Origin of the sequence: Citrobacter freundii complex sp. CFNIH4 (assembly GCF_002934505.1) — a bacterium.
Lineage (GTDB): Bacteria > Pseudomonadota > Gammaproteobacteria > Enterobacterales > Enterobacteriaceae > Citrobacter > Citrobacter freundii.
This window is the reverse complement of the sequence record NZ_CP026231.1, coordinates 4924908-4981170: the sequence shown is the minus strand read 5'-3', so window position 1 is coordinate 4981170 and position 56263 is coordinate 4924908. Positions and strand designations below refer to the sequence as shown.

Here is a 56263-nt window from a genome sequence, read left to right as displayed (position 1 = left end):
CTGAGCGAGTTGTGGATAAGTTCGAGCCAGTTAGGCACGGTCAGATGGAAGGATTCGATCATCTTCATATCGAAACCGCGGAAGAAGCCGCTCAGGACAAACAGCGCGACGATAGCTACCATCATCACTTTCGTGACGTGGTTCCAGCCGCTTTCTTCAACACCTTTGCCTATCAGAATGCCGAGCACCAGCCCCGGAACGGCGTTGCCCATGATCAGCTGCGCCGCGCCGCCAAAAACGGTGGCCCAGAAGCCGGATTTTTTACCGGCGTCGATCGCCGCCAGCCAGAAGATCACCGGCATCACGGTGTTAACCAGCAGGTTAGCCGCTGGCACCAGCACCTTGACGGCGGTAACCTGCAGCGCTTCCGGTACGGATGACGCAGTGAGGTTCAGGAAGGTCACCACGATCATCCCGATAACGCCGCAGGCAATTGCCATGCGCTTAGGATCGTGCAGCGTTTCACCGACGTTGCGATTTTTAATCATCAGCGCGGCGGCACCCCAGTTGGGGATGGTGCGATGGTCGACGTCCTGAGTGAACGCCCCCGCCGCAACGGAGGAAGCCCAGGCGTTAAAGAAGAAGCCCAGACCGAACGAGAAGTGAGAAGCCGGATCCCCTTCGCAGGAATTCAGTTCTCCAAGAGTACGAAACGCGCCCATCCCTTGAGTGGTAGGCGCATGAAACATGCGTGCAGCCCCAGCGCCGACACCAACGCCAACCAACGCGCCGATGATGAGCGATTTTATTAATATTATCAGGAACATAATTATGCCTTTTAATAGAAAATCAGCGTTGCGTAACGAAATCCACCTTGTCGAGATTGATGGCAGTCACGTTGACGGTCACGTCCAGCTCCACGCTGAAAGTGCGTCTTTCCCGGCGCAAAAAGAGGAATAAAAACGCCTCTTTACGCACCGATTCGCGCGCTTGAACAACCTGCACATCCTGTGGCTCAATACGCAGTAAGATATGCGGCGACGCTTTCATCACCGCAGCCTGAACGTGGTTCAGGGCATCGGCAAAGGCGCGAGCTTTGGTCTCGCCCTTACCCGTGACTCTCACCGTGGTGGTGAATTGCTCTTTCATGCTTAAGCGCCGTGTTTCTTTTGCCAGGCCTGCACCAGGCGCTCGCCGAGCTCTTCTTTGTCCATAAAGCCGAATCCCAGTACGTTGCACCCTTCGTTGATGGCGGTTACCCCTTCATCGACCGAACGCATGCCGTATTTCGCCTTGTAGCCGTATTTGGTCTGCGCAGTAATCGCACCCGCACCACCGCTGCCGCAAAACGAGATACCAAAGGTGGCGTTTTCCGCCTTCATCACGTCACCCAGCTTCATATCTGCTGCAACGCCCGGCACCACAACGGCACGGCCACCCGCTTTCTCTACGCCTGCCGCCACTTTCTGGCCTTTACCCAGACGATCGCCAATCACTACGGTAATCTGTTCCATCTTTTTCTCCTTAAAGGTTGTCTTTCGCGACTTCAAAGTGCACCGACAGCAGCCAGGCCTCTTCCTCAGGAAGATTGCCAAACTCGGCGACCACGTCGCGGGCAAGCGCCATTGACTCGGCAGATATTTCATCAAACAAGCTGGCATCGACTTCTGGTAAGGGTTCACCCGTTACCGAGCGGTGCGCCATGGCGCGAACATGCGACGTCAGCATTTGTTCCTGTACGGCGTTGGGAATAATGTTGCGTTCACGCAGCAAGGCATACACCTGCGCCAGCATGCGGTCGGCCAGTTCCACCGATTCCCCCATGTCATTCATTACAGCTCCGTTATTCACTCGTCTTACCCCGTTAATGTCTCTGAGGGTAAATTAGCGACGGAGGTTATAAGTTTGTAGCGAGTTGTTTTCCACTTCGAAGTGGAAAGGTGTGCAGCGATAGTGATCTGTGCCGCAAAAAGGGCTGGAACCACGATTTATCACCGGAAGAATGTGATTGAGATCGCAAGAGTGGGCAGCAAAATGGAAGGAAGTGCGAACAATGAATGGACGATAAAAATGAAAAAATGTGATGGGGATAGCGTTTACTTATGGGCGTGTAGTAGCGGGGGATTTTATCCGGCCTACGGGTATGCAGGCCGGGTAGCGCAGATTAGCGGAACTTCTTGTGGTTTTCGTTGCGCGTGGTTTTCAGCTCTTCCGCAACGGCTTTCGCCTCTTTAACTTTACCTTCGTTCGCCAGCTTCAGCGCGCCGTCAATCTGGCCGATCAGCGTGTCAAAGCCGTGGCGGAAATCTTTCATCTCCGGGCTGTCCGGGGATTTGTTTTCCAGCTTCGGCGGCGTACCTTTTTGCGCGTCCAGCGCGGCTGCACGCATTTTGGTTAACGCGTCTTTCAGTTCAGTCGCATTATCCGTTTTTTCGACAATTTTCAGGTTGTCGTTGAGGATCCCCATGTCATCTTCGAGATCGGCTGCAAACGCAGAAGAACCAAGAACCAGCGTTGAAGCCGCGACGATCGCTAACAGGTGTTTACGCATTGCTCACTTCCTTTTTTATTATTAAAAATTAACGCCTTAACGAGTATTACTGCCCGGCGATTTTCATCTCCGGTAACAATACCGAACCACATTGGATATTACTGCGCGTTTCAATATCGTTCCCCACGGTCACAATATTGCGCCACATCTCTTTTAAGTTACCGGCGATGGTAATTTCGCTCACCGGATACTGAATTTCACCATTTTCGACCCAGAAGCCCGCCGCGCCGCGCGAGTAATCGCCGGTAATGCCGCTTACGCCCTGTCCCATCAGCTCGGTAACCACAAGACCTGTGCCCATCTCTTTGAGCAACTGCTCGAAGCTTAGACCTTGTCCCGGAATTCGCCAGTTGTGGATCCCGCCCGCATGCCCAGTGCTCTTCAGCCCCAGCTTACGTGCGGAATAGTTAGTCAACAGCCATTGAGTCAGCACGCCTTCTTTAATAATGTCACGGCGTTCAGTCCGTACCCCTTCGCTGTCGAACGGTGAAGACGCCAGCCCTTTCAGCAGGTGCGGATGTTCTTCAATAGTCAGCCATTCCGGCAGAATTTGTTTGCCCAGCGAATCCAGCAGGAAGGTGGATTTGCGGTACACCGAACCGCCGGCGATCGCGCCGACCAGGTGTCCGAACAGTCCGGTCGCCACTTCGTTGGCGAAAATCACCGGCGCTTTCATGGTGGACAGCTTACGCGGCGACAAACGAGATAAGGTGCGGCGAGCACAGTCAGCCCCTACCCACTCCGGCGTTTGCAGATCGCCCATCGCCCGGCCAATGGTGTAGGCGTAATCGCGTTCCATATCGCCATTTTCTTCCGCGATTACACAGCTGGAAAGGGAATGACGCGTGGAGCAGTAGCCCTGCAGCATGCCGTGGCTGTTACCAAACACTTTGATGCCATAGTGGCTGTTAAAGCTGCCGCCTTCGGTATTGGTGATACGCTTATCAGCCTGCAGCGCCGCCTGTTCAGCACGAGCAGCCAGTTCGATGGCTTCATCAGGCGAGACTTCCGCCGGGTGGAACAGGTCCAGATCGGGCGCATCAAAGGCCAGCAGTTCTTTATCTGCCACGCCTGCGCACGGATCCGGCGAAGTGTAACGTGCAATGTCCAGCGCAGCCTGCACGGTGCGTGCAATCGCCTGCGGGCTTAAATCGGTGGACGATGCGCTGCCCTTACGGTTCTGGTGATAAACCGTAATCCCCAGTGCACCATCGCTATTGAATTCGACGTTCTCCACTTCACCATAACGGGTGCTGACGCTAATACCCGTGGTCTTGCTCACAGCGACTTCCGCGCCATCCGACTTACCTGACGCTAATTCCAGTGCCGTCGAGACTGCTTCTTCCAGAATCTTACGCTGCGCTTCAACTTGTGAGATTACTTTCATCGCAAATGCCATAATGTAGAGAGAGTTTCTCTGAAGTCTAACAGAGAACCGTTTTTCAGTGCGCATCTTAACTGGTAACATTAGCCTCTTTTTTTAAGGAGCCTGAAATGACAAAGCAGCCCGAAGACTGGCTCGACGACGTTCCCGGTGATGACATCGAAGACGAAGACGATGAAATTATCTGGGTCAGTAAAAGTGAAATTAAACGCGATGCCGAGGAGTTAAAACGCCTGGGTGCGGAACTGGTTGATCTGGGGAAAAACGCGCTGGATAAGATCCCGCTTGATGCGGATTTACGTGCCGCCATTGAGCTGGCCCAGCGTATTAAGATGGAAGGACGTCGCCGCCAGTTGCAGTTGATTGGCAAAATGTTGCGCCAGCGCGATGTTGATCCTATCCGTCAGGCGCTGGACAAGCTGAAAAATCGTCACAACCAGCAGGTCGTTGTCTTCCATAAGCTGGAGCAACTGCGTGACCGTATGGTTGACGGTAGCGATGAAGCCATCGAAGAAGTGATGAATCTGTGGCCTGACGCCGACCGCCAGCAACTGCGTTCGCTGGTGCGTAACGCCAGGAAAGAAAAAGCGGGCAACAAGCCGCCAAAATCTTCCCGCCAGATCTTCCAGTATCTGCGTGAACTGGCGGAAAACGAGGCCTAACCTCTTCGTCTGCCGAAAGTGCCGGATGGCGGTGCAATCACCTTATCCGGCCTACAATCCGTTAACACGTTGTAGGCCCGGTAAGCGTAGCGCCGCCGGGCATTTTTTTACTCTTCCGCTTCTGCCTGAGCTTTCTTCGCCAGGCCATCCAGCAGTTTTTGATGAATACCACCAAATCCGCCGTTGCTCATCACCAGAATGTGATCGCCTGGCTGCGCGGTTTTCACCACCATATCTGCCAGGGCATCCACATCGCCACTCCAGTGTGCCGGCTGAACGCAGGCTTCAGCGACTTCGGCTACCTGCCACGGAATATGCGGAGGTTGCAGCAGGAACACTTCGTCCGCACGGCCTAACGACGGCGCCAGATCGTCTTTGCACAGGCCCATTTTCATGGTGTTCGAGCGAGGCTCCAGCACTGCGATGATGCGCGCCGTACCGCCCACTTTACCGCGCAACGCCGCAAGCGTTGCCAGAATGGCCGTCGGGTGATGGGCAAAATCGTCATACACCGTCACGCCATTGGCTTCACCGCGCAGCTCAAGACGACGACGGGCGTTAATGAATGAACCGAGCGCATTAGCTGCATCTGCAGGCACGACGCCCACATGGCGCGCGGCCGCAATCGCCATCAGACCGTTATGCATATTGTGCTCGCCCACCAGGCCCCACTTCACTTCGCCGACTTTTTCACCGTCCAGCCATACTTCCCACTCAGAAGCATCGGTGGTCAGTTTTTTCGCCTGCCAGTGACCTTGTTCGCCCACCAGCTCTTGTTCGCTCCAGCAGCCCATCGCCATCGTTTGTTTCAGATTGATGTCGTTTTCCGGGTAGATGATGCGTCCCTGGCCCGGCACGATACGCACCAGATGGTGGAACTGTTTCTGGATCGCTTTCAAATCGTCAAAGATGTCCGCGTGATCGAACTCAAGGTTGTTGAGGATCAGCGTACGCGGGCAGTAATGCACGAATTTAGAACGCTTGTCGAAGAACGCGCAGTCGTACTCATCCGCTTCAATCACGAAGAAGTCGCTTTCGCCAAGACGCGCAGAAACCTCGAAGTTACCCGGTACGCCGCCGATCACAAAGCCAGGCTTATAGCCGCAGGCTTCGAGGATCCAGGTCGCCATTCCGGCGGTGGTGGTTTTGCCGTGCGTACCCGCAACCGCCAGTACCCAGCGGTCGCGCAATACAAAGTCATGCAGCCACTGCGGACCAGACATGTACGGAATGTTCTTCTCGAGAACCGCTTCCACACACGGATTACCACGGGTCATGGCATTGCCGATGATCACTAAGTCCGGCTGCGGGTCGAGCTGGCTGGCATCGTAACCCTGAATCAGATCAATGCCTTGCTTCTCAAGTAAGGTACTCATCGGCGGATACACATTGGCGTCCGAACCGGTTACTTCATGACCGAGCGAGCGCGCCAGCATCGCCAGACCGCCCATGAAAGTGCCACAAATTCCCAAAATATGAATGCGCATACGTCACTATCCTTTTTTAATCTGGGGGCCATTTTACGCACATGTCCGGCAAGTGAGAAACGCATTTCAGGATATTCCGCAGTTTGCTGGCGCGATTCACCTAAGCGCAGCAATAGAAATATTTGTTAATATTGTTGCGGTCGCTTTACTCCACATAAATTGCAGGGAAAGTGTTATGAAAACGTTAGGTGAATTTATTGTCGAAAAGCAGCACGAGTTTTCTCATGCTACCGGTGAACTCACTGCTTTGTTGTCGGCAATAAAGCTGGGCGCCAAGATCATCCACCGCGATATCAACAAGGCCGGTCTGGTCGATATCCTGGGTGCCAGCGGTGCTGAGAACGTGCAGGGAGAGGTTCAGCAAAAACTCGATCTGTTCGCGAACGAAAAACTGAAAGCTGCACTGAAGGCGCGCGACATTGTGGCGGGCATTGCCTCGGAAGAAGAAGATGAAATCGTCGTCTTTGAAGGCTGTGAACACGCTAAATACGTTGTGCTAATGGATCCGCTGGATGGCTCATCCAACATCGATGTTAACGTCTCTGTCGGTACAATTTTCTCTATTTACCGCCGCGTAACCCCAGTCGGCACACCGGTCACGGAAGAGGATTTCCTGCAACCGGGCAACAAGCAGGTTGCTGCAGGTTACGTGGTTTATGGTTCTTCCACCATGCTGGTGTACACCACCGGCTGTGGCGTGCACGCCTTCACCTACGATCCTTCTCTGGGCGTATTCTGCCTCAGCCAGGAACGTATGCGCTTCCCGGCGAAAGGCAGCACGTACTCCATTAACGAAGGTAACTACATCAAATTCCCGAACGGCGTGAAGAAGTACATTAAATTCTGCCAGGAAGAAGATAAGTCAACCCAGCGCCCGTACACCTCGCGCTACATTGGCTCTCTGGTTGCTGACTTCCATCGCAATCTGCTGAAAGGCGGGATCTACCTGTACCCAAGCACTGCCAGCCACCCGGAAGGGAAACTGCGTCTGCTGTATGAATGCAACCCAATGGCCCTGCTGGCCGAGCAAGCGGGCGGCAAGGCGAGCGACGGTAAAAATCGTATTCTGGATATCATCCCGGAAAGCCTGCACCAGCGCCGCTCCTTCTTCGTGGGTAACGACCATATGGTTGAAGATGTAGAACGCTTTATCCGCGAGTTCCCGGACGCGTAAGCGCAACATCCGGCCTACAGCACGCTGCAGGCCGGATAAGCGAAGTGCCATCCGGCACAATACGGTGATATTGCCGGATGGCGGCGTAAACGCCTTTATCCGGCCTACGCACGGTTAGGCTGTCTGTAGCTTAAATACGGCCATTGCTTCGATTAGCGCTGAAGACTGTTCTTCCAGCGAGCGGGTAGCCGCTGACGACTGCTGTACCAGCGCCGCATTTTGCTGCGCCGTTTCATCCATCTGAATCACCGCAATATTCACCTGCTCTATGCCGCGACTCTGTTCCTGGGACGCACTGGCAATTTCACGCATCAGTTTGGTCATGCGCATGACTTCATTGGCAATCTCATCCATGGTTTCGCCCGCCTGCTGCGCCAGCTCACTACCTTCCCCTACGTGGGTGTGTGAATCACTGATTAACGTGCGGATCTCTTTGGCCGCCTCGGCGCTGCGGCTGGCCAGATTACGTACTTCACCTGCAACAACCGCAAAGCCCCGCCCCTGCTCACCGGCGCGCGCCGCTTCAACGGAAGCGTTGAGCGCCAGGATATTGGTCTGGAAAGCAATACCGTCGATTACGCTGAGGATGTCGGCGATTCGGCTGGAGCTGCCGGAAATATCGCGCATTTTCTCGATCACATAGCACACCATTTCACTACCGCGATCGGCGGTATCCGACACCGATTTTGCCAGTTGGTGAGCCTGTTCCGCGTTCTGCGCATTCTGTTTCACCGTCGCCGTGAGTTCTTCCATGCTGGCGGCAGTCTGCTCCAATGAAGTGGCTGTCGATTCAGTGCGTTGCGCCAGATGCTGGTTCCCGGCCGTCAGTTCACGACTGCCAATATCAATTTGCGAACTGGCATCGCGTACGCGTTGTACCGAGTCGCCCAGCGCATGGCGCATGTCATCCATTGCCGCGTTCAGGCGGTTGAATTCAGCGCTGGCCGACAGCGTGGTAACCGGTGATAAATCCCCCGTCGCCAGACGTTCCAGTTGCTCAACCATATTATCCAGCGGTTTGAGAAACTTATTTCGCAGCATAAACCAAATAACTGCCAGCAATGCGATAGCAGTCAACATCGCAGCGCTCATAATACCGTGATAAATCAATGAGGTAATGACACGCGTAGAGGCATATAGCCCCATACCACCGGTCAGTAACAGAAGGAAAGTCAGCAAAGACAATAACACCAACAAACTTGATCGAATTGAAAGGGATTTTGGCATCGTTATATTTCCGGTTGTAGGGTTAAAACAGACCTGTACAGAACCTATCGACTACAACCGGAAAAAGTTTAGGTATTTAAATGTTTTGTGCAAAATCAGGATGTTACTTTGGTGTTGCCGCCGTACCCACTCGGGTAACCGGCGAGCTTTGACGATTTTCCCAAAGCACCGTCAGACCGCGTTGTAACGCTATAAAAATAAACAATAAAATGCCAATCGCGATCTTCGTCCACCAGGAACTTAATGTGCCATCAAAATTAATGTAGGTCTGGATCAGCCCTTGGATCGCCACGCCAAATAACGTACCCAACACCGTTCCCACGCCGCCGCTTAGCAGCGTTCCGCCAATCACCACTGAGGCAATCGCATCCAGCTCAACGCCAACGCCCGCCAGCGCATAACCCGCCTGGGTGTAAATGGAAAACACAATGCCGGCAAGCGTCGCCAGCCCGGTAGACAACATATAAATGCGGATCGTTGTGCTGCGAGTAGAAATGCCCATCAGGTTAGCAGAGGTGGCGTTGCCGCCAATGGCGTAAACCTGATTACCAAAGCGCGTACGGTGCGCAAGGAAGATGCCAATCACCACCACGCCCAGCATTAACAACCCCATCGCGCTCAGGCGACCGCCGCCAGGAATTTTCCATGCCAGACTGGAGAGCGTGTCATAAATCGGATGGTTAATTGGGATCGACTCTTCAGAGACCAGATAGCTGACGCCGCGCAGGAAAAACATTCCCGCCAGCGTAATAATGAATGCTGGGATCTTCAGCGCATCAATCAGTAACCCCATAAACGCGCCAAACGCGCAGCCCATCAGCAAAATCAGGGGGAACGCCAGCAGCGGGGAAATACCCCAATAGCCAATGGCCTTCGCCAAAAATACGCCGGTAAACGCGATCACCGAGCCAACGGAAAGGTCGATCCCGCCAGAGAGGATCACGAAGGTCATGCCCACGGCAATAATCCCTAAAAAAGCGTTATCGGTCAGGATATTGCAAATCACCCGGGTGGAAGCAAAAGCTGGAAACTGCGTCAGGCAGTAAAGGTAGCCCAGCACAAACACGCCGAGGGTGATCATCAGCGGTAAATTACGTTTTATCATGACCACGCACTCCTTTTATCAGGCTGATAAAGCGTTGTGATTGCACGACCAGCACACACAACACCACCACGGCTTTGACCACCTGATTCAGTTCCGGCTGGAAGCCCGACAGCAAAATCCCGGTGTTCATGCCCTGAATAATCAACGCGCCTACCACCGACAGCAGCAGGTTAAAGCGCCCGCCCATTAGCGAGCCACCACCGATGACTACCGCCAGGATGGCATCCAGTTCCAGCCATAATCCGGCGTTATTGGCATCTGCCCCACGAATATCCGCCGTGACGATAATGCCAGCGATAGCCGCGCACAGGCCGCTCAGCACATAGGTGAGCATCACGATAATGCGGGTGTTCACCCCAGCGTTTTTTGCCGCACGAATGTTGATACCCACCGCTTCGATAAACATACCCAGCGCCGTTTTCCGCGTCAGCAGCCAGAACACCACCAGCGTGAGCAGTGCAATAATTACCGGCGTAGGGAACAGTAAGAGCGAGCCGCTACCAAACCACGACAGCTCGGGCGAGTTGAAAGTGACGATTTGCCCGGAAGTGATAAGCTGCGCCACTCCACGCCCGGCCACCATCAGGATTAGCGTGGCAACAAACGGTTGGATCTTGAGTATGGCCACCAGAATCCCATTCCACAGCCCAGCCAGAATGCCGGAGCCTAAGGCGGCAAGCAGCACCACCGGTAGACTGTGCCCGGCCACCGTCATCGCCGCAGTAGTGGCGCCAGCAATAGCCATGACGGCCCCCACGGAAAGGTCGATGCCGCCGGTGGCAATCACCAGCGTCATACCAATCGCCAACAGCGCCACGGGAGCGGCGCGGTTGAGAATATCAATCGGGCTACCAAACAGCCGACCATCCTGCAAAATCACCTGGTAGAAGTGCGGGGCGACCAGGCTATCCACCAGCAGCACCAGCAGTAACGCCACCAGTTGTGGCATCCCCTTTGGCCAACGGAACCGCCGTTTAGGCGGATTGGATTGAGGGAGAGATTGAGGCATCACCATAGTCTCCTTAGGCCGCAATGGCGTTCATGATCGCCGGTACGGACAGTTCAGCCAGTGGGATCTCGGCCACTTGTTTGCGATCGCGCATAATAATGACCCGATCGGCATAGCCCACTAACTCTTCCAGTTCGGATGAAATGACCAGCAGCGCCAGACCATCCGCGCACAGCGTTTCGATCAGGCGGATGATCTCGGCATGTGCGCCGACGTCGATCCCACGCGTGGGTTCATCGAGGATCAGGAACTGCGGTTTGGTCAGTAACCAGCGCGAGAGCAATACTTTTTGCTGATTGCCGCCGGAGAGAAACTCGATCGGCTGTTCAGCGTTAGGGGTGCGAATTCCGAGCTGGCGGATAAAACGCTCGGCAATCTCGTTTTGTTCTTTCCGTGGGATAGGCCGCAGCCAGCCGCGCTGCGCCTGCAATGCCAGAATGATGTTTTCCCGCACCGAAGCGGCGGCAATAATGCCATCCGTTTTGCGATCCTCCGGACAGAAACCGATTCCCAGACACGAAGCCTGATGCGGCGATCGCAAGGTCTGCGGTTTGCCTTTGATCAGCGCACTTCCGCTGTCGGCGGGTTTAATACCGAAGATCACCTCTGCCGTTTCCGTTCGCCCGGATCCCAGCAGCCCTGCGAGACCGACGATCTCACCGGGACGCACCTGTAGATCAAACGGCGCGATGGTGCCTTTTTTGCCAAAGTCGCTAAAGGCCGCCACCGGCTTATCGCTAAGCAATGTGCGTCCCGCACGCTGTAGCGCATGGGTATCCAGTTCGCGACCCAGCATCATTTTGACCAGTTCAATTTGCGGTAATTCCCGGGTTTCACGGCAGCCAACGAAGCCGCCGTTACGCAGAACGGTGATGCGATCGCTGACCTGATAAACCTGATCGAGGAAATGAGTGACGAAGATCAGGCTGACGCCCCGATCGCGCAGATGACGCATCAGACCGAACAGCATTTCAACTTCCTGGGTATCGAGGCTGGCGGTCGGCTCATCGAGGATCAGCACTTTCGCGGAGAGATCGATCGCCCGACAGATGGCGACGATTTGTTGCATCGCCACGGAAAAGCGGTTCAGCGGCTCACGCACGTCAAGGGAAAAACCGTATGACGCCATCAGCTCCGTCGCGCGTTTTTCCATCTGCTTGCGCTGAAGCAGGCCAAAACGCCGCGGCTCACGACCAATAAATAAGTTATCGGCAACCGACATATTGGGCAGCAGGTTCACTTCCTGGTACACGGTGCCAATCCCCAGTTGCTGGGCATGGGCGGTGTTTTTGGGGGAGATCGGTTGGCCTTCGAGCCAGATAGTGCCGCGATCTGCATGGTAAACGCCGGTCAGCGCTTTGATGAGCGTCGATTTGCCGGCTCCGTTTTCCCCCAGCAGCGCCATAATTTCACCGCGACGCAAGCTGAAATCCACGTTATCCAACGCTTTGACGCCGGGAAAGAATTTGCTTAATCCTTCGGTGCGGAGGATTTCCTGATGTTGGTCGGTGGTCATGATTCCCCCTGCATCACGCCGGATGGCGCTACGCTTATCCGGCCTACAAAAGAGCGTAATGTAGGCCGGGCAAGCGCAGCCCCCCCGGCATTTTCATGAAGGCTTAGTAGCCCATGTTTTTCTTCTTCTCTAACTCTTCTTTCGCCGTATCCGGCAGATAAAGGATCGACTTGGTAATGGTCAGCTTCTCAGGCATCGTGCCGTCTTTTTTGAATTTCTCCAGCGCGTCGAATGCCGGACCCGCCATATTCGGCGTCAGTTCGACACTGGCGTTGGCTTCACCGTCAATCATCGCTTTGTAGATATCCGGTACGCCGTCGATAGAACCGGTGAGAATATCTTTGCCGGGTTTCAGACCCGCTTCTTTGATCGCCTGGATAGCACCGATCACCATGTCATCGTTGTGGGCGTAAACCATGCAGATGTTCTTGCCGTTGTTTTCTGCTTTGATAAAGCTCTCCATCACTTCTTTCCCTTTACTGCGGGTGAAGTCACCGGACTGAGAGCGGATAATTTTGATGTTTGGCGCACTGGCGATGGCTTCAGCAAAGCCTTTTTTACGATCGATCGCCACGCTGGCCCCGACGGTCCCTTGCAGCTCAACGACGTTACACGGCTTGCCGTCCACTTGTTTAATCAGCCAGTCGCCGATCAATTTGCCTTCCAGCACGTTGTCGGCGGTGACGGTGGTCATATAGAGAGATTTGTCTTTTACATCGATGGAACGATCAAGCAAAAAGACCGGAATGTCGGCATCTTTCGCTTCTTTTAAAACCGGCTCCCAACCTGTTGCCACGACCGGCGCAATAAAGATGGCGTCGACGCCCTGGGCAACAAATGAGCGAACTGCTTTAATCTGGTTTTCCTGCTTTTGTTGACCATCAGCGATTTTCAGCGTAATTCCCCGCTTTTCGGCCTCGCTTTTCGCGACGTTGGTTTCTGCTGCACGCCAGCCGGATTCAGAGCCAACCTGCGAAAATCCTACGGTTAAAGGGGCTGCCATTGCCATAGACGACATGGCTGCCGAAACTGCTGTGACTAAAAGTAAGCGCTTCCACATAAGTGCGTCCTCGTAGGGTGATTATTGTTGGTTAATTAACCGTTGCGAAAAAACTATAGACAATTGAGCATGTAACGGATTGCGTTACATCACACTTCAAAAAAGTAAATAAAACGTTAATCACAACTTTGTAATCGCTTTCATCTCGCTATGAAAAATGCGGCTGAAGATATGGACTTTTCTGTCACGAGAGAGAGGTAAAAAGAAGAAAATGCACGCAGAGAAAGCGAAAACAAGCGGAGACATTCCGCGCGAGTTGGCTATAATACCCGCCACTTGTTTGCCATAGCTTATTTAAAGGAAACAGACATGAGCTTACTCAACGTCCCTGCCGGTAAAGACCTGCCGGAAGATATCTACGTTGTTATCGAGATCCCTGCTAACGCAGATCCGATCAAATACGAAGTTGACAAAGAGAGCGGCGCCCTGTTCGTTGACCGCTTCATGTCCACCGCGATGTTCTATCCGTGCAACTACGGTTACATCAACCACACCCTGTCTCTGGATGGTGACCCGGTAGACGTTCTGGTCCCGACTCCGTACCCGCTGGAGCCAGGTTCAGTGATTCGTTGCCGCCCGGTTGGCGTACTGAAAATGACCGACGAATCCGGTGAAGATGCGAAACTGGTTGCTGTACCGCACACCAAGCTGAGCAAAGAATACGATCACATCAAAGATGTGACCGACCTGCCGGAACTGCTGAAAGCGCAGATCACCCACTTCTTCGAGCACTACAAAGATCTCGAAGCTGGCAAATGGGTAAAAGTTGACGGTTGGGACAACGCTGAAGCCGCTAAAGCTGAAATCGTTGCTTCCTTCGAGCGCGCGAAGAAGTAAGTTTTACTTTTGATGCTTAGCCCCGCATGTCGGGGCTTTTTTGTGCCCTGATACAAGTGCAACAGGTACATAAAACAACGCCACCCGAAGGTGGCGTGTTCACATCAGTACTGGTCTCTGTCTAACCAGTTACCGCTTTCAATCAGCGTTAAGCCATCAACCGGACGTTGGTACACGTACATCCATGCACTTCCGTACGGCGTTTGAATTAACTGGCGTGCGTATTCACCGCCACGGGTACGCAGAGCGTCAAGCTCTGCCAGCGTGGCGTTATCAATACGATAAACTTCCCCGTGTACTGTTCCATTTCCCGGAACCGCGCCTGGATAGTGGCCCAGGCTGTACAACTGGTAGTTATCGATACTGAAATTTCCCAGCAACAGGGCATTGGTCATCCAGTGGCTGTTGCCTTGTTTGGTTCGTAAACTGCCGTAGACAAATATTCGCATTGCTAAAACTCGAACTGATAGAGCAAATCAAGTGCCTGATCTACGCCAGACACTGCTTCCAGATATAGCTTAGGCATCAGACGATAACGTAGCGTGAGTGTCGCTAAGGAGTCAAATATACCCACACCATATTTCACCTGCAGACCTGGCAGTACGTATCCGCTGACAACCACCTGAGATGAGTCGCCCACCCCTTGCGTGTCCAGTGCCAGATTGCTTACGCCAAATGTCTCCCCGATTTTACCCACAACCTGACCACTTTGTGCAACCCCCAGACCAATAAGCATTGAGGTCATCGCTGCGCTATCGCTCTGCTCGCTATCCAGCCCTTGTCCGCGTAGCAGGTAGGAAAGCGCCATTTGCTGCGACATTGCCGGGTCAGAGAAGATCTCCGCCTTCGGTTCATCGGCGGTACCAGTGACGCGAACGCCAGCGATCACGTCGTCTTCGGTGGCATCAGGGTTACGAATCGCTTCGATGTTGAGCAACGGCTGATCCGGCGGACCGGAGAACAACAGCTCGCCCTTACGTACAATCAGATCCTGACCATAGGCATGGAAGCGACCGCTCGGAATATTAATTTGTCCGTTCAGCCCCAGCCCCTGCTTATCCTGCACCACTTTCAGATCGCCCGTCAGACGCGCTTTCAGACCAAAGGCGTCAAGACGCACGTTGTTACCGACGTGGATGTTCAGGTTGCTGTTGATCGGAATGCCGGCGGTCTGCGGTTTCTCGGGCTGCAGATTGTTGTTAAGCATGACCATATCGCTGGAAACCCCAACCGCGCTTTCCGGCAGGTCATGTACCACGATACGCGCCCACGGCACATCCACGTTGCCATCGAGGGTGAACAGGCTTGGCGTGGCTTCAAAGACCACGTCCGGCGAGACATCCAGGCGGACCATTGGCGGTACGGTAATACGTACCCTACTGCCTTTAGCCGCGACGCGCGCCCGCCAGTTGTCTATCTGACTCCAGTCGGCATCGCCGCTCAGGTTAATTTCTCCCTGCTGCGTACGCACCACGCCCGCCAGCGTTGAGCGTGTTCCGGTGAAGTTAACGGCTAACTGGCTTGGCTGCATGTCAAACGGCATAAAGTTACCGTCTATATCAAGACCACTCAGTTGCAGCTGTCCGAGCAACTGCGGGCTTTGCACATCGCCGCCCAGCCGCAGGTTGGCGTTGATCATCCCTGCCGCTTTTTCACCGCGCGAGAAGATGGGGTTCACCATCGCCAGATTGAAGTTGCGAATATTGACGTTACCGCCCAGATTACGGCGCCCTTGCGGGTCTGTTACCTGCACCTGTCCGTCAAACTGTCCGTTGTTGGTCAGACGAATCAGCCAGCCCAGCTCTGCACGGTTATTGTGCAGGTCGGCGGTCAGATTCAACGTTTCAAACGCCACGGGGAGCGGTGCATCATTAACGCTTTGCGTGACCTTCACGTTACGTCCGCTCAGGGTGACCTGCCCCTGTGGCAGCCCCTCTTTGGTGGTGTCCCAACTCACATCGGCTTTACCGGTGAACACGCCGCTGGCCTGGGTTGTCTCCGGCATAAACGGTTTTAGCATCGCCAGGTCGAAGCGGTTTAGATTCACCACCGCGCGCCCTTCCGCGCCCGCATCAATCGTCTGTGGTACGCACAGCTCCGCATTCGGGTTGTTCCAGCAGTGCGGTCCGATACTAATTTTTTGTTCCTGATTACGGTAATCCAGCGCGATAGCCCGGTTGAGCGACCACGGACCGACCGGCGTCTGGAAGCGGGTATTGCTTAACTCTCCTTTCCAGCGCTGTTCTTTGCGATCAAAGCTCCCGGCAAGATCCAGTTGCCCGGAAACCGGTTCCCCCTGAATGCGCAACTGCAGCTCGTGCTGCTTTTCACTGCCTTTGGCGTTGAGCGTCACCAGGCCAATATTCACGTCAGGTTGTACAATCCGCTCTACGCGAACATTAAGATTACCGGCGATTTGCTCGGCCGATTTCACATCCCCTTCAACACGTACCTGAGCAACGGAAAGTTCCTGCCAGCGCAGACCACGGGCGGTAATATCCGCCAGCAGCTGTGGTGCTTCAACCGTACCGCGAACTTTTACCAGCCCTTTCGCCGTACCGCCCAGCCCCGGCAGCGCGTTATCCAGGCTTGGGGCATCAATCGTCGCGTCGAGGTTGAGGTCTTTAACCCCCAGTTCACCTTTTACGTCCGCACTGTTGCGCCCCAGTTCCAGATGCAGGCCCGGGATCGTCCACTGCAGGTAGCTGTTCCCCTTCAGCGAACCGTTCACATTGACCTTGTTCTGCTTCACGTTGCCGGTCAGCTTCAGCTCGGGAACCTCCATCTGCCAGCTTCCGCCGTACAGACTGCCGCGAGTTTTCACCAGGCCATTCAGTTTTGACGGCCAGTCCGGGATCGCTTTTGCGGTGTTGATACCATCCAGCGTTAGCTCCCCGCGCCAGCTGATCGCCTGCTGCCAGTCCACCAGTGCTTTCAGCTCGGTTTTCCCTTCCAGCGCCGCAACGCTGAGTTTGTCGAGATTGATCTGCTGCTCGTTGCCTTTGGCGTCCAGCGTGATGGTAGCCGGTGGAATATCCTGACCTTTCACGGCGGTACGCATCGACAGCGTATAGTCGGTCATCTTACCGGTCAGTTTGAGTTTGATGTCATCGGCCTGGAACTGTTTCTCACCGGTAAACGGCCAGTAAACCTGCTTACTCACCACCTCAATGTTGAGCGGTAATCCGGCTTCAGCCAGACGCGTCTGTGCACGCAGGTCCATATCCACCGGACCAGACAGATTGACGCCGACTTCCAGCTGCTCGCGCAGCGCGCCGCCGACCTTCAGCTTCACCTTTTCGCCTTTTAATGGGTCGATGTTTAGCGTGCTGTTTAACGTAATATCAACCGGCCACGTGTCGGTCAGTTGCGCCGTGCCGCTGGCTTTTACCGTTCCCTGATTCGAGTCGATGTCCAGCGCGTCGAGCTTCATGTTGCCGTCAATGCTGCTCACTTTTAGCAGCATGTTATGGACCGTTAAATCCGTATCTCCGGTCACGCGCAGCTGCTCGCCGCGAAACTCTTCAATATTGAGATTGAGCGGCAGATGGACATCGGTCATTTCCGGCAGCACCGGCTGTGAGAACAGATCTTTTAGCGTTTCGCCGAGCGGCTTTTCATCCGGCTGCGGGTTTTGAATCTTCGGTTCGACAACCTCTTCCTGCGCCACTTCCGCCACTTTGGGCAGAGCAATCAGCAGCCCCTGTAATGACGTTGGCTTCAACGTCAGCGTTTTTTCCTGCCAGTTCAGGCCGGAGGTAAAATCCAGCACCGAAACCGTGGTGTCATCGATTTTGATATTGATGTTGTTAAGCGCCACGCGTGAAAGCGTGATGGGGTAAGGCGTGGAAAGGTTAAGCGGACCGCTCTCTTCTTCCTCAGCCGGCGCGGATGGCGGCATCTTTTTGCTGTCGATCGCCACATTGATGTTTTTCAGTGCCAGATCGTTGACGCACAGACTGCTGTCCCACAGGCAGTTAAGCCCCACAGCCAGATGCACTTCGCCGGCATTCACCGCCACGCCAGGCTGGTCATAACGAATATTTTTCAGTGATAAATCCCGCCAGCCGCCGGTGACCTGACCAATCTCCAGCCCCGGAACCCAACGATTAGCTGCTTTGAAGATCAGATGCAGGCCCGAGGTGGTACCGACGAGGAACGCCACCGTGCCTAACAACAGCAGGATAAAAATCAGCACACCGAGGCTTATCTTCTTCCATAAACTCATAATTCAGGCCCCAGACCGATGTAAAACTGTAAACCATGTTCATCTTTGTCGCCGACCGGGACGGCAAAGTCGAGCTTGATAGGGCCCACTGGTGATTGCCAGCGTACGCCGACCCCGGCACCGGTTTTGAAATCGCTTCGGCGAATATCGCTGACCGCTTCACCGCTATCGACAAACATCGCGCCCCACCATTTACCGGTCACGTTGTACTGGTATTCCAGCGAGCCAGTTGCCAGCTTGGAGGCCCCTTTCAGCTTGCCGTCGCTACCTTCCGGCGAAATAGATTTGTATTTATAGCCGCGAATACTGCGATCGCCCCCGGCGAAGAAACGCAGGTCCGGTGGTACTTTGTCGAAGTCTCCGGTCTCAATCCAGCCGAGGTTGCCGCGCATCACAAAACGATGGCGATCGTACAGCGTACGGATCCAGACGTTTTGCGCCTGGAAAACGGAGAAATCAACATCTGACCCCCAGGCGGTGTTGGAGTAATCAATAGAATAACGCTGAGAGTCGCCCCAGACAGGCATCAAGCCGCCGCGTGAGCGCGTCCGGCTGATCATCACGCCCGGATAGAGCAGCATAGTAGTGTTGGTGACGTTACCCTGGGTAAAGTGGTCGAGGCTCCAGCGCAGGTTAATCGCGCGCTGCCAGCCGCTGGAGAGGTCCCAGTAACGGGAAACCGCAAGCGTTGTAGAGTCCTGCTCGGTGTCATTTAAATCGGTTCGCTTAAAGCCGCCCTGTACCAGGTAATACTGTTCCAGCGGGTTCTTTAACAGCGGCATTTTATAGCTGAAATCAAGCACCTGCTCTGGTGCCGAGATACTGGCGCTGGTCGTAAGGCTGTGGCCGTAGGAGTTCATCCACGGCTTTTTCCACGAGGTCTTCACCCGTGGCCCGACGTCAGTTGAATAGCCGACCCCGGTTTCGATGGTGTTTTCGGTGCGCGGTGAGACCACGCCTTTCAGCGGCAGCACTTTGGTTTTGCGGGCTTTATCAAACTCCGGCGCGACGACCACGGAGTTAAACCATCCGGTCGCCGACAGACGACGGTTCAGTTCGCCCAGATCTTTCGACTCGTACTCTTCACCTTCTTTAAAGGGCACCAGATTTTGCAGATACTCATCGCGAATTTGCGAGCCTTCAAAGGTGACATGCCCAAAGCGATAGCGTTCACCGCTGTTGTAATCGATATCCCAGAACGCCTGGCGGCGCTCAAGCGCTATTCCAAGCTGGCTTTTATTAAATTCACTGTCGAAATAACCTTTGCGCAGCGCCACGCTGGTGAGTGACTTTTTGAAGTTGTCATAGTCCCCCTGATTCAGCACGGTGCCGATTGCCGGGCGCGTTTTCAACAGATCCAGATAATCTTTATCCGTACGCGCGCCACCACGCAAAATCACCTCGGTGCCACCAATCAGCACCGGCTCGCCGGGGGTCACTTTGGCGATCAGCGCCTGGCGGCCTTTCGCCGGCGGTGGACGTAGTTCAAAATCAATGGTCGGCTCAAAGTAGCCCAGCGCTTTTAGCCCTTCGCGGATGGCATCATCAACGCGCGCACGAAAGCGTCGGTCTGGAGTGACTTCATCACTTTGAATCGTGGACAGCTGCGCACGGACGTTTTTCTCCAGCGGTCCTGATAATCCTTCGACCTGTAAGCGAACATTCGCGGCGGCGGCGGAGCCACTTAAGCACAGTAATCCCACCCAACATAACTGACGGATATGTGGCACATTTTCTCCTGAATATCCTTTTTTCCCACCCCTGGAAAAAAATACTATGCCGTTCCTCGGCTTAACAAAAAATCAACAATAAGAGTTGAAAAACAGACGGCAACCCAAATATTTCTTATGTTTAACTCTAGACGTATTCACGCCGTTTATTGTGGGCAAAGACGCGTCTCGTTACAACCTTAACCCAAATGACTGATTTCGGGAGAACGGCCATGAGTTTATTTGATAGAAAGCATCTTGTTACTCAAGCAGATGCGCTACCTGGACGCAACACCCCGATGCCAGTGGCAACGCTGCATGCGGTTAACCAACATTCGATGACCAACGTGCCCGACGGTATGGAGACCGCTTATTTCGCCATGGGATGTTTCTGGGGCGTTGAGCGTTTATTCTGGTCATTACCCGGTGTATACAGCACGGCAGCCGGATACACCGGCGGCTACACCCCAAACCCAACCTATCGGGAAGTGTGTTCTGGCGACACTGGACATGCCGAAGCGGTACGCATCGTCTATGACCCGCATGTTATCAGCTACGAACAACTGCTGCAGGTGTTCTGGGAAAATCACGATCCGGCGCAGGGCATGCGTCAGGGGAACGACCAGGGTACGCAGTATCGCTCCGCCATTTACCCGTTAACGCCGGAACAAACCGCCGCCGCACAGGCCAGCCTTGAGCGTTTTCAGGCAGCAATGACCGCCGCAGGCGACGAGCGCACCATTACCACAGAAATCACTACGGCAACGCCTTTCTACTATGCCGAGGACGATCACCAGCAATATCTGCATAAAAATCCTTATGGATATTGTGGCATTGGCGGGATTGGCGTTTGCCTGCCGCCACAAGGATAATTTTCCCCCTCTGGCGACTTTACAGTACCTTACGCTATACTAGCTTCTGAAATTACCGGTCCACTCCCTTCGGACCGGTTTTCATTGAATATTCCATTGGATTTATACTCTATGGATTTCGAGTTGCAGGCAGGCGGCAAACTCGTGAATCCCCAGGAGCATAGATAACTATGTGACTGGGGTGAATGAGTGCAGCTAACGCACCTGCAGCTTGAAAGACGACGAGTATCAACTTCTCCCTTCCGAGGATCTGACCTGAACGGTCAGATAAGATATGTTAAACAGTATTTTAGTCATTCTCTGCCTGATCGCCGTGAGTGCGTTTTTCTCGATATCTGAGATCTCGCTTGCTGCATCACGCAAAATAAAACTTAAACTGCTTGCCGATGAAGGCAACGTAAACGCACAACGTGTTTTGAAGATGCAGGAAAACCCCGGCATGTTTTTTACCGTCGTGCAAATTGGCCTTAACGCGGTCGCCATTCTCGGCGGTATCGTCGGTGATGCAGCATTCTCCCCGGCGTTTTACAGCCTTTTCTCGAAGTACTTCGCTCCAGAGCTGTCCGAACAGTTAAGCTTTATTCTGTCATTCTCGCTGGTTACTGGCCTGTTCATCCTGTTCGCGGATTTAACCCCGAAACGCATCGGTATGATTGCGCCAGAAGCTGTGGCTTTGCGTATCATCAACCCGATGCGCTTCTGCCTGCTGGTCTTCCGCCCGCTGGTGTGGTTCTTTAACGGTCTGGCAAACAACATTTTCCGTCTGTTTAAGATCCCAATGGTGCGAAAAGACGACATCACCTCAGACGACATTTACGCCGTGGTCGAAGCCGGTGCGCTGGCGGGTGTTCTGCGCAAACAGGAGCATGAGCTGATTGAAAATGTGTTCGAACTGGAATCGCGTACCGTCCCGTCTTCAATGACCTCGCGCGAGAATATTATCTGGTTCGATCTCCATGAAGATGAGCAAAGCCTGAAGAACAAAGTGGCGGAACATCCGCACTCCAAATTCCTGGTGTGTAACGAAGATATCGACCACATCATTGGTTATGTCGATTCAAAGGATCTCCTCAACCGCGTACTGGCGAACCAAAGCATGGCGCTGAACAGCGGCGTACAGATCCGCAATACGCTGATCGTCCCGGACACGCTGACGCTCTCTGAAGCACTGGAAAGCTTCAAAACCGCAGGCGAAGACTTTGCCGTCATCATGAACGAGTATGCGCTGGTGGTGGGAATTATCACGCTTAACGACGTGATGACCACGCTGATGGGTGATTTAGTTGGCCAGGGTCTGGAAGAGCAGATTGTGGCGCGTGATGAGAACTCATGGTTGGTTGATGGCGGTACGCCGATTGATGACGTTATGCGCGTGCTGGATATCGACGAGTTCCCGCAGTCCGGCAACTATGAAACCATCGGCGGCTTTATGATGTTCATGCTGCGTAAAATCCCGAAACGCACCGACTCGGTGAAGTATTCTGGCTACAAATTTGAAGTGGTGGATATCGATAACTACAAGATCGATCAGCTGCTGGTGACGCGTCTGGACAGCAAACCTACAGTTCTGGTACCAAAACTGCCAGATGCAAAAGAAGAGGCAAAGGCGTCGTAACGCCTTACAGAAACATCAACGGCTCCTGTCCAAGAGCCGTTTTTTTAACTACTGCATAGCACTTGATCAAGCCATCTCAGTTTGCAGACGCAAGACCTGACGGTTAACTTCGGACATCACGGAAAAATGCAGCTTGTCCTTCACTTTTGGGATAAGAATCTTACCCTTATCAAATTCAAAAGCGCCTACATCCTTGATATATAACCGTCCACGAAACAGGATCTTCACGTACTTCGCCACCTGCAGCGGGTTGTATCGTTGGAAAATTTTCATTGTTGTCTCCTGCTGAGCATTACGCCTTTGCGGTACCACAATCGGTCCGACAATCCTCAGGCGCAAATTTTAATGCCCTATGACTATAGACTATCTCGTTGATGTTTCCAGCGTGTATAAGTTTATTTACCTTCAGGTTACAATTATTCAGAATTATCTTTTCAACGCTTCGCTGTCTTCAGTATAAGCCTTCATTTTTCGCAGGATTTGTGCGCCCGTCCGCAAACTGGCATCGCGCTTGCGGGAAAAAGCATCAATCGCACATATGATTAAATTCCAGACCCAAGTGGTCGGATCACCTGCAAAATAAAAGAAAGAAGGAAAACCTATGACCTTACGAAAACTGTTGGCGCTGTCGTTTCTGCTGCTGCCGATGATTGCCTCCGCACATAAGTTTGAGACTGACCAACGCGTACCACCGGTGGGGATCGCCGATCGCGGCGAACTGATTCTCGATAACGATAAGTTTAGCTACAAAAGCTGGAATAGCGCGCAGTTGCCTGGGAAAGTGCGAATTGTGCAACACATTGCCGGACGCACCTCCGCCAAAGAGAAAAATGCGACACTGATCGAGGCAATCAAAGCCGCCAACCTGCCGCACGACAAATACCAGACCACCACTATCGTCAACACAGATGACGCCATCCCCGGCTCCGGTATGTTTGTGCGCAGCAGTCTGGAGAGCAATAAGAAGCTCTACCCGTGGTCGCAATTCATTGTCGACAGCAATGGCATTGCGCGTAAAGCCTGGCAACTGGATGAAGAGAGCTCCGCTATCGTCGTACTCGACAAGGACGGACGCGTGCAGTGGGCAAAAGATGGCGCATTAACGCAGGAAGAGGTGCAGCAGGTAATTGCCCTGCTGCACAAATTGCTCAGTAAATAGATACGCGGAAGCCGGGGTTGAGGAACGATTCACGTGGGGTGTAATCCAGAGGTTTCCCCTGCCAGTCGTGAACGTGCGCTCCGGCTGCGGCGGCAACAGCGTGGCCCGCGGCGGTGTCCCATACGTTAGTGGGCCCAAAACGCGGGTACAGCTGTGCGTGCCCTTCCGCCACCAGGCAGAACTTCAACGATGAGCCAATCGACGTGGTCTGGTGCTCGCCCAACTGTTGCAGATACTCTTTTAATTCATTATCGGCATGCGAGCGGCTAATGACCACCAGCGGCGGACGCGCGTCACGAACCTGAATTTGTTTACGTACGCCGCACTCTTCTTTCCACGCTTTACCTTCTGCTGCGCTGTACATCACTTTCATTACCGGCGCGTAAACCACGCCCAGAACCGGCTTTCCTTTCTCGATCAGCGCAATATTGACGGTAAATTCACCGTTACGCTTAATGAACTCTTTGGTCCCGTCCAGCGGGTCCACCAGCCAGTAGCGCTGCCAGTGCTGGCGAACATCCCAGCCAGGAGGCGCCTCTTCAGACAGAACCGGAATATCCGGCGTCAGCGCCAGTAATCCCTCGAGGATCACCTTGTGCGCGGCGATATCCGCCGCCGTGACCGGAGAATCATCCTGCTTGCTGGTAATCTCCATCGGTTTGATTCCATCGTAGACCTGCATAATGGCATCGCCCGCGTTCCGTGCAAGCTGGCATACATGTTCTAGCATTCTCCACCTCGTTTCTGTCAGTGGTGTTAACTCGTTGTTTTACTTATACCCGATCGTCAGGGGATCCGCCAACTGTGATAGCGTCTGCGGTTTTAAACGCTATATTCATGTCATGATTCACAGTTCTGTAAGCAAGAAGATTTATATACATTTTCTTTTGTGGCTTAGATCTTAAAAGGATGCCACTGATGATTAAGTTTAGTGCAACGCTTCTGGCAACGCTGATTGCAGCCAGCGTCAATGCCGCGACCGTCGATCTGCGTATAATGGAAACCACTGATTTGCATAGCAATATGATGGATTTCGATTATTACAAAGATACACCGACTGAAAAATTCGGTCTGGTACGTACGGCAAGTCTTATCAACGCTGCGCGTGGAGAAGTCAAAAACAGCGTGCTGGTTGATAATGGCGATCTGATTCAGGGCAGCCCGCTCGGGGATTACATGGCGGCCAAAGGGCTGAAAGCGGGCGAAACTCACCCGGTATATAAGGCGCTGAATACCCTGGATTACGCGGTGGGTAACCTCGGCAACCATGAATTCAACTACGGCCTTGAGTATCTGCACAACGCGCTGGCAGGGGCGAAGTTCCCTTACGTTAATGCCAATATCATCGACGTTAAGACCAAGAAGCCGCTGTTTACGCCTTATCTGATCAAAGACACTGAGGTTGTCGACAAAGAAGGGAACAAGCAGACGCTGAAGATTGGCTATATCGGTTTTGTGCCGCCGCAGATCATGACCTGGGATAAAGCCAACCTCAGCGGTAAAGTGACGGTGAACGACATCACCGAAACTGCACGCAAATACGTTCCCGAAATGCGAGAAAAAGGTGCCGATGTCGTGGTGGTAGTTGCTCACTCCGGGCTTTCTGCCGACCCGTATCAAACCATGGCGGAAAACTCCGTTTATTACCTCAGTGAAGTCCCAGGCGTGGATGCCATTATGTTTGGCCACGCTCACGCCGTTTTCCCTGGTAAAGACTTTGCCAACATCAAAGGTGCAGATATCGCAAAAGGTACGCTGAATGGGGTTCCGGCGGTGATGCCGGGTATGTGGGGCGATCATCTGGGGGTGGTGGATTTAGTGCTGAATAACGACAGCGGTAAATGGCAGGTCACCCAGGCGAAAGCCGAAGCACGTCCGATTTATGACGCGGCAGCGAAAAAATCACTGGCAGCAGAAGACAAAAAAATCGTTGAGATCCTGAAAGCCGATCACGACGCCACGCGTGAGTTTGTCAGCAAACCGATCGGTAAATCCGCCGACAATATGTACAGCTATCTGGCGCTGGTACAGGATGATCCGACCGTACAGGTGGTGAACAACGCGCAGAAAGCCTATGTGGAACACTTTATTCAGGGCGATCCGGATCTGGCAAAACTACCGGTACTTTCCGCCGCCGCGCCGTTTAAGGTCGGTGGGCGTAAGAACGATCCGGCCAGCTTTGTAGAAGTCGAAAAAGGCCAGTTAACCTTCCGTAACGCCGCTGATTTGTATCTCTATCCCAACACTCTGGTGGTGGTGAAAGCCAGCGGTAAAGAGGTGAAAGAGTGGCTGGAATGTTCCGCCGGGCAGTTCAATCAGATTGATATCCACAGCAGCAAACCACAGTCGTTGATTAACTGGGACGGCTTCCGTACCTATAATTTCGACGTGATTGATGGCGTGAATTATCAGATTGATGTTTCACAACCCGCCCGCTACGACGGGGAATGTCAGACCATTAATCCGAAAGCGGAACGTATTAAAAATCTGACCTTTAACGGCAAACCAATCGATCCGAATGCTACCTTCCTCGTCGCGACCAACAACTACCGCGCCTACGGCGGTAAGTTTGCCGGAACCGGCGACAACCACATCGCGTTTGCTTCTCCGGATGAAAACCGCTCGGTGCTGGCCGCGTGGATTGGTGCACAGACGAAGCGTGCCGGTGAAATTCATCCGGCGGCAGATAACAACTGGCGTCTGGCGCCAATTCACAGCGATACGCCACTGGATATTCGCTTTGAAACATCACCGTCTGATAAAGCCGCGGCGTTTATTAAAGAGAAAGGACAGTATCCGCTGAAAAAAGTCGCGACCGATGACATCGGTTTCGCCATTTACCAGCTGGATTTAAGTAAGTAATTTTCGTGCCGGATGCGACGCACAATAGCGTCTTATCCGGCCTACGAGTCGAAGTAATCAGTAGGCCGGATAAGGAGTTAGCCGCCATCCGGCAATACTTTACGCCGCCCGCTCTTCCCGCTGCGCTAAAACCTGCGGCAAATTCAGTTCTATCCAGTCCGCCAGCGCGGCGACTTTATCGCTCACCTGCTCACCCAACTGCGTCAGGCTGTACTCCACATGCGGCGGTACGACAGGATACGATACCCGGTTGATAAACCCGTCCTGCTCCAGCGCCTGCAGAGATTGCGCCAGCATCTTTTCACTGACCCCGCCCATCTTACGGCGCAAATCGCTGAAACGGTGCGTACCGTCGCGCAGCGCCACCAGAATCAATACACCCCATCGGCTGGTGACGTGTTTTAACACCTCGCGGGAGGGACACTGTTCGGCAAACAAGTTGCCATCGCGTAACTGCTGGGAGAGCGTCGAAGCTGTCATTTTCATACTAACCTTTTTGTACGTACTTACTAAAAGTAAGTTTAGGTGTTAGCGTGATTAAACACAAGACCAATACCAAGGAGTCACCCCATGATCGCGATTACCGGCGCCACCGGCCAACTGGGCCAACACGTTATTGAATCTCTGCTGAAAACCGTTCCTGCCAGCCAGATTGTGGCAATCGTGCGTAATCCCGCTAAAGCGACGGCGCTTAGTCAGCAGGGCATTACCGTTCGTCAGGCGGATTACAGCGATGAAGCCGCCTTTACAACTGCCTTACAGGGTATCGACAAGCTACTGCTGATCTCCTCCAGCGAAGTGGGACAACGTGCCCCGCAGCATCGCAACGTGATTAATGCAGCGAAAGCCGCTCACGTGAAATTTATCGCCTACACCAGCCTGCTGCACGCTGACACCTCCCCGCTGGGGCTGGCTGATGAGCATGTGGCAACCGAGCAGATGCTGGCTGAATCCGGTATCGCCTACGCGCTACTGCGTAACGGTTGGTACACCGAAAACTATCTCGCCAGCGCACCGGCTGCTCTGGAACATGGCGTGTTTATCGGGGCTGCAGATGAAGGCAAAATTGCCTCAGCGACCCGCGCCGACTATGCCGCTGCCGCCGCGCGCGTCATCAGTGAAGACGGTCACGCCGGTAAAACCTATGAGCTGGCGGGCGACGCAGGCTGGACCCTGAGCCAGTTGGCTGCCGAGCTGGCAAAACAGAGTGGTAAAAAAGTGGTGTATCAGAACCTGAGCGAAGCTGATTTTGCCGCCGCGCTAAAAGGTGTAGGTCTGCCTGCCGGACTGGCGGACATGCTGGCTGACTCAGACACTGGCGCCTCCAAAGGCGGTCTGTTCGACGACAGCCATACGCTGAGCAAACTGATTGGTCGCCCGACCACCTCGCTGGCTGACAGCGTCAAAGACATCTTGTAAGTGTTAAAAATTAGTTAATTGTGGTGGCATCCCCGCGCATCCTCTCTGATAATGACAGGATGATGCGTGGGGAGAGAAAACGTGCAAGGTGTACCTGAGCAGTTTATTGATGAGAAAGACAGCGCCCGCTTTCGCCATCTGGCGCAGGTGCCGGGCGTAGAGCTGTATCATGCGCACATCTCACGTTACGCCTTTGAGCCGCACACACATGAAGCATTCGGCATTGGCGCGATAGAAGCCGGAGCCGAACGTTTTCGTTATCGCGGCACGCAGTACGTGGCCCCCGCCCATTCCGTCGTAACCATGAATCCCGATGAGCTGCACACCGGCGAGGCCGAAACCGCCGATGGCTGGCGCTATCGGATGATTTATCTTGAGCCCGATCTTCTGGAAGAGGTCACAGGGATCCGCCACTGGTGGTTTCATGACGTAACGCGTCACGATCCGCTGCGCTCGCACCAGATCTGCTCGCTGATCCACGGCCTGTGGAACACGGAAGATCCGTTGGCGCAAAAAGGACTATTGCTCGATCTGATCGACACGTTCCAGCCGCTGGCCCGCCATGCACCGGTTTTGCCGGAGGGGGCGCATCGCTTTGAACGAGTACGCGAGTATCTGCACGATAATTATATGCATCCGGTCACGCTCGACGAGCTGGCGCGGGTTGCATCGCTGAGTCCCTGGCATTTTCAGCGCCAGTTTAAATCTCATTTCCACGTCACGCCGCACCAGATGTTGATGGCGATCCGCCTGTGGCGAGCCAAAGGTTTTCTCACTTGCGGTATGCCCGCCGCAGAGGTCGCCGCCGCAACCGGCCTCACCGACCAGTCGCATCTCACCCGCGCGTTTACCCATCGCTACGGCATTACGCCAGTGCGATATCAGAAACAAGTCGTCCGGCGTTGATCAGCAATCTCATACAATACGGCAGCATTTTTCCTGCCTACACTCGACGTATTGTTAAGCGATGTGGATATCAAAAATGATTAGCGGTGTGTTGTATGCCCTGCTGGCCGGGCTGATGTGGGGATTAATTTTTGTTGGACCGCTGATCGTACCGGAATACCCGGCGGTATTGCAGTCGATGGGGCGCTATCTGGCGCTGGGGCTGATCGCATTGCCGATTGCCTGGCTGGGACGTGTGCGCCTGCGTCAACTCGGGCGGAAAGACTGGTTAACTGCGCTGACGCTAACAATGATGGGGAATCTGATTTATTACGTTTGCCTGGCAAGCGCTATCCAGCGCACCGGCGCACCGGTCTCCACCATGATTATTGGTACATTGCCGGTGGTGATCCCGGTCTTCGCTAACCTGCTCTACAGCCAGCGTGACGGCAAATTATCATGGTGGCGTTTGTCGCCTGCGCTGGTGTTGATTGGTACAGGCCTGCTGTGCGTGAATATCTCGGAGCTGAATCAGGGACTCCCTGACTTTAGCGGCTGGCGATATGGCTCTGGCATCGCACTGGCGCTGATTTCGGTGGTGTGTTGGGCGTGGTATGCGCTGCGTAATGCCCGCTGGCTGCGCGAGAATCCGGATAAGCACCCGATGATGTGGGCGACGGCCCAGGCACTGGTGACGCTGCCTGTTTCTCTGCTCGGCTATATTGCCGCCTGCCTGTGGCTGAACGGGCAAACGCCGGACTTTGCTCTGCCCTTCGGTCCGCGTCCAGCCGTGTTTATCGGCCTGATGATAGCCATTGCGGTATTGTGTTCTTGGGTTGGCGCACTGTGCTGGAACGTCGCCAGCCAGAAGCTGCCGACGGTGATCCTCGGCCCGTTGATTGTCTTCGAAACGCTGGCTGGTTTGCTGTACACCTTTATACTGCGCCAGGAATTTCCGCCGCTGCTGACGGTAAGCGGTATTACGCTGCTGATGGTTGGGGTAGTGATAGCCGTCAGAGCCAAGCCGCAGAAACCGAGCGTCGTCGTGGTACCACAATCATAATGTGCCGGATGGTGCTCCGCTTATCCGGCCTACTGGATAATATCTTGTAGGCCGGAGCAGACGTTAAACTTTAAACACCGCCACCGTCTGGTTCAACCGTGCGGCCTGCTCTTCGAGCGCGGCTGCGGCGGAAGCGGATTCCTCCACCAGCGAGGCGTTTTGCTGCGTGACGCGATCCATCTCAGCCACCGCCTGACCGACCTGATCGATACCCCGACTCTGTTCATCAGAGGCCGACGCAATTTCTCCCATAATATCGGTAACCTGGGTGACGGCACTGACAATTTCCGCCATCGTCTCACCCGCCTCATGCACCAGCGCCGTACCGGCATTGACCCGATTCCCTGAGTCATCAATCAACGCCTTAATTTCTTTTGCCGCCTGAGCGCTACGCTGCGCCAGCGTGCGCACCTCGCCTGCGACTACAGCAAAGCCACGCCCCTGTTCGCCCGCTCGCGCCGCTTCTACCGCCGCGTTCAGCGCCAGGATGTTGGTCTGGAAAGCAATACCGTCGATAACAGTAGTAATTTGCGCAATTTTGCTGGAACTGGTGGCGATTTCATCCATCGTACGCACCACGCCATCAACCACGGTTCCGCCTTTCTGCGCCGTCTGCGAAGCATTTTTTGCCAGGCTGGTCGCCTGACGCGCGTTATCTGCGTTCTGTCTCACGGTTGCAGTAAGTTGTTCCATGCTGGCTGCGGTCTCCTCCAGAGAGGCGGCCTGCTGTTCGGTACGTGAAGAGAGATCGTTACTGCCAGCGGCAATTTCACCCGCGCCGGTATAGATGGTGTCAGCCCCGTCACGCACCACGCTGACCGTGTTCGCCAGCGCCTGCTGCATGTCGCGGACGTTGCCTGCCAGCAGCGCCATTTCATTACTGCCATCGGCGTTGATGCGGTGAGTCAAATCACCTGCGGCAATATGGCGAATATGTCCCATCACCTCGTGGAGCGGCTTGAGCAGCACTCGCTGCATCGCCAGCCAACTGGCGATAATTACGGTGACGACAATCAGCATCACCGCGGACAGTAGCCAGATTATCTTCTGGTAGTCACTCTCATTGTCCTGTACCCCGGCAGTGGCCAGCGCCGTTTGCGCGCTACGCCATTCCCGATAAACTTCCTGCATGGCCGTTTGCTTTTGCTCGGCGTTCTGCTTGAACATCTCTTCCAGCTTTCCTTCAGCCAGCAGCGCGTTCATTTTTGCCAGCGTCGCAGAATAGATGCCGTACTGTTCTTCCAGTCGATCGGCCAGATGCTCATCCAACCCCGGCGTTTCCGGTAGAGCGTAGTATTTATCGTAATGCTCTTTCGATTCGGCCAACAGGCGATTTGCTGTGTTCACCAGCTCCTTCAACTGACCGCCGTTAATCTCGCTGGCCATCGTTCCCTGTAAACGCAGCATGCCCCGGTTGAGCGTGACGCGAGCCTGGTTCAGGCTAATCCACGCATCGGTAAACTCGGCCACATTCTGGCTGGAAAGTTGAGACACGTTAAAGTTCTGCTTATCGTTATTGAGCGCGCCAATAAAGACGCCCGCAGAGATGAGCTGCATTGCGCCCAGGGCGAGTAACACGGTGATAAGTAAGGTTATCACTTTGATTCGTTTGAACATCTGTAGCCTTTTTATTATGCAGGTATTGTCTGAGGTCTAACTATCGGCAGCGGCGTGCGCTTATTTAATCCTGTCGAGCCGCTTTTTTCGCCGCCCCTCACCTTTCCAATAAGATTCAGCACCTTAACGAAATAAGAAATTTTCGTGACGTTCATCACAAAACACCCCACCCCGAAAGGGTTATATCCTTCGCCATAAGTTGTATTTAAAATACATCTTATATTATTGAGAATGAGGTAACGGCAATGTCTTATCGCGATCAACCTTTAGGTGAACTGGCGCTCTCTATTCCTCGCGCTTCGGCCCTGTTTCGTAAATACGATATGGATTACTGCTGCGGCGGTAAGCAAACGCTGGCACGCGCTGCCGCGCGTAAAGAGCTGGATTTAGACGTTATTGAGGCACAGCTCGCGCAGCTGGCTGAACAGCCGCTGGAGAAAGACTGGCGTACCGTGGCTCTGGCTGAAATCATCGACCATATCATCGTGCGTTATCACGACAGACACCGCGAACAGCTGCCGGAGCTGATCCTGCAGGCCACAAAAGTTGAACGCGTTCACGCAGACAAACCGAACGTACCGCGCGGTCTGGCGAAAAACCTGACCATGCTGCATGAAGAGCTGTCCAGCCACATGATGAAAGAAGAGCAGATCCTGTTCCCGATGATCAAACAGGGCATGGGTAGTCAGGCGATGGGGCCAATCAGCGTGATGGAAAGCGAACATGACGATGCGGGTGAACTGGTGGAAGTGATCAAACACATCACCCACAACGTGACGCCGCCGCCAGAAGCCTGCACCACCTGGAAAGCCATGTATAACGGCATTAACGAAATGATCGATGACCTGATGGAACACATCAGCCTGGAAAACAATGTGTTGTTCCCGCGTGCCCTCGCAGGTGAATAAAAAAGGCGCCCGAGAGCGCCTTCCTGAAGTCCGAATTCGGCCACTGCTTATGTGGCCTTTTTTGTGTCCGATATGACAACGCTTAACGCATACCCGCCATACGTTTCTTACCGATAAACAACCAGCCCAGACCCAACGCGATGAACCACAGCGGCGTCACCATCAACGCCTGACGGGTATCATCTTCCAGCGTCAGCAGTACCAGTACGAAGACGAAGAACGCCATACATACCCAGCACATCAGCTTGCCTAACGGCATCTTGTAGATTGATTTTTCATGCAGGTGAGGACGTTGCTTGCGGTACACCAGGTACGAGCAAAGAATGATGGTCCAGACGAACATGAACAGAATCGCCGACACGGTGGTGATCATGGTGAACGCGCCAATCACGCTCGGGTTCACGTACAGCATCACCACGCCGCCCAACAGACAGATACAGGAGAAGGTTAAACCCTTCGCCGGAACTGCGCGTTTAGACAGCTTGGCAAATGCTTTAGGCGCAACGCCTTCCTGCGCCAGGCCGAACAGCATACGGCTGGTAGAGAACACGCCGCTGTTTGCGGAAGAGGCAGCTGAAGTCAGAACCACAAAGTTGATCAGGCTCGCCGCAGCAGGCAGACCAACCAGCACAAACAGTTCAACGAATGGGCTCTTGGTTGGTACTACCGAGCTCCACGGCGTTACGGACATAATCACGATCAGCGCGAACACGTAGAACATGATAATACGGATTGGAATCGAGTTAATGGCGCGCGGCAGAGATTTCTCAGGATCCTTGGTTTCCGCGGCGGTCGTTCCCACCAGCTCAATACCCACAAACGCGAATACCGCTATCTGGAAGCCGGCAAAGAAGCCGCTCAGACCTTTCGGGAACCAGCCACCGTCATTCCACAGATGCGTGAACGATGCCTGAACGCCGGTTGGCGACTGGAAGTGCGTCAGCACCATCACCAGACCGACGACAATCAGGCCGATGATGGCGACGATTTTGATCATCGCAAACCAGAACTCCATCTCACCGAACATTTTTACGGTGGCGAGGTTGAGGCTCAGCAGCAGCACAATCACCGCCAGCGAGGCGACCCAATCTGACAGTTCGGGGAACCAGAATTGCGCATACGCGGTAATCGCGACAACGTCTGCCATCCCAGTAACGACCCAGCAGAACCAGTAGGTCCAGCCGGTAAAATACCCGGCCCATGGCCCGAGCAGGTCGGAGGCGAAATCACTAAACGATTTGTACTCCAGATTCGAGAGCAGCAATTCACCCATTGCCCGCATCACGAAAAACAGCATAAAACCGATGATCATATATACAAAGATGATCGACGGTCCGGCGAGACTGATGGTTTTACCGGAGCCCATAAACAGGCCAGTACCGATAGCACCACCAATAGCAATAAGTTGAATATGACGGTTTGTGAGATTGCGCCGTAGCGACTGTTCAGACGACGCCTCTTCAGCGGTGTCGACTTTTACCTGATCTACCATGTTTTTTTCTTCCTGTACCTGTCTGTGTTGTTCAGGCTCTACGGCCTTTAGTGTGTCTATGATACGACGATCCTGTTATCAGGACTCATCGATATTAGGTAAGAATTGGCGGGATGAACACTAAGATTTAGATATAATGTTAATTTAATGTTTAAAGTGAGTGTCATATCACTCTGATAGCGCGAATCAGCTCACAAAAATACACGCTGATGCGGCATTTGCAAGATAAAATATCGACAACGACGTAACTATAGCTTTTCACGCTATTTATTTGTTCCCCCCGACCTCGGGGGGAACAGAAGTCACTGCTTACAGGATCTCAAGCAGCTCAACGTCGAACACCAGCGTGCTGAACGGAGGAATGGACGCGCCAGCACCACGCTCGCCGTAAGCCAGTTCCTGAGGAATAGTCAGTTCCCATTTCGAACCTACCGGCATCAGGGTCAGTGCTTCAATCCAACCAGGGATTACGCCGTTAACCGGGAATTCAGCCGGTTCGCCACGTGCGACAGAGCTGTCAAACACGGTACCGTCGATCAGTTTACCGGTATAATGCACGCGAACGCGGTCAGTACGCGCCGGAATAGCCCCTTCGCCCTGAGTCAGAACACGGAACTGCAAACCGGATTCAGTGCTGTTCACACCCTCTTTCTCACGGTTTTCTTCCAGATATTTGACGCCATCAGCCGCCATAGCCTGGAAGCGTTCGCGACGTACTGCATCAGCGCGTTCATGGATTTCACGCAGCGCGCGATGCACAACATCAACCGGCACTGCCGGGTGCTTACCTTCCAGCGCGTCAGCGATACCCGCTACCAGCGCTTCAGGCAACAGTCCTTCCAGTCCGGATTCGCTCAGCTGTTGTCCTACCTGCAAACCAATGCCATAGCTTGCTTGCGCTTCGATAGTGTCAAAATTCGGGTTAGCCATCATATTTCCTTTCATCGGATGTAAAGTAGCGGGCAGCATATCAGCCATGCCGCATCCGGTAAAACTTTGTCTCGGGAACAGATGACAAATCGCGAGGAAACATAAACAATAGGAATATCCCGCGTTGACGTCACGAAAGCGGGTAATATGACGAACATCATAGCGTTAGCCATCTATACTCTATGATCGAGGAACGAGACGCGGAGCAGGAGGAAAGCCATGCCCGGGCGCTTTGAATTAAAACCAACCCTGGCGAAAATCTGGCATGCACCGGACAATTTTCGCATTATGGATCCGCTACCGCCTATGCACCGCCGCGGCATTATTATTGCTGCTATCGTGCTGGTGATAGGTTTCCTGCTTCCTTCCAGTGACACCAGCGATGCCCCTGTGGTGACGCGTACTGCCCAGCTGGATTTACAGTCACAGTCGCAGCCACCAACCGAGGCTCAGCTACAGGCACAGTTAGTCGCCCCGCAAAACGATCCCGGCCAGGTCGCTCCGGTTGCTCCAGAGCCAATCCAGGAAGGAGAACCTGATGCGCAGCCGCAGGCTCAGCAATCTCAGCCGCAGACGCAACCTTTCCAACAGGATAGCGGAATTGAGCAACAGTGGCGCTCTTATCGCGTAGACTCGGGCAAAACGCTGGCCCAGGTCTTCCGTGACCATAACCTCCCGCCAACCGATGTGTATGCAATGGCGCAGGTTGAAGGCGTGGGAAAACCGCTAAGCAACCTGAAAGACGGTCAGATGGTGCAGATCAGGCAGAATGCCAATGGCGTGGTGACGGGATTAACCATTGATACCGGGAATGGCCAGCAGGTTCTGTTCACCCGCCAGCCTAACGGCAGTTTTATTCGCGCCCGTTAAGCGGCGCCATCAGGCATCAAGGTGAAGCGTCAGCGCTTCACCTTATTCACCCACCAGATCCCCGAACAGACCAGCACCAGCGCCAGTGCGTATTTCCATTCGAGAATGTTTTCGCCGAGGAATATCGCCGACAGCACCGCCCCCGAAACCGGGATCAGGAAGTTAAACGGCGCAATCATCCCCACACGATTATGCTTGAGCAGAATACTCCACAAGGCAAAGGCGACCGAAGAGAGTAACGTCAGGTAGCCCAGAATTGCTACCGAAGACGCACCGTGTACGGTCAGCGTGCCGCCAAAAGCGTAGCCACCGATAACCAACGCCAGACCGCCACCGCCCAACTGGTACCCTGTCATTACCGTCGGGTCCACCGTCTGAGAAATACGTTTTCCATATAGCGTGGCAGCAGAAAGAATAAAGGCCGCCATCACTACTGAGCCGTCTCCTAACAGGCTGAAACTAAAATCCATTCCGCTGCTAAAGTTCACTACCATCACCCCAGCAAAGCCGAGGATACAGCCCAGCGCTTTGTTGTAGCTCAGTTTGTCATTATGGTAGATAAAATGGGCCAGTAGCACGCTGAAGAAGGTCCCGGTCGCATTCATAATGGACCCTTTCACCCCCGTCGTGAACGCCAGGCCGATATAGAAGAAGATGTATTGCAGCGAGGTTTGTGTCAGCCCCAACAGCGTGAGTTGGCCATACTGACGCGGGCTTAACCGGCCAATCGGTTTTCGCTGTGCCAGCGCCAACAGTAGCAGCAATATTCCCGCAAACAGAAAGCGATATCCGGCAAAGACAATCTTTGAGGGAATGTCATCCGTGGCAATCTGGAAGATCTCATATCCGCTTTTGATCGCCGGATAGGCGCTCCCCCACAGCAGGCAGCAGAACGCCGCGCTCAGATAGACAACATTTTTACGCGCAAACAGAGGTTGGTGCGTTGGTTCCATTCCATCACCACTTTGAAATAATGTTTTATTTTTGTGATTATCCCGAAAAGGATAAAGAATAGCCAGAGAGAAAAGCGGGGGAACAGAAAAGCAAAACGCCGGCACAGGGCCGGCGCTTTTACGCGGTCATCAGAATAAAAACTTATTCTGCAACTACGTTTACAGTCAGCTTAGCAAACACTTCGCTGTGAACCTGGAAGCTCACTTCGTGCTCACCAGTGGTACGCAGAACGCCGTTCGGCAGACGAACTTCGCTCTTAGCTACTTCAACGCCAGCTGCAGTTACAGCGTCAGCGATGTCGCGAGTACCGATGGAACCGAACAGTTTACCTTCGTCGCCAGCTTTAGACGCGATGGTTACGGTTTCCAGTGCGTTGATTTTCTCAGCACGAGCTTCAGCAGCGGACAGAACGTCAGCCAGTTTAGCTTCCAGCTCAGCGCGACGCGCTTCGAAAAATTCAACGTTTTTCTTGGTAGCAGGAACAGCTTTACCCTGTGGTACCAGGAAGTTACGAGCATAGCCCGCTTTAACGTTAACCTGATCACCCAGGCTACCCAGGTTTGCTACTTTATCAAGCAGAATAACTTGCATTACCTTATCCTCTCAAAGTCGTATTAATGGACCGTGACCGATTACTGATGACGATCAGTGTACGGCAGCAGGGACAGGTAGCGAGCGCGTTTGATAGCGCGAGCCAGCTGACGCTGGTATTTTGCACGGGTACCGGTGATACGGCTTGGGACAATCTTACCGCTTTCGGTGATGTAGTTTTTCAGCGTAGCGATATCTTTATAGTCGATCTCTTGAACGCCTTCCGCGGTGAAACGGCAGAACTTGCGACGACGGAAATAACGTGCCATATGGCTAGTCTCCAGAATCTATCAATTCAATCTGCTCGGCATGCAGAACCATTTTGCTCAGGCCGTTCTTTGCCTTGTGGCAAGAGATGAACCCCTGAACGGTCACTGCGCTACCGACCGTTATACTGTGAGTAATGGCCTGGTTTTCGTGTCCGCTAATAATAACGGGCATTTGGCACCACGCCTGCCGGTGAAACCCGGCTTCCTCCTGCACAGAACGATGCTCAAGCACGAACTGGCAATGAGGAATTCCTGATGGACTGACCTTTCGAAGGGGAGCCCTGCACACGGTGCCGGACAACGCCAGACGGTTGGTCATCAGAAATTACTCTTCAGAATCCCCAGCTTCAGCATCATCTGCGGTTTCGTTAGCGAAATCATCGCGACGCTCACGGCGCTCGTCTTTCGCTTTAACCATCGGAGATGCTTCGGTAACAGCGTGTTTAGTACGCATAACCATGCTGCGGATAACGGCATCGTTGAAGCGGAAGGTAGTTTCCAGCTCATCGATCACTTCCTGCGGCGCTTCAACGTTCATCAGAACGTAGTGAGCTTTGTGCAGTTTGTTGATCGGGTAAGCCAGCTGACGGCGGCCCCAGTCTTCCAGACGGTGGATCGTGCCTTCTGCACCAGTGATGGCAGCAGTGTAGCGTTCGATCATACCCGGAACCTGTTCGCTCTGGTCAGGATGGACCATAAAAACGATTTCGTAATGACGCATCGAATTGCTCCTTACGGATTATTCAGCCTCCTGTCTGGGTCAGCCGAGGCCCATGGAGGCAAGGAACGTGTTAAAGGTCGGCTGAAAAATGACGCGTCATAATACTGGGGTCAGCAGTTAAACTCAAGGTGCTTGTACGATTATTTATCATGTCGCCATTAATACATATCCAGCAGCATTTTGACGCTGATACAAATAGAGACGATGACAATCATGGGTCGGATGACTTTCTTGCCGCGCGTCAGTACGACTGTCGCACCCAGACGTGCGCCAAGGGATTGCCCGACAAACATCACCAGCCCCAGCGACCAGATCATTTTACCGCCGAAAATGAAGAACAGAATCGAGGCAATGTTCGACGCCAGGTTGATAAAATTCGAGTGGATTTGCGCTTTATCGATACTGTACCCCCACAGCAGGATATAGCAGAGCGTATAAAAGGAGCCGGCCCCGGCACCGAGAAAACCATCATAAAACCCAATACCTCCCCCGCAGATCAACGAGAAGAGAAACAGGGATACCTGCTGCTTCCTTTTCGGTTCGCTAAGATTAGGCGCAGAAATAAAGTAGATAGCGACCGCGATAATCAGGATCGGCAGCAGTTTCTTCAACACGTCCGGTTCAATAAACTGGATAAGCGTTGTGCCCATCGCAGAACCGATAAAGGCAGATAAAAAGACATATTTGTGCTCCTGCACATTAATATGTCCCCGGCGTAAAAAGTAAATTCCGGAGGTTAGCGAGCTACCCAGTGCCTGAATTTTATTGGTTGCCAGCGCATTAGCCGGGGGTAAACCAGAAATTAAGAGAGCGCCAATAGAGAGAAAACCACCGCCGCCCGACACCACGTTAATAAAGCCAGCCACCAGCGCGACCATAAACATAATCACGAAATAGCTGAAATCCATGAATGAAGTATCCATAAGTTTTTGCCTAATTATCATAAAGTTATATTAATTATCTGGCTCACTATAAACGGCGTACTCACCCGATTAAATTGACTATTTGGTAAGAGCTTATGCGCGTAAGGCAGGTATTTTTAACCGTAGCGGAAGGCATCAGCTGATTGTTAATTAAAGAAAAGATGGCTTTGCGGTAATTTTTTGAACAACTGCATCAGAAATGGTCGCTATCGACTGCGCCGGCAGCGGTTAAAATTAAATCAGAAGTTATCCACTCACAGGAGAGAGCTAACCAGAGACCGCAGTCGAGGAGGTACATATGCGAGCCCGTGTTTTGACCCTTCTGGCTGTACTTTTGCTCAGTGCAAATGCAACGGCAGCCATCAAAATTGACAATCATCAGGCCAGGAATATGGATGATGTGCAGAGCTTAGGCGTTATTTACATAAATCATAACTTCGCCACTGAAAGTGAAGCCACTCAGGCCCTGAATGAAGAAACCGATGCGCAAGGCGCAACCTACTATCACGTGATCCTCACCAGGGAACCCGGTAGTAACGGAAATATGCACGCCAGTGCAGATATTTATCGCTAGCACCAGAAACAACCAACGAGAACATTGCCACAGTTTGACTTGCCCCCTTCACTGGGGGCTTTTTTTTGCAAAACAATCCCGAAGCCAGACCGATCTCATCCCCATGAAGAGTTGGCTCCGGAACGTTTTTTCTTACTTCTGGCCGTAATAGGCATTTGGGCCGTGCTTACGCATGAAGTGCTTATTCATCAGGTAACTGTCGATGGGGCTGAGCGCCGGATTAATGCCACGCGCAATCCATGCCATTTTTGCCACCTCTTCCATCACCACAGCGTTATGTACCGCGTCGTGAGCATCTTTGCCCCAGGCAAACGGGCCATGTTGGTACACCACTACGCCAGGCGTATGTAAAGGTTCCACCTCCCCGAGCGTTTCAATAATCACCCTACCGGTATTAAGTTCATACTCCTCCTGAACTTCAGCTTCAGTTAAAGCCCGGGTACAGGGAATATCGCCAAAGAAGTAGTCAGCATGCGTCGTGCCGAGCGCAGGAATTGCCAGACCTGCCTGCGCCCATGCCGTTGCGTGGGTTGAGTGGGTATGCACCACGCCGCCGAGAGAGGAATAACGGCGATACAGCGCCAGATGGGTGGCGGTATCGGAAGAAGGACGATAGCGTCCCTCCACCACATTACCGTGCAGATCCACAACCACCATGTCATCCACTGTCATTGTTTGGTAGTCGACGCCGCTGGGCTTGATCACCACCAGCCCGCGTTCGCGGTCGATGGCGCTGACGTTACCCCAGGTAAACGTCACCAGCCCGTAGCGCGGCAGATCCATGTTGGCCTCAAAAACCTGCTGTTTACGTTTTTGCATTACACTGCCTCCACCAGGCCCGCGTTGGCCATACGCGCTTTCACCCAGTCGCGCGCCTTCGCCACTTCACGTGCCGGGTCGTCCGACGTTTCGCTCCACATCTCAATCAGGTATGGCCCGCAATACCCACTCTGTTTGAGCGTCGCAAAACAACGTTCGAAATCGACAACCCCTTCACCAAACGGCACATTTTTGAATACGCCGGGTTTGGTATCTTTCACGTGTACGGCAACTATATGGCCCATTCCCGCCTGCAGCTCCATCTGCACGTCGTTATCCCACGCCGATAAATTGCCAATATCGGGATACAGCTGGAACCACGGATTGTTGAGATAGTGGGCGTATCCCAGTGCCTTACTGATCGAATTCATCAGTGGATAATCCATGATTTCCATCGCCAGCGTCACCTGTGCACGGCTCGCCATCTCTACGCTCTCTTTCAGCCCATCGCGGAACCGACGACGCGTTTCGTTATTGGCCTGCTGGTAATAAACGTCGTAACCCGCCATTTGAATAACGCGAATACCGATATCCTGCGCAAACTGAATGGCTTTACGCATGATCTCCAGCCCCTGTTCGCGTACCGCATCATCTTCACTACCAAGCGGAAAACGACGATGAGCGCTCAGGCACATGGACGGTACCCGTATCCCGGTGTCGGCGATAGCGGCCACCAGCGCCAGTCGCTGCTCGCGGTTCCAGTCAAGACGCGCCAGGCGAGCGTCGGTTTCATCAACCGACATTTCGACAAAGTCAAAGCCCAGTTCCTTCGCTAGTTGCAAGCGTTCCAGCCAGCACTCCCCGCCGGGGAGTGCTTTTTCATAAATACCGAGCGGGACCTGTTTCGACAACATAGTCGCTCCTTATCCCCACAGTTGGGCGATAGAACGTTTGAACTGACGGGCCGCTTCCACCGGAGAGGCGGCATCGCGAATACTGCGGCCGGCAATAAAGACGTGAATCGGAATTCCCTGGAACAGCGGCAGATCTTCCAGCGCCAGACCGCCGGTGACGGTGACTTTAAAGCCCATCTCGGACAGACGCTTGATCGCGCTGATATCCGCTTCTCCCCACGTCACGCCCGCCGCCTGCGCATCACGACTGCGGTGATATACAACTTGCCCAATCCCTGCGTCACGCCACTCTTGCGCCTGCTCCCAGGTCCAGTAACCAGTCAGTTCAATCTGTACATCACCGTTAAATTCTTTCGCCACCTCCAGCGCACCCTTGGTGGTGTTGATATCGGCACAACAGATGACGGTGACCCAGTCAGCGTTGGCTTCGAAACACATGCGGGAGAGGATTTTCCCCGCATCGGCAATTTTGGCGTCCGCCAGTACAATTTTATGTGGGTAAAGCGCTTTCAGATCGCGAACGGCGCGCACGCCCTCTGCCACGCAAAGAATAGTGCCCACCTCAATGATATCGACCTCTTCGGCAATCAGACGCGTCGTTTCATACGCGGAAGACATTGATTGGTTATCCAGCGCAACCTGCAACATAGGTAATGACATTTTGGTATCCTTTTAAACAGCCGCCGCAGTGGCGTTATCAATTAAATCCAACACTTCCTGCGCGGTGCGGCAGGCGCGTAAACGGTCGAAATTGGCTTCGTCATCAAAGAGATTCACGATCTGCATGATGCCCACTTCCTGATGTGTGTTGGCATCAACTGCCGCCATCGTTATCAGAATATCGACCGGGTCGTTATCTTCGTGGTTAAACACCAGCGGCGTTTTCAGCGTCACCAGCGCAAAACCGGTTTTCTTGACCCCTTCCTCCGGACGGCCGTGCGGCATCGCCAGGCCTGGCGCAATCACAAAGTACGGGCCAAACTGCTCAACGCCATCAAGGATGGCCTGGTAGTAGCGTGGTTCAACCACATCAGCCTTAACCAGCAGATCCACGCCAAGCTTTACCGCTTCCTGCCAGGTACTGGCCTCGGCTTGCAAAAGGATGGAACTATTGTCTGCCAGCGAGTCACGTAATTTCATATGCCGCCCCTTACTTCACGTCCTGCGGAAAATGCGCTTTGATCACTTCCAGCAGTTTTGGTCCAAAATCGGCAGGAGACAGCATGTTGCGTACGCCAACGACATATTTATTGCCAGAAACGGTAATCTCACCGGCGATATGCGTAGAGGCGATGATAATATCCGCTCCGCTCAGTTCACTTTTGTATTCACCCACGGCGCAGCTGTTTACCGTATGGTCAATATTTGACTGGGTTAAAAACTGGTCCACCTTCATTTTCATGATCATGGAACTGCCCTGCCCATTGCCACACACAGCCAGAATACGTACGGTCATAATCGGAACTCCTTATTAAGCAGAGTGTTCTGCCAGTTGTTTTTCTGCGTCTTCCTCAGCACGCAACGTGCGTCCTGCGAAAAACATATAAGCCAGTGCAATCAGAATAATGACGGCCATAAACACGATGCCGATGGAGGCAAAGCCTTGCATCATCGGCGGTGCCAGAATTGACCAGTCCGCCATGCCCATCCAGGCGCTCATACCGGTGAGCTTCACCGCCCAGACGCAGCCGAAGATTTCGATCATCCCCATCACCAGGCAAATCTTGAGCGCTGCGCGCCAGCCGCCAAAGTGGTTAGCAAATACGCCGATAGTGGCGTTCGAGAAGAACATCGGGATAAAACCTGGGATAATCAGAATGGAAGAGCCGCAGGCCACAAGGATGCCCACCGCAATCAGTTGGCCGATGGTCCCCCACATAAAGCCCCAGACCACCGCGTTAGGAGCAAAGCTATAAATCGCCGCGCAGTCGATGGCCAGTACCGCGCCCGGGATCAGGCGTTGAGAGATACCGTTGAACGCTTCTGAAAGTTCAGCAACGAACATACGTACGCCCTGGGTGATGATGAAGATAGCGACAGCAAACGAAAAACCGGTTTGCAGGATATACACCGTCCAGTGGGTTTTACCCGCCATCGCCTGAACCACATCAATGCCGAAAGAGAGCAGGATCGCCCCGAAGAAGATGGTCATCACAATCGCGGTAGAAACGATGTTGTCATGGAAGATATTCAGCCAGCCTGGCAGCTTGAGATCTTCTACGCTCTCCTCTTTCTTACCCAGATACGGCGCGACTTTGTAAGCAATCCAGGAGGCGAACTGCTGCTGGTGACCGATGGAAAAACCACAGCCGTCGGTCACTTCCTGGGTCGGCTTGTACATCATATTGGAGGTAATGCCCCAGTAGAGCGACACCAGCACCGCGGTACAGATGATGGTGGTCCACATGGAATAGCCAAAGATGTAGAAAGAGACGGCGATCAGGCCCGCCTGCTGGAACATGATGTGCCCGGTCAGCATGATGGTACGAATACCGGTAATCCGCCGTAGCAGCACGTAACAAATGTTTAGCGCCAGCGCCAACAGTACCGCGTACCCTACCCAGCTATAGGCATCCCCCATACGTTCGATGGTTGCCATCATGGAGGCATAGGTATCGGAAATCGCACCGTTGATACCGTAAACCTCGGACATCTTCGCCACTACCGGTTTAAACGTGCTGGTCAGAATGCCCGACCCTGCCTGCAATAACATAAAACCGATAATCGTTTTGATCGTGCCTTTGATAATAACGCTGACACTTTTACGCAACAGGATGTAGCCGAGGCAGGTCACAATACCCAACAGCAACGGTGCATTGGTCATGACCTGATTAAAAAAGACGGTAAAGATGTTGTAGAGGATCTCCATAACGATCTCCAGTAGACGAAGTTGCTGAACATTCATTACAGATGCCCAGGATGTTGTGCCCTCACTCTAATTTTCAAAAGTAATCACAACAAGATTGAATTTGATTAAATGTGATGCAGTACGCAAATAATTCTCTTACTTGCAGAGTGGATTTACTCCTAATTCATTCGCTTCAAAATAAAACCAATCAAAACAATAAAATACAAAAATACATTTCATATAAACCATCTTGTCACGTTGTAATTTGTTAACAATTTTTCATTCAACACCAAAAATCAACGCATTGCCTTCTTGAGAAAATGATGTCAGTATCAATCAAAACAAATCACAATTTGATTCAACTTGAACAAACATGAAGGTAATTGCGATGAGTAAAGTAAAAAGCATCACGCGTGAATCATGGATCCTGAGCACATTCCCGGAGTGGGGAAGCTGGCTGAATGAAGAGATCGAGCAGGAACAGGTCGCACCAGGTACTTTCGCGATGTGGTGGCTCGGCTGTACCGGAATTTGGCTGAAGTCGGAAGGCGGGACTAACGTCTGCGTCGATTTCTGGTGCGGCACGGGCAAACAGAGTCACGGTAACCCGCTGATGAAAACCGGTCACCAGATGCAACGCATGGCAGGGGTGAAGAAGCTGCAGCCAAACCTGCGCACCACGCCGTTTGTTCTTGATCCGTTTGCCATTCGTCAGATCGATGCGGTGCTGGCCACGCACGATCATAACGATCACATCGACGTAAATGTTGCGGCAGCCGTCATGCAGAACTGTGCCGACGACGTGCCGTTTATTGGACCGCAGACTTGTGTGGATCTGTGGATCGGTTGGGGTGTACCAAAAGAGCGCTGCATCGTGGTAAAACCAGGCGATGTGGTAAAAGTGAAAGATATTGCAATTCATGCGCTTGATGCGTTCGATCGTACTGCGTTAATCACCCTGCCCGCCGATCAGAAAGCCGCTGGCGTACTGCCGGATGGTATGGATGCCCGCGCAGTAAACTATCTGTTCAAAACGCCGGGCGGTACGCTTTATCATAGCGGCGACTCACACTACTCCAACTACTATGCAAAGCATGGCAACGAGCACCAGATCGACGTCGCACTCGGATCCTACGGCGAGAACCCACGGGGTATTACGGACAAAATGACCAGTTCTGACATGCTGCGTATGGCGGAGGCCCTGAATACAAAAGTGGTGATCCCTTTCCATCATGATATCTGGTCAAACTTTCAGGCCGATCCGCAGGAGATCCGCGTACTGTGGGAGATGAAAAAAGATCGCCTTAAGTATGGCTTTAAGCCATTCATCTGGCAGGTAGGTGGCAAGTTCACCTGGCCGCTGGACAAAGATAACTTTGAATATCACTATCCGCGCGGCTTTGATGACTGCTTCACCATTGAACCGGATTTACCGTTTAAATCGTTCTTGTGATCCACACAAAATGCCGGGCCATCCCGGCATTTTTTCCCATTTACTTTAGTATTTCCAGGCTATTTCAAATATCATCTTTTCAAATCAATTTGTATCGGAATAGCTCATGACTGAAGCACAAAGACATCAAATATTGCTGGATATGCTGGCGCAGTTGGGCTTTGTTACCGTTGAGAACGTAGTTGAGCGTCTGGGGATTTCACCCGCCACTGCGCGCCGGGACATCAACAAGCTCGACGAAAGCGGCAAACTCAAGAAAGTACGCAACGGCGCAGAAGCTATTACCCAGCAGCGGCCGCGCTGGACGCCAATGAATCTTCACCAGGCGCAGAACCACGATGAAAAAGTTCGCATTGCCAAGGCAGCATCCCAGCTTGTGAATGCGGGTGAAAGCGTAGTGATCAACTGCGGATCGACCGCTTTCCTGCTGGGTCGCGAAATGTGCGGCAAGCCGGTGCAGATCATCACCAATTATTTGCCGCTGGCGAACTATCTGATCGACCAGGAGCATGACAGCGTGATCATCATGGGAGGGCAATATAACAAAAGCCAATCCATCACGCTTAGCCCGCAAGGCAGTGAAAATAGCCTGTATGCCGGACACTGGATGTTTACCAGCGGCAAAGGGTTGACCGCGGACGGACTGTATAAAACCGATATGCTGACCGCGATGGCCGAGCAGAAGATGCTTAACGTGGTGGGTAAACTGGTGGTGCTGGTCGATAGCAGTAAAGTCGGTGAACGTGCGGGAATGCTGTTCAGTCGCGCCGATCAAATCGATATGCTCATTACCGGCAAAAATGCAAACCCTGAGATTCTGCAACAGCTTGAAGCTCAGGGCGTGAGCATTATGCGCGTTTAAAGGTGCTGGCGGAAAAACGTCACTGTTGCGGCCAACGCTTCTGGCGTGATGCGATGTCGTACACCCGCTTCCCACAGGCAGGTCAGATTGTTGTCCAAACCTGCCTGAATCAGCGCTTGCTGTAAGCGGAAGGTTTCAACAGCCGGTACAACATCATCATCCTGTCCATGCCACAGCAGCAACGGCCTGTCGGCAAGGCGTGGCAACTGATGCGTAACATCCCATTCGGCAAGCGGGGCGATAACGGCATCAAACTCCGCCTGTTGCTCTGGGGTCTGAACCTGTAAAGGAGGAAAAAGCGTCTGCGCAAGCCGGGTAAAATAGCCTGAGCCCATCAGGCTGGCTACACATTTAACCTCAGGATGGCGCGCCATTATGCCCAATGCAGTCATTCCCCCCATCGATGCCCCACCGACGGCAAGCCGCTCATCTGAAAGCCAATTTTCTGCCACCAGAGCCGCACGTAACGTCGTAAACTCCTGCATGTTTTGCTGCAATATATGCCAGAAGCGGAACATTCGCTCCTGAGCATTACCTTTAAAGCGGGCGCCATGTTCGGGCGCATCTGGCATGACGACGCGAAATCCGGCCTGAGCCAGCGCAACAGCAAAATAACTGTAGACCAGACTTGAAGATGTAAACCCGTGATAAAAGAGAATACAAGGGAGTGAACATTCGCGTTTACCAGCCGGAACGGCGTGCAGGACAGGGATACCAGCTAACTGTCGTGTCTCAATTTCTATCATTTGTTGCCCCTTTTTTTCTGGTATGCCATGCAGCAATGCTTAACGCAAGCGAATGTGTTCGGCAATGATTCATAATGTTGAGAACTGGGTTACGCTTTCGCAACATTTTCATTCGAAAATCGCGTGAGAGATAACAATTCGGGAACATTCCCCTAAAGGGAAATTAATAAGGCACTACACTATGGCTATCAGGAAACGAGATAGAGTTATGCGTCGGTTTGCCTCTTTGTTGCTGGTTATGTTTTTAAGCGCCTGTAGCGTGCTACAGGGAACGCCGCAACCCGCACCGCCCGTTGCCGACCACCCGCAGGAGATCCGCCGTGACCAGAGTAATGGGTTACAGCGATTAGGGACGGTTAGCGCGCTGGTAAGAGGCTCTCCGGATGATGCGCTGGCAGAGATCCGTGCCAAAGCCGTCGCGGCTAAAGCTGATTACTATGTGGTTTTATTAGTAGATGAAACCATCGTGACAGGCCAATGGTATTCACAGGCAATTTTGTATCGTAAATAACATTGGGTTGAAATTTAGTCAGCTTTACATTGCTTTGCGCCTCTATGCGTTTACCTGTGCACAATAAACCAACAGCAGGAAGCTTGAGGTTTATTATCGCGATGGAATGCCCTGCCGTGTGTAGGGGTACGAATAATGGAGCTGACGATGAAACAATCTCTTGCCTTATCCTCACTGCTGCTTTCTGCCGGACTGGCAGGCACTACGGCGCAGTCTGCCGAATTCGCCAGTGCTGACTGCGTTACGGGCCTGAACGAAATTGGCCTGATCTCTGTCAGTAACATTGCAGGAAATCTGCAGGATGTAGAACGTGTAATCGCGTTAAAAGCGGATGAACAAGGTGCCTCATGGTATCGGATCATTCAGATGTACGAAGACCAGCAGCCCGACAACTGGCGCGTACAGGCCATACTTTATGCGTAACAGATTGCCGGATGGCGTAAACTTATCTGACCTGGACTGAGCGTAGGCATGATAAGACGCACCCGCGTCGCCATCAGGCAAGTTATTACCGTAACCCCCCCGTTGCCCGCAGGAGCAAATCGTTCAGCACCTGTTCAGACAATCGTAGTCCACCCCGCGTATCAAGCATCATTTGGCACCAGGCCTGCGCCACTGGCGGAGAAGAATAACGCAACATCTGCGCCCCGCAACCGAGCAGGAAAAGCTGCTGCGTAATCTCCCGTCCCAATGCCTCACTGGGTTTACGTAAACGCTGCTGCAACTGACGCACCATTCGATCGTAATGCCGATCCTGCCCCTTTACCTCCGCAAAGGCTTCGCTGAGCATATCGTAGATGCCGGGTTGTTTTGTCAGTACCCGCAATACATCAAGGCACATAATGTTGCCGGAGCCTTCCCAGATACTGTTTACCGGCATCTCACGATACAGGCGCGGCAGCTCACTCTCCTCGCAATAGCCAATCCCGCCCAGCACTTCCATCGCCTCAGCCACAAACGGCATACCGACCTTGCAAACGGAGAATTTCGCTGCTGGCGTGAACAACCTGGCCCACAGCGCTTCTTTGGCATCAGCACGACGGTCCCAGGCCCGCGCCAGCCGAAACAGTAGCGCCGTCTGACCTTCCAGTTGGAGCGCCATCCGGCCTAATACCTGACGCATCATCGGCTGTTCAATCAATGGCTTGCCAAAAACTTGTCGCTGGTGCGCATGATAAATCGCGATGGAAAAAGCACGTCGCATCATGCCGTGACTGCCGAGCGCGCAGTCAAAACGCGTCATCCCGCCCATCTTCAGGATATGGCGGATACCTTCCCCTTCTTCGCCCAATAGCCAGCCAATCGCATCGTGGAATTCAACCTCGCAGCTGGCGTTGGAGCGGTTGCCTAACTTATCTTTCAGTCGTTCAAGACGGATGGCATTACGCTGCCCGTCAGGTAAAAATCGCGGTACAAAAAAGCAGGATAAGCCGCCCTTTGCTTGGGCCAGCACCAAATGGGCATCGCTTTGCGGCACGGAGAAAAACCACTTATGTCCCACCAGCCGATACGAGCCGTCGACAAGACGTTCTGCCTGTGTGGTATTGCTCAGCACATCTGAACCACCCTGCTTCTCGGTCATGCCCATGCCGATCAGCAGCCCACGCTTTTGCCCACCGGGCAGTAAATGCGAGTCATAACGGTCGCTTAGCAGCGGCGTCAGCCAGTCGTGAAAGGGGGCGGGTAACATTTGAAGTAACAGCGGCGTAGCGGCAAACGTCATGGTCACCGGACACAACGTGCCTGCTTCAACCTGTGCATGTAGCATGAAACGCGCCGCCCGGGCAACAAATGTTCCCTGCCTCGCGTCTTCTTCCCAGGCCAGATTATGCACACGGTTGGCGCACAATCCCTGCATCAGCAAATGCCAGGCAGGATGAAAACGCACATCATCCAGCCGCTGCCCCTGCGGGTCGTAGCGCAATAGTTCAGGTGGAAAAGCATTGGCCAGACGACCCAGTTCGAGCGACTCGGCAGTCCCTAGCTGCTGACCAATACTGGCGAGAAGATCGCTATCCCAGCCAGCGCCTTCACGGATAACCGCTTCGCACAGCGCGCCGTCGGACAAATATAAGTTACTGTTATTGAGAGGTACAGGTTGGTTAAAAACGGTATGCGTTTGCCAGTGCATTGTGTCTCCCTCCGTCAATGGCCGTCGCTTTAAGTATGGTCAGGCAGCAGAGAGAACGCATGGGACAACGGTCACAAAAAAGCCATCCCGAAAGATGGCTTGAGAGAAGAGAGAAATAAGGGAGATAGTTTAGCTGCGCTGGCGGACTGCTTCAAACAGGCAGATGCCCGTCGCAACTGAAACGTTCAGCGACGAAACGCTACCTGCCATCGGGATGCTGATGAGTTCGTCACAGTGTTCACGGGTCAGACGGCGCATACCTTCACCTTCTGCGCCCATCACCAGCGCCAGACGTCCGGTCATTTTGCTCTGGTAGAGAGTATGGTCGGCTTCGCCAGCGGTTCCGACGATCCAGATATTCTCTTCCTGCAGCATACGCATGGTGCGCGCCAGGTTGGTCACGCGGATCAGCGGTACACTTTCTGCCGCACCGCAGGCCACTTTTTTCGCCGTAGCATTCAACTGAGCGGAACGATCCTTCGGTACGATTACAGCATGTACGCCAGCGGCATCGGCGCTACGCAGACATGCCCCCAGGTTATGCGGGTCGGTGACGCCATCGAGGATCAAAAAGAACGGCTGATCGAGCGTAGCAATCAGATCCGGCAGATCGTTTTCCTGATACTGACGGCCCGGCTTCACACGAGCAATAATCCCCTGATGTACCGCACCCTCGCTTTTCTCATCCAGAAACTGACGGTTAGCCAGTTGAATGACAACACCCTGTGCTTCCAGTGCGTGGATCAGCGGCAGCAGGCGTTTATCTTCACGACCTTTGAGAATAAAGACGTCCTGGAAGCGCTCAGGCGCACGTTCCAGCAGAGCCTGCACCGCATGGATGCCGTAAATCATTTCACTCATGAATGTACTCGTTAATAGTTTATGCATAACGCGGGCAACACGAGATTGCCCGACTTACTGTTTATGGCAGTTATTGTGCGACTTTCTTTTTCGCCGCACGTTTAGCTTTGGTGGCGGCAGCGATTTTAAGCGTTTTTGCCGATGGCTTTTTCGCTTTTTTGTCGCCTTTCTTCTCAGCCGCATTCTTTTCCGCCTGAGGTTTGGCTCTGCCTTTTTTCTCACCGCGGAAAGCGCTATCCGGCTCGAAATTCACCTTTTTGCCCATCTGACGACGTTTACCGGTATTTTTACCCGCATCGCTTTTTTTGGCTTTTTCGCGCGCGGTTTTGCCTTCATTGCGCGGCGCACGTTCGCTGGAGATCAAGCTAAAGTCGATCTTACGCTCGTCCATGTTGACTGCTTCCACGCGAACTTCCACGCGATCGCCCAGGCGATACATCTGACCGCTGGATTCCCCCGTCAGGCGCTGACCAACCTGGTCGAAACGATAGTAGTCGTTATCCAGGGAGGAGACATGCACCAGACCGTCGATAAACAACTCATCAAGACGGACAAAGAAGCCAAATCCGGTGACGCTGGCGATCACGCCTTTGAAGACATTCCCTACCTGATCCAGCATGAAGTCGCACTTCAACCAGTCAGAGACATCGCGCGTGGCTTCGTCAGCACGGCGCTCGGCCATCGAACAGTGCTGACCCAGTTGCAGCATCTCTTCCATCGAATAATGGTAACCACCCGTTTCCGTGGTGTTGCCTTTATGACCCTGCTCCTGCGCCAGCAGATACTTAATCGCCCGGTGCAAGGAGAGATCCGGGTAACGACGGATCGGTGAAGTAAAGTGTGCATAAGATTGCAGCGCCAGGCCGAAGTGACCACGGTTTTCCGGATCGTAAATCGCCTGCTTCATCGAACGCAGCAGCATGGTTTGCAGCATTTCTGCGTCAGGACGGTCAGCAATCGACTCCAGCAGTTCAGCGTAATCGCGCGGCTCAGGTTTGTTGCCACCTGGCAGCTCCAGTCCCAGCTCTGCCAGGACGGAACGGAACGAGTTAATCGCTTCGGTCGTCGGCTTATCGTGAATACGGAACAGCGCGGGCTCTTTGGCTTTCTCAACGAATCGCGCCGCTGAGATGTTCGCCATGATCATGCACTCTTCAATCAGCTTGTGCGCGTCGTTACGCTGCGTCTGCTCAATACGCTCAATACGGCGTTCAGCATTGAAGATAAACTTCGCCTCTTCACTTTCAAACGAGATACCGCCGCGCTCTTCGCGGGCTTTATCCAGCACTTTGTAGAGGTTATGCAGCTCTTCAATGTGTTTGACCAGCGGTGCGTACTGCTCACGCAGCTCCTGGTCGCCCTGCAGCATGTGCCAGACCTTGGTGTAGGTCAGACGTGCATGGGAACTCATGACCGCTTCGTAGAATTTAAAGCCGGTTAAACGGCCTTTCGACGAAATGGTCATTTCACAGACCATACACAACCTGTCCACCTGCGGGTTGAGCGAACACAATCCATTAGAAAGCACTTCCGGCAGCATCGGGACAACCTGCGACGGGAAGTAAACGGATGTGCCACGGCTGCGGGCTTCCTGGTCCAGCGGAGTCGGCGGGCGAACGTAATAGCTTACGTCGGCAATCGCCACCCATAAACGCCAGCCGCCGCCGCGTTTCTTCTCGCAGTAAACCGCATCGTCGAAGTCACGCGCATCTTCGCCATCGATAGTCACCAGCGGCAGGTCGCGCAGATCGACACGTCCTATTTTTGCCTCTTCCGGCACTTCTTCTTTCAGTCCGGCGACCTGTTTCTCAACAGCCTGCGGCCAGATATATGGGATTTCATGAGTACGCAGGGCCATATCAACAGCCATGCTGGTTCCCATGTTGTCACCCAGCACTTCAACAATTTTACCCACCGCTTTGGTGCGGCGAGTAGGACGTTGGGTCAGTTCAACGACGACCACAAAGCCCATACGAGCGCCCATCACCTCTTCCGGCGGGATCAGGATATCGAAACTCAGACGGCTGTCGTCAGGGACGACAAACCCAACGCCAGCATCGGTGAAGTAGCGACCGACAATTTGGCTGGTTTTTGGCACCAGTACGCGCACAATACGCGCTTCGCGACGACCTTTACGGTCCGCGCCCAGCGGCTGCGCCAGCACCTGATCGCCATGAATGCAGGTTTTCATCTGCTCGCTGGACAGGTACAGGTCATCTTTGCGGCCTTCAACGCGCAGAAAGCCATAGCCATCACGGTGACCAATAACGGTACCTTTCAGCAGGTCGAGACGCTCCGGCAGCGCATAGCACTGACGACGGGTGAAGACCAGTTGTCCGTCACGCTCCATCGCGCGCAGACGGCGGCGCAGTGCTTCCTGCTGCTCTTCACCTTCAATGTTGAGTTCAGCGGCCAGCTCATCGCGGTTGGCCGGTTTTTCACGTTTAGTTAAATGTTCGAGGATAAATTCCCGGCTTGGGATAGGATTCGCGTATTTTTCAGCTTCGCGTTCCTGGAAAGGATCTTGTGACATTGAGGTTCCTCCATTGTCAGCTCTGATGGAATTCCTTCGTCTTTCACGACGCCTCTTTGTTGGCTGCCTTTGCTCCCACCAGTAACTTACTTTTGTAAGCTCCTGGCGACTCGCTCAGTTGCCGCCGCGATGCGACGCGAAATACTTTGGACTTCATTATTCCACCAGCAATAATTTATAAAGCGGTTGATTCTCTTCAACCAAATCAGCAAGTGTGTAGTTGTCCAGCTCCGTGAGAAAACTTTGCACTGCCTTAGAAAGCGCCTGTTTGAGTCGACAGGCCGGGGTAATGTGGCAAAACTCGCTGCTACAGTTGACCAACGATAAGGGTTCCAGCTCGCGAACCACATCACCAATACCAATATCCTTAGCGGGTTTACCCAAGCGGATACCGCCATTTTTTCCTCGAATAGCAGTAACAAAGCCCGCCCGGCTAAGTTGATTGATTATTTTGACCATATGATTACGGGACACGCCGTAGACTTCTGTCACCTCAGAAATACTGGTCATACGTCCTTCGGGAAGTGACGCCATGTAGATTAGCGCACGTAATCCGTAATCGGTGAAACTTGTTAACTGCACATCAACCTCAGGAAAAGGGATAAAACGGATAAACCTGGTGGTATTAATTATATTGATGATAAACCAGCCACCAGCCAGGTCGCTAATTTATTTCAGTTCGGGAAGGAAAAAAGCGAGGAACTTACGTGATTTTAAGCCGGATTCTGATGCAAAGCACCTTATCCGGCTTGAGATATTGCAAGCGCAGCGCCATTCGACGCCACGCTATAACCAGAATTATGCGTCGAACGGGTCGCGCAGGATCATGGTTTCAGTACGGTCTGGGCCAGTTGAGATAATATCAATCGGCACACCGGTCAGTTCTTCAATACGCTTGATGTAGTTCAGTGCAGCCTGCGGCAGACCGCTACGTTCCTTCACGCCGAAAGTAGATTCAGACCAGCCCGGCATGGTTTCGTAAATCGGCTCGATACCTTTCCAGTCGTCTGCTGCCAGCGGAGTAGTCGTTACTTCACGGCCATCCGGCATACGGTAAGCGACACAGATTTTCACCTCTTTCAAACCGTCCAGTACGTCCAGTTTGGTCAGGCAGAAGCCAGACAGGGAGTTAATCTGTACTGCACGGCGTACAGCAACGGAGTCCAGCCAGCCGGTACGACGACGACGACCGGTGGTCGCACCATACTCGTTACCTTGTTTGCACAGGAACTCGCCAACGTCATCAAACAGTTCAGTCGGGAACGGACCCGCACCTACACGAGTAGAGTAAGCTTTGATGATACCCAGAACGTAGTCCACATAACGTGGGCCCAGGCCGGAGCCGGTTGCCACGCCACCTGCGGTGGTGTTGGAGGACGTTACGTACGGATAGGTACCGTGGTCGATATCCAGCAGCGTACCCTGCGCACCTTCAAACATGACGAAATCGCCACGCTTACGCGCCTGGTCCAGCAGATCGGAAACATCAACAACCATCGAGGTCAGGATGTCGGCGATAGCCATCACATCATCCAGCACTTTCTGGTAGTCAACTGCTTCAACTTTATAGAAATTCACCAGCTGGAAGTTGTGATATTCCATCACTTCTTTCAGTTTTTCAGCGAAGGTTGCTTTATCAAACAGATCGCCAACACGCAGACCGCGACGAGCTACTTTGTCTTCATAAGCCGGACCGATACCACGACCGGTAGTACCGATCGCTTTCTCGCCACGCGCTTTCTCACGAGCGTTATCCAACGCAACGTGATAATCAAGGATCAGCGGACAAGCTTCAGACAGCAGCAGGCGCTCGCGAACCGGGATACCACGATCTTCCAGTCCTTTCATTTCTTTCATCAGCGCGGACGGAGACAGAACAACACCGTTACCGATGATGCTGATGACATTCTCGCGAAGAATACCTGATGGAATAAGATGGAGGACGGTTTTTTCACCGTTGATTACGAGAGTATGGCCTGCGTTGTGACCACCCTGGTAGCGCACAACATATTTAGCCCGTTCAGTCAGAAGATCGACGATCTTCCCTTTACCTTCGTCACCCCATTGGGTGCCCAGTACGACGACGTTGTTACCCATTTTTCAAAATCACCGTTTGCTTAAAAATGGATTCTACCACCGCTTTTTCAGATATACAGCACTTTTTGCATGCGAAAATCCGCAAATTAGTCTACTTATTAATCAGCCAATCGTTTTCCTCAACATGTAGTAGACCACAACGCCCGCAACCACAAGACCTCCACCAAAACGACGCAAAATATTTTCGGGAAGTTGCGCCATTGCAGAGATCATTTTCTTCCATGCGCTGGGATAAAGCATCGGACCCAGCCCTTCCAGCACCAAAACCAGCGCGAGCGCCAGCAAAATTGTTGAATTCATCCATCGCCCTTATATAAAAAGAAAACCACCGCATCCCTGGAGATGCCGGTGGTTTTGCTGCTTTAAAACCGCTGGAACGCGATTAGCGTGTCGCGGAACTCGGTGTCTTCATGTAGCGGAAGAAATCGCTGTCCGGACTCATGACCATCACGTCCTGATTGCCTTCGAAGCTCTTCTCGTAAGCACGCAGGCTACGGATGAAGGCGTAGAAATCTGGATCCTGACTAAATGCATCGGCAAACAGCTTAGCGGCTTCTGCATCGCCTTCACCGCGCATGATACGGCCCTGACGCTCAGATTCTGCCAGCGTTTTAGTGACTTCATAGTCCGCCGTTGCACGCAGTTTTTCCGCCTCTTCCTGGCCTTGTGAACGATGGCGACGCGCTACGGCTTCACGCTCAGCGCGCATACGGTTGTAGATAGCCTCGGACACTTCAGCAGGCAGGTTGATTTGCTTAATACGCACGTCAACCACTTCGATGCCCAATGCCGCCATACTGTTCGGGTTGATGACCGGTACTTTACCGTTCGTTTCAGCCTGAACACGTTCAGCCGCTTCGGCAATCGCGCTATCTGCTGCCGGAGTCGCCACTTCATCTTCCGTGCCAGCAGAACCGGAGTTCAGCGCGTCACGG

The 56263-nt window shown here is 53.2% G+C and carries 58 protein-coding genes (2 of these 58 only partly in view); 17 read left to right on the top strand and 41 right to left on the bottom strand.

Annotation, left to right across the window (positions count from 1 at the left end; translation table 11 throughout):
• The 6 genes from C2U41_RS25395 to pmbA form a co-directional block, all read right to left on the bottom strand.
• On the bottom strand, positions 1-767 hold the 5' portion of the coding sequence (locus tag C2U41_RS25395) for a DUF4311 domain-containing protein (protein WP_103848379.1). It extends 10 nt beyond the left edge of the window; only the first 767 of its 777 coding nucleotides appear in the window; its start codon is at positions 765-767; the stop codon falls past the left edge of the window.
• 22 nt (positions 768-789) lie between these two features.
• Positions 790-1089, bottom strand: a complete 300-nt coding sequence (locus tag C2U41_RS25390; RefSeq protein WP_003025762.1) for a DUF4312 family protein — start codon at positions 1087-1089, stop codon at positions 790-792.
• Between the two features lie 2 nt (positions 1090-1091).
• Positions 1092-1454 carry an SFCGS family glycine-rich protein gene (locus C2U41_RS25385; protein WP_003830384.1) on the bottom strand — a complete coding sequence of 121 codons (363 nt, stop codon included), beginning with the start codon at positions 1452-1454 and terminating at the stop codon, positions 1092-1094.
• A gap of 10 nt (positions 1455-1464) precedes the next feature.
• Entirely contained in the window at positions 1465-1773 is a 309-nt protein-coding gene (locus C2U41_RS25380; protein WP_003025758.1) for a glycine dehydrogenase, read from the bottom strand.
• 331 nt (positions 1774-2104) lie between these two features.
• Positions 2105-2491 (bottom strand): cytochrome b562, encoded by a 387-nt coding sequence (gene cybC, locus C2U41_RS25375; protein ID WP_003025756.1) that lies wholly within the window; start codon positions 2489-2491, stop codon positions 2105-2107.
• Between the two features lie 46 nt (positions 2492-2537).
• Positions 2538-3890, bottom strand: a complete 1353-nt coding sequence (pmbA, locus tag C2U41_RS25370; RefSeq protein WP_032937740.1) for a metalloprotease PmbA — start codon at positions 3888-3890, stop codon at positions 2538-2540.
• A gap of 95 nt (positions 3891-3985) precedes the next feature.
• Here pmbA and yjgA point away from each other — a divergent pair, with 95 nt between their 5' ends.
• Positions 3986-4537, top strand: coding sequence for a ribosome biogenesis factor YjgA (yjgA, locus tag C2U41_RS25365; protein ID WP_003025750.1), 552 nt, complete (start codon positions 3986-3988; stop codon positions 4535-4537).
• A 107-nt stretch (positions 4538-4644) separates the two neighbouring features.
• Here yjgA and mpl read toward each other — a convergent pair whose 3' ends face one another.
• Positions 4645-6024 (bottom strand): UDP-N-acetylmuramate:L-alanyl-gamma-D-glutamyl-meso-diaminopimelate ligase, encoded by a 1380-nt coding sequence (gene mpl, locus C2U41_RS25360; protein WP_003839563.1) that lies wholly within the window; start codon positions 6022-6024, stop codon positions 4645-4647.
• Between the two features lie 175 nt (positions 6025-6199).
• Here mpl and fbp point away from each other — a divergent pair, with 175 nt between their 5' ends.
• Positions 6200-7198 (top strand): class 1 fructose-bisphosphatase, encoded by a 999-nt coding sequence (gene fbp, locus C2U41_RS25355; protein ID WP_003025742.1) that lies wholly within the window; start codon positions 6200-6202, stop codon positions 7196-7198.
• A 114-nt stretch (positions 7199-7312) separates the two neighbouring features.
• Here the strand turns inward: fbp and C2U41_RS25350 are convergent, their stop codons facing one another.
• The 5 genes from C2U41_RS25350 to ytfQ form a co-directional block, all read right to left on the bottom strand.
• On the bottom strand, positions 7313-8425 hold the full coding sequence (locus C2U41_RS25350; RefSeq protein ID WP_003025738.1) for a methyl-accepting chemotaxis protein: 1113 nt from the start codon (positions 8423-8425) through the stop codon (positions 7313-7315).
• A 103-nt stretch (positions 8426-8528) separates the two neighbouring features.
• Complete coding sequence (gene yjfF / locus C2U41_RS25345) at positions 8529-9530, bottom strand: galactofuranose ABC transporter, permease protein YjfF (RefSeq protein WP_003025736.1); 1002 nt, start codon at positions 9528-9530, stop codon at positions 8529-8531.
• Complete coding sequence (gene ytfT / locus C2U41_RS25340) at positions 9517-10539, bottom strand: galactofuranose ABC transporter, ATP-binding protein YtfT (protein WP_008323019.1); 1023 nt, start codon at positions 10537-10539, stop codon at positions 9517-9519. Before ytfT ends, yjfF begins: the two co-directional genes overlap by 14 nt.
• Before the next feature lie 13 nt (positions 10540-10552).
• A complete protein-coding gene (ytfR, locus tag C2U41_RS25335) occupies positions 10553-12055 on the bottom strand; it encodes a galactofuranose ABC transporter, ATP-binding protein YtfR (protein WP_016149467.1) in 1503 nt (500 codons plus the stop codon).
• A gap of 103 nt (positions 12056-12158) precedes the next feature.
• Complete coding sequence (ytfQ, locus tag C2U41_RS25330; RefSeq protein WP_003025728.1) at positions 12159-13115, bottom strand: galactofuranose ABC transporter substrate-binding protein YtfQ; 957 nt, start codon at positions 13113-13115, stop codon at positions 12159-12161.
• A gap of 309 nt (positions 13116-13424) precedes the next feature.
• On the opposite strand from ytfQ, the gene ppa reads away from it, so the two are divergent.
• Entirely contained in the window at positions 13425-13952 is a 528-nt protein-coding gene (gene ppa, locus C2U41_RS25325) for an inorganic diphosphatase (RefSeq protein ID WP_003025726.1), read from the top strand.
• 104 nt (positions 13953-14056) lie between these two features.
• On the opposite strand, the gene C2U41_RS25320 is transcribed toward ppa, so the two are convergent.
• From C2U41_RS25320 to tamA, 3 genes are read right to left on the bottom strand one after another with little or no spacing between them, the layout of a single operon-like run.
• Positions 14057-14401: a gamma-glutamylcyclotransferase family protein gene (locus tag C2U41_RS25320; protein WP_003025723.1), complete on the bottom strand. Its 345-nt coding sequence runs from the start codon at positions 14399-14401 to the stop codon at positions 14057-14059.
• A gap of 2 nt (positions 14402-14403) precedes the next feature.
• Positions 14404-18180: an autotransporter assembly complex protein TamB gene (gene tamB, locus C2U41_RS25315; RefSeq protein ID WP_103848378.1), complete on the bottom strand. Its 3777-nt coding sequence runs from the start codon at positions 18178-18180 to the stop codon at positions 14404-14406.
• A complete protein-coding gene (gene tamA, locus C2U41_RS25310; RefSeq protein ID WP_103848377.1) occupies positions 18177-19910 on the bottom strand; it encodes an autotransporter assembly complex protein TamA in 1734 nt (577 codons plus the stop codon). The genes tamB and tamA overlap by 4 nt, the downstream gene beginning before the upstream one ends.
• A gap of 212 nt (positions 19911-20122) precedes the next feature.
• Here tamA and msrA point away from each other — a divergent pair, with 212 nt between their 5' ends.
• A complete protein-coding gene (gene msrA, locus C2U41_RS25305) occupies positions 20123-20761 on the top strand; it encodes a peptide-methionine (S)-S-oxide reductase MsrA (RefSeq protein ID WP_003025715.1) in 639 nt (212 codons plus the stop codon).
• A 274-nt stretch (positions 20762-21035) separates the two neighbouring features.
• The gene (locus C2U41_RS25300) at positions 21036-22376 is read left to right on the top strand and encodes a hemolysin family protein (RefSeq protein WP_003025713.1); all 1341 of its coding nucleotides are present in this window, start codon (positions 21036-21038) and stop codon (positions 22374-22376) included.
• A gap of 66 nt (positions 22377-22442) precedes the next feature.
• Here C2U41_RS25300 and C2U41_RS25295 read toward each other — a convergent pair whose 3' ends face one another.
• The gene (locus C2U41_RS25295; RefSeq protein ID WP_003025710.1) at positions 22443-22649 is read right to left on the bottom strand and encodes a DUF1107 domain-containing protein; all 207 of its coding nucleotides are present in this window, start codon (positions 22647-22649) and stop codon (positions 22443-22445) included.
• A gap of 328 nt (positions 22650-22977) precedes the next feature.
• On the opposite strand from C2U41_RS25295, the gene C2U41_RS25285 reads away from it, so the two are divergent.
• A complete protein-coding gene (locus tag C2U41_RS25285) occupies positions 22978-23535 on the top strand; it encodes a YtfJ family protein (protein WP_003025707.1) in 558 nt (185 codons plus the stop codon).
• On the opposite strand, the gene cysQ is transcribed toward C2U41_RS25285, so the two are convergent.
• On the bottom strand, positions 23525-24265 hold the full coding sequence (gene cysQ, locus C2U41_RS25280; RefSeq protein ID WP_003025705.1) for a 3'(2'),5'-bisphosphate nucleotidase CysQ: 741 nt from the start codon (positions 24263-24265) through the stop codon (positions 23525-23527). The two genes, C2U41_RS25285 and cysQ, sit on opposite strands and share 11 nt — an antisense overlap.
• 188 nt (positions 24266-24453) lie before the next feature.
• Here cysQ and cpdB point away from each other — a divergent pair, with 188 nt between their 5' ends.
• Positions 24454-26397 carry a 2',3'-cyclic-nucleotide 2'-phosphodiesterase gene (gene cpdB, locus C2U41_RS25275; protein ID WP_044699166.1) on the top strand — a complete coding sequence of 648 codons (1944 nt, stop codon included), beginning with the start codon at positions 24454-24456 and terminating at the stop codon, positions 26395-26397.
• Positions 26398-26496: 99 nt separating this feature from the next.
• Here cpdB and C2U41_RS25270 read toward each other — a convergent pair whose 3' ends face one another.
• Positions 26497-26877: a winged helix-turn-helix transcriptional regulator gene (locus C2U41_RS25270; protein WP_003839526.1), complete on the bottom strand. Its 381-nt coding sequence runs from the start codon at positions 26875-26877 to the stop codon at positions 26497-26499.
• Positions 26878-26967: 90 nt separating this feature from the next.
• On the opposite strand from C2U41_RS25270, the gene C2U41_RS25265 reads away from it, so the two are divergent.
• The 3 genes from C2U41_RS25265 to C2U41_RS25255 all read left to right on the top strand — a co-directional run bounded on the left by C2U41_RS25265 (position 26968) and on the right by C2U41_RS25255 (position 29764).
• Positions 26968-27816 carry an SDR family oxidoreductase gene (locus C2U41_RS25265; protein WP_103848376.1) on the top strand — a complete coding sequence of 283 codons (849 nt, stop codon included), beginning with the start codon at positions 26968-26970 and terminating at the stop codon, positions 27814-27816.
• A gap of 81 nt (positions 27817-27897) precedes the next feature.
• Entirely contained in the window at positions 27898-28722 is an 825-nt protein-coding gene (locus tag C2U41_RS25260; protein ID WP_044699214.1) for an AraC family transcriptional regulator, read from the top strand.
• A 76-nt stretch (positions 28723-28798) separates the two neighbouring features.
• Positions 28799-29764, top strand: a complete 966-nt coding sequence (locus C2U41_RS25255; protein ID WP_044699168.1) for a DMT family transporter — start codon at positions 28799-28801, stop codon at positions 29762-29764.
• Positions 29765-29827: 63 nt separating this feature from the next.
• Here C2U41_RS25255 and C2U41_RS25250 read toward each other — a convergent pair whose 3' ends face one another.
• Positions 29828-31381 (bottom strand): methyl-accepting chemotaxis protein, encoded by a 1554-nt coding sequence (locus C2U41_RS25250; protein WP_003844953.1) that lies wholly within the window; start codon positions 31379-31381, stop codon positions 29828-29830.
• 245 nt (positions 31382-31626) lie between these two features.
• Between C2U41_RS25250 and ytfE the strand changes: the two genes are divergently transcribed.
• A complete protein-coding gene (gene ytfE, locus C2U41_RS25245) occupies positions 31627-32289 on the top strand; it encodes an iron-sulfur cluster repair protein YtfE (RefSeq protein WP_003025690.1) in 663 nt (220 codons plus the stop codon).
• Positions 32290-32371: 82 nt separating this feature from the next.
• On the opposite strand, the gene cycA is transcribed toward ytfE, so the two are convergent.
• Positions 32372-33781 (bottom strand): D-serine/D-alanine/glycine transporter, encoded by a 1410-nt coding sequence (gene cycA, locus C2U41_RS25240; RefSeq protein WP_003025688.1) that lies wholly within the window; start codon positions 33779-33781, stop codon positions 32372-32374.
• Between the two features lie 309 nt (positions 33782-34090).
• Complete coding sequence (gene fklB, locus C2U41_RS25235; protein WP_060855486.1) at positions 34091-34711, bottom strand: FKBP-type peptidyl-prolyl cis-trans isomerase; 621 nt, start codon at positions 34709-34711, stop codon at positions 34091-34093.
• 219 nt (positions 34712-34930) lie between these two features.
• Between fklB and C2U41_RS25230 the strand changes: the two genes are divergently transcribed.
• Positions 34931-35581 carry a LysM-like peptidoglycan-binding domain-containing protein gene (locus C2U41_RS25230; protein WP_060855407.1) on the top strand — a complete coding sequence of 217 codons (651 nt, stop codon included), beginning with the start codon at positions 34931-34933 and terminating at the stop codon, positions 35579-35581.
• Positions 35582-35610: 29 nt separating this feature from the next.
• On the opposite strand, the gene C2U41_RS25225 is transcribed toward C2U41_RS25230, so the two are convergent.
• The 6 genes from C2U41_RS25225 to C2U41_RS25200 all read right to left on the bottom strand — a co-directional run bounded on the left by C2U41_RS25225 (position 35611) and on the right by C2U41_RS25200 (position 39039).
• Positions 35611-36534 (bottom strand): DMT family transporter, encoded by a 924-nt coding sequence (locus tag C2U41_RS25225; protein WP_060855406.1) that lies wholly within the window; start codon positions 36532-36534, stop codon positions 35611-35613.
• Between the two features lie 142 nt (positions 36535-36676).
• Positions 36677-37126: a 50S ribosomal protein L9 gene (gene rplI / locus C2U41_RS25220; protein WP_003025676.1), complete on the bottom strand. Its 450-nt coding sequence runs from the start codon at positions 37124-37126 to the stop codon at positions 36677-36679.
• A 41-nt stretch (positions 37127-37167) separates the two neighbouring features.
• Positions 37168-37395, bottom strand: a complete 228-nt coding sequence (rpsR, locus tag C2U41_RS25215; protein WP_000135199.1) for a 30S ribosomal protein S18 — start codon at positions 37393-37395, stop codon at positions 37168-37170.
• 4 nt (positions 37396-37399) lie between these two features.
• Positions 37400-37714 carry a primosomal replication protein N gene (priB, locus tag C2U41_RS25210; protein WP_003025674.1) on the bottom strand — a complete coding sequence of 105 codons (315 nt, stop codon included), beginning with the start codon at positions 37712-37714 and terminating at the stop codon, positions 37400-37402.
• A gap of 6 nt (positions 37715-37720) precedes the next feature.
• A complete protein-coding gene (gene rpsF / locus C2U41_RS25205) occupies positions 37721-38116 on the bottom strand; it encodes a 30S ribosomal protein S6 (protein WP_003025672.1) in 396 nt (131 codons plus the stop codon).
• A gap of 158 nt (positions 38117-38274) precedes the next feature.
• Positions 38275-39039, bottom strand: a complete 765-nt coding sequence (locus tag C2U41_RS25200) for a TSUP family transporter (protein ID WP_032937757.1) — start codon at positions 39037-39039, stop codon at positions 38275-38277.
• Between the two features lie 298 nt (positions 39040-39337).
• Between C2U41_RS25200 and yjfY the strand changes: the two genes are divergently transcribed.
• Complete coding sequence (gene yjfY / locus C2U41_RS25195) at positions 39338-39613, top strand: DUF1471 family protein YjfY (protein WP_003025668.1); 276 nt, start codon at positions 39338-39340, stop codon at positions 39611-39613.
• Positions 39614-39745: 132 nt separating this feature from the next.
• On the opposite strand, the gene C2U41_RS25190 is transcribed toward yjfY, so the two are convergent.
• From C2U41_RS25190 to ulaA, 6 genes are read right to left on the bottom strand one after another with little or no spacing between them, the layout of a single operon-like run.
• The gene (locus C2U41_RS25190) at positions 39746-40432 is read right to left on the bottom strand and encodes an L-ribulose-5-phosphate 4-epimerase (RefSeq protein WP_003839510.1); all 687 of its coding nucleotides are present in this window, start codon (positions 40430-40432) and stop codon (positions 39746-39748) included.
• Positions 40432-41286 (bottom strand): L-ribulose-5-phosphate 3-epimerase, encoded by an 855-nt coding sequence (locus tag C2U41_RS25185; protein ID WP_032937760.1) that lies wholly within the window; start codon positions 41284-41286, stop codon positions 40432-40434. Before C2U41_RS25185 ends, C2U41_RS25190 begins: the two co-directional genes overlap by 1 nt.
• Before the next feature lie 9 nt (positions 41287-41295).
• A complete protein-coding gene (ulaD, locus tag C2U41_RS25180; RefSeq protein ID WP_103848375.1) occupies positions 41296-41946 on the bottom strand; it encodes a 3-keto-L-gulonate-6-phosphate decarboxylase UlaD in 651 nt (216 codons plus the stop codon).
• Between the two features lie 12 nt (positions 41947-41958).
• Positions 41959-42426 carry a PTS ascorbate transporter subunit IIA gene (gene ulaC, locus C2U41_RS25175; RefSeq protein ID WP_003025658.1) on the bottom strand — a complete coding sequence of 156 codons (468 nt, stop codon included), beginning with the start codon at positions 42424-42426 and terminating at the stop codon, positions 41959-41961.
• Between the two features lie 10 nt (positions 42427-42436).
• Positions 42437-42742 (bottom strand): PTS ascorbate transporter subunit IIB, encoded by a 306-nt coding sequence (ulaB, locus tag C2U41_RS25170; protein WP_003025655.1) that lies wholly within the window; start codon positions 42740-42742, stop codon positions 42437-42439.
• A gap of 15 nt (positions 42743-42757) precedes the next feature.
• On the bottom strand, positions 42758-44155 hold the full coding sequence (ulaA, locus tag C2U41_RS25165) for a PTS ascorbate transporter subunit IIC (protein ID WP_003025652.1): 1398 nt from the start codon (positions 44153-44155) through the stop codon (positions 42758-42760).
• 367 nt (positions 44156-44522) lie between these two features.
• Here ulaA and ulaG point away from each other — a divergent pair, with 367 nt between their 5' ends.
• Together ulaG and ulaR are read left to right on the top strand one after the other, a co-directional pair.
• A complete protein-coding gene (gene ulaG, locus C2U41_RS25160; protein ID WP_032937763.1) occupies positions 44523-45587 on the top strand; it encodes an L-ascorbate 6-phosphate lactonase in 1065 nt (354 codons plus the stop codon).
• Between the two features lie 106 nt (positions 45588-45693).
• Complete coding sequence (gene ulaR, locus C2U41_RS25155; RefSeq protein ID WP_003839504.1) at positions 45694-46449, top strand: HTH-type transcriptional regulator UlaR; 756 nt, start codon at positions 45694-45696, stop codon at positions 46447-46449.
• On the opposite strand, the gene yjfP is transcribed toward ulaR, so the two are convergent.
• Positions 46446-47195 (bottom strand): esterase, encoded by a 750-nt coding sequence (gene yjfP / locus C2U41_RS25150; protein WP_016149449.1) that lies wholly within the window; start codon positions 47193-47195, stop codon positions 46446-46448. The two genes, ulaR and yjfP, sit on opposite strands and share 4 nt — an antisense overlap.
• 181 nt (positions 47196-47376) lie before the next feature.
• Between yjfP and bsmA the strand changes: the two genes are divergently transcribed.
• The gene (gene bsmA, locus C2U41_RS25145) at positions 47377-47706 is read left to right on the top strand and encodes a biofilm peroxide resistance protein BsmA (RefSeq protein ID WP_003025640.1); all 330 of its coding nucleotides are present in this window, start codon (positions 47377-47379) and stop codon (positions 47704-47706) included.
• Between the two features lie 147 nt (positions 47707-47853).
• Entirely contained in the window at positions 47854-48129 is a 276-nt protein-coding gene (yjfN, locus tag C2U41_RS25140) for a DUF1471 family protease activator YjfN (protein WP_003025637.1), read from the top strand.
• Positions 48130-48214: 85 nt separating this feature from the next.
• Here the strand turns inward: yjfN and C2U41_RS25135 are convergent, their stop codons facing one another.
• The 7 genes from C2U41_RS25135 to hflC all read right to left on the bottom strand — a co-directional run.
• A complete protein-coding gene (locus C2U41_RS25135) occupies positions 48215-49837 on the bottom strand; it encodes an isovaleryl-CoA dehydrogenase (RefSeq protein WP_048216929.1) in 1623 nt (540 codons plus the stop codon).
• Positions 49838-49966: 129 nt separating this feature from the next.
• Entirely contained in the window at positions 49967-50698 is a 732-nt protein-coding gene (gene rlmB / locus C2U41_RS25130; RefSeq protein ID WP_003025615.1) for a 23S rRNA (guanosine(2251)-2'-O)-methyltransferase RlmB, read from the bottom strand.
• Positions 50699-50768: 70 nt separating this feature from the next.
• Positions 50769-53231: a ribonuclease R gene (gene rnr, locus C2U41_RS25125; RefSeq protein ID WP_003025612.1), complete on the bottom strand. Its 2463-nt coding sequence runs from the start codon at positions 53229-53231 to the stop codon at positions 50769-50771.
• A 156-nt stretch (positions 53232-53387) separates the two neighbouring features.
• Positions 53388-53813, bottom strand: a complete 426-nt coding sequence (gene nsrR / locus C2U41_RS25120) for a nitric oxide-sensing transcriptional repressor NsrR (RefSeq protein WP_003025609.1) — start codon at positions 53811-53813, stop codon at positions 53388-53390.
• 216 nt (positions 53814-54029) lie between these two features.
• Positions 54030-55328: an adenylosuccinate synthase gene (purA, locus tag C2U41_RS25110; protein WP_003025606.1), complete on the bottom strand. Its 1299-nt coding sequence runs from the start codon at positions 55326-55328 to the stop codon at positions 54030-54032.
• A gap of 102 nt (positions 55329-55430) precedes the next feature.
• The gene (locus tag C2U41_RS25105; protein WP_003025602.1) at positions 55431-55628 is read right to left on the bottom strand and encodes a DUF2065 domain-containing protein; all 198 of its coding nucleotides are present in this window, start codon (positions 55626-55628) and stop codon (positions 55431-55433) included.
• Positions 55629-55710: 82 nt separating this feature from the next.
• A protein-coding gene (gene hflC, locus C2U41_RS25100) for a protease modulator HflC (RefSeq protein ID WP_003025595.1) crosses the window boundary here: on the bottom strand, positions 55711-56263 show its 3' portion. The gene runs 452 nt beyond the window's last position; only the last 553 of its 1005 coding nucleotides appear in the window; the start codon falls outside the window, past its right edge; it ends in the stop codon at positions 55711-55713.

Bases quoted from the DNA above. Each gene is read 5' to 3' on its own strand.
- C2U41_RS25390 (WP_003025762.1), bottom strand. From the start codon at position 1,089: ATGAAAGAGCAATTCACCACCACGGTGAGAGTCACGGGTAAGGGCGAG.
- C2U41_RS25385 (WP_003830384.1), bottom strand. From the start codon at position 1,454: ATGGAACAGATTACCGTAGTGATTGGCGATCGTCTGGGTAAAGGCCAG.
- C2U41_RS25380 (WP_003025758.1), bottom strand. From the start codon at position 1,773: ATGAATGACATGGGGGAATCGGTGGAACTGGCCGACCGCATGCTGGCG.
- cybC (WP_003025756.1), bottom strand. From the start codon at position 2,491: ATGCGTAAACACCTGTTAGCGATCGTCGCGGCTTCAACGCTGGTTCTT.
- pmbA (WP_032937740.1), bottom strand. From the start codon at position 3,890: ATGGCATTTGCGATGAAAGTAATCTCACAAGTTGAAGCGCAGCGTAAG.
- yjgA (WP_003025750.1), top strand. From the start codon at position 3,986: ATGACAAAGCAGCCCGAAGACTGGCTCGACGACGTTCCCGGTGATGAC.
- mpl (WP_003839563.1), bottom strand. From the start codon at position 6,024: ATGCGCATTCATATTTTGGGAATTTGTGGCACTTTCATGGGCGGTCTG.
- fbp (WP_003025742.1), top strand. From the start codon at position 6,200: ATGAAAACGTTAGGTGAATTTATTGTCGAAAAGCAGCACGAGTTTTCT.
- C2U41_RS25350 (WP_003025738.1), bottom strand. From the start codon at position 8,425: ATGCCAAAATCCCTTTCAATTCGATCAAGTTTGTTGGTGTTATTGTCT.
- yjfF (WP_003025736.1), bottom strand. From the start codon at position 9,530: ATGATAAAACGTAATTTACCGCTGATGATCACCCTCGGCGTGTTTGTG.
- ytfT (WP_008323019.1), bottom strand. From the start codon at position 10,539: ATGCCTCAATCTCTCCCTCAATCCAATCCGCCTAAACGGCGGTTCCGT.
- ytfR (WP_016149467.1), bottom strand. From the start codon at position 12,055: ATGACCACCGACCAACATCAGGAAATCCTCCGCACCGAAGGATTAAGC.
- ytfQ (WP_003025728.1), bottom strand. From the start codon at position 13,115: ATGTGGAAGCGCTTACTTTTAGTCACAGCAGTTTCGGCAGCCATGTCG.
- ppa (WP_003025726.1), top strand. From the start codon at position 13,425: ATGAGCTTACTCAACGTCCCTGCCGGTAAAGACCTGCCGGAAGATATC.
- C2U41_RS25320 (WP_003025723.1), bottom strand. From the start codon at position 14,401: ATGCGAATATTTGTCTACGGCAGTTTACGAACCAAACAAGGCAACAGC.
- tamB (WP_103848378.1), bottom strand. From the start codon at position 18,180: ATGAGTTTATGGAAGAAGATAAGCCTCGGTGTGCTGATTTTTATCCTG.
- msrA (WP_003025715.1), top strand. From the start codon at position 20,123: ATGAGTTTATTTGATAGAAAGCATCTTGTTACTCAAGCAGATGCGCTA.
- C2U41_RS25300 (WP_003025713.1), top strand. From the start codon at position 21,036: ATGTTAAACAGTATTTTAGTCATTCTCTGCCTGATCGCCGTGAGTGCG.
- C2U41_RS25295 (WP_003025710.1), bottom strand. From the start codon at position 22,649: ATGAAAATTTTCCAACGATACAACCCGCTGCAGGTGGCGAAGTACGTG.
- C2U41_RS25285 (WP_003025707.1), top strand. From the start codon at position 22,978: ATGACCTTACGAAAACTGTTGGCGCTGTCGTTTCTGCTGCTGCCGATG.
- cysQ (WP_003025705.1), bottom strand. From the start codon at position 24,265: ATGCTAGAACATGTATGCCAGCTTGCACGGAACGCGGGCGATGCCATT.
- cpdB (WP_044699166.1), top strand. From the start codon at position 24,454: ATGATTAAGTTTAGTGCAACGCTTCTGGCAACGCTGATTGCAGCCAGC.
- C2U41_RS25270 (WP_003839526.1), bottom strand. From the start codon at position 26,877: ATGACAGCTTCGACGCTCTCCCAGCAGTTACGCGATGGCAACTTGTTT.
- C2U41_RS25265 (WP_103848376.1), top strand. From the start codon at position 26,968: ATGATCGCGATTACCGGCGCCACCGGCCAACTGGGCCAACACGTTATT.
- C2U41_RS25255 (WP_044699168.1), top strand. From the start codon at position 28,799: ATGATTAGCGGTGTGTTGTATGCCCTGCTGGCCGGGCTGATGTGGGGA.
- C2U41_RS25250 (WP_003844953.1), bottom strand. From the start codon at position 31,381: ATGTTCAAACGAATCAAAGTGATAACCTTACTTATCACCGTGTTACTC.
- ytfE (WP_003025690.1), top strand. From the start codon at position 31,627: ATGTCTTATCGCGATCAACCTTTAGGTGAACTGGCGCTCTCTATTCCT.
- cycA (WP_003025688.1), bottom strand. From the start codon at position 33,781: ATGGTAGATCAGGTAAAAGTCGACACCGCTGAAGAGGCGTCGTCTGAA.
- fklB (WP_060855486.1), bottom strand. From the start codon at position 34,711: ATGGCTAACCCGAATTTTGACACTATCGAAGCGCAAGCAAGCTATGGC.
- C2U41_RS25230 (WP_060855407.1), top strand. From the start codon at position 34,931: ATGCCCGGGCGCTTTGAATTAAAACCAACCCTGGCGAAAATCTGGCAT.
- C2U41_RS25225 (WP_060855406.1), bottom strand. From the start codon at position 36,534: ATGGAACCAACGCACCAACCTCTGTTTGCGCGTAAAAATGTTGTCTAT.
- rplI (WP_003025676.1), bottom strand. From the start codon at position 37,126: ATGCAAGTTATTCTGCTTGATAAAGTAGCAAACCTGGGTAGCCTGGGT.
- rpsR (WP_000135199.1), bottom strand. From the start codon at position 37,395: ATGGCACGTTATTTCCGTCGTCGCAAGTTCTGCCGTTTCACCGCGGAA.
- priB (WP_003025674.1), bottom strand. From the start codon at position 37,714: ATGACCAACCGTCTGGCGTTGTCCGGCACCGTGTGCAGGGCTCCCCTT.
- rpsF (WP_003025672.1), bottom strand. From the start codon at position 38,116: ATGCGTCATTACGAAATCGTTTTTATGGTCCATCCTGACCAGAGCGAA.
- C2U41_RS25200 (WP_032937757.1), bottom strand. From the start codon at position 39,039: ATGGATACTTCATTCATGGATTTCAGCTATTTCGTGATTATGTTTATG.
- yjfY (WP_003025668.1), top strand. From the start codon at position 39,338: ATGCGAGCCCGTGTTTTGACCCTTCTGGCTGTACTTTTGCTCAGTGCA.
- C2U41_RS25190 (WP_003839510.1), bottom strand. From the start codon at position 40,432: ATGCAAAAACGTAAACAGCAGGTTTTTGAGGCCAACATGGATCTGCCG.
- C2U41_RS25185 (WP_032937760.1), bottom strand. From the start codon at position 41,286: ATGTTGTCGAAACAGGTCCCGCTCGGTATTTATGAAAAAGCACTCCCC.
- ulaD (WP_103848375.1), bottom strand. From the start codon at position 41,946: ATGTCATTACCTATGTTGCAGGTTGCGCTGGATAACCAATCAATGTCT.
- ulaC (WP_003025658.1), bottom strand. From the start codon at position 42,426: ATGAAATTACGTGACTCGCTGGCAGACAATAGTTCCATCCTTTTGCAA.
- ulaB (WP_003025655.1), bottom strand. From the start codon at position 42,742: ATGACCGTACGTATTCTGGCTGTGTGTGGCAATGGGCAGGGCAGTTCC.
- ulaA (WP_003025652.1), bottom strand. From the start codon at position 44,155: ATGGAGATCCTCTACAACATCTTTACCGTCTTTTTTAATCAGGTCATG.
- ulaG (WP_032937763.1), top strand. From the start codon at position 44,523: ATGAGTAAAGTAAAAAGCATCACGCGTGAATCATGGATCCTGAGCACA.
- ulaR (WP_003839504.1), top strand. From the start codon at position 45,694: ATGACTGAAGCACAAAGACATCAAATATTGCTGGATATGCTGGCGCAG.
- yjfP (WP_016149449.1), bottom strand. From the start codon at position 47,195: ATGATAGAAATTGAGACACGACAGTTAGCTGGTATCCCTGTCCTGCAC.
- bsmA (WP_003025640.1), top strand. From the start codon at position 47,377: ATGGCTATCAGGAAACGAGATAGAGTTATGCGTCGGTTTGCCTCTTTG.
- yjfN (WP_003025637.1), top strand. From the start codon at position 47,854: ATGAAACAATCTCTTGCCTTATCCTCACTGCTGCTTTCTGCCGGACTG.
- C2U41_RS25135 (WP_048216929.1), bottom strand. From the start codon at position 49,837: ATGCACTGGCAAACGCATACCGTTTTTAACCAACCTGTACCTCTCAAT.
- rlmB (WP_003025615.1), bottom strand. From the start codon at position 50,698: ATGAGTGAAATGATTTACGGCATCCATGCGGTGCAGGCTCTGCTGGAA.
- rnr (WP_003025612.1), bottom strand. From the start codon at position 53,231: ATGTCACAAGATCCTTTCCAGGAACGCGAAGCTGAAAAATACGCGAAT.
- purA (WP_003025606.1), bottom strand. From the start codon at position 55,328: ATGGGTAACAACGTCGTCGTACTGGGCACCCAATGGGGTGACGAAGGT.
- C2U41_RS25105 (WP_003025602.1), bottom strand. From the start codon at position 55,628: ATGAATTCAACAATTTTGCTGGCGCTCGCGCTGGTTTTGGTGCTGGAA.